This is a genomic window from Pseudonocardia sp., assembly GCF_025965585.1.
Classification (GTDB): Bacteria; Actinomycetota; Actinomycetes; order Mycobacteriales; family Pseudonocardiaceae; genus Pseudonocardia.
Genome location: NZ_JAOPWR010000547.1, coordinates 1 through 40,792, shown reverse-complemented (window position 1 = coordinate 40,792; position 40,792 = coordinate 1). Strand labels below are relative to the sequence as shown.

Sequence of the window (40,792 nt, the reverse complement as noted above, 5' to 3'; positions counted from 1 at the left end):
ACGGCCTGGCCGACATGGACCGGCTGATCGCCGACAACCCCGGTGTCGGCGGGATCTTCCTGAACACGATGCCGGTGAAGTTCATCGAGCCGCGCGACGTCAGCGACGCGGTGCTGTACCTGGCGAGCGACGAGTCGCGCTACGTCACGGGCCTGTCCCTGACGGTGGACGCGGGCAACACCATCCGCTGACGACACGACGGGTGGGCATGATCGGTGGTTCGGGACGCGGAGCCGCACCACGCACCGTCGGCGGTCCCGAACCAGTGATCATGCGCGGGGTCGGGAGGCCGTGATCGTCGAGTGGGGACGTGCGGCCGCGCCACCTGCGGTTGCACGTCCCGAGGTGGTGATCACGGCGGCTCGGGCGATCCCGGCGGTGAGCAGCCTCGCCCGGCGCACCCTGCGCACGCGCTGGGACGGCGGTCAGATGCGGGTCGAGCCAGGCCGGGTGGGCTGGGGTCGGGGGTCCTGCGGTTCGGGTCGCGCCAGGCCCGGGTCGGACCAGGTCGGTGTCGCGCAGGGCCGTGCACCGTTCGTCCGGGGCCCGTGAGGTGATCATCAGGGCTGTCCGATCGTGAACCGGCAGCCCTCAGCGGCATCTCACGGCAGGAGGGACTCGATCTCCTCCCCGCCGTAGCCCAGCGACTCGAGGAGCTCCCGCGTGTGTTGGCCCGCTCGCGGGGGAGGGGCGACGGTGCCGCGCGCGTGGCCGTCCCATCGGATCGGGGCGTCCACCGACTCGACGCCCGCGCCCTCGACACGCAGCCATGCCCCGGTGGCTCGGGCCTGAGGGTCGTCGAGGACCTCGGCGGCGTTCTGGATCGGGGCCCAGAACACGTCGTGCTCGTCGAAGACCTTCGACCAGTGGTCGAGGGGCCGGGCGGCGAACGCCTCGTCCAGGATCGCGACGACCTCGACGCGGTTCTTCGTCAGCGCGCGGGCGCCGGCGAAGCGCTCGTCGTCGCGGAGGTCGTCGCGGCCGATCGCGGCCAGCACCTTGGGCACCTGCCGGCCCGCCTCGACACCGACCAGGAAGAACCAGCGGTCGTCGGCGGTGCGGTATGAGTTGTACATCGGGGTGGGGCACTTCTCGCGCGGGTACGGCGGCCGCGGCCGCCCGCCCATCGCCTGCGTGCCCAGCTCCCCGGCCAGCGCCCACATGCCGGTGCGCTGCAGCGACGCCTCCACCATGCGGCCGAGCCCGGTGGTCGCCCGCTCCACGAGCGCCGCGCTGATGCCGGCGACGGCGGCCATCGCGGTGAACGTGTCGCCGATGCCGGTCCACATCGCGGCGGGCGGGGTGCCCTGGGTGGTGATCGCGTTGGCGACGCCCGCACGGGCGAAGAAGCCGGCGAGGTCGTAGCCGGCGCGCTCCTGGTCGGGGCCGCCCCAGCCGTAGGCGCTGAGCGAGCAGAAGACGAGCCTCGGGTACTGCTCGCGGACCTCGGCGGGGGAGAGGCCCAGCCGTTCCAGGGCGGACGGGCGCAGGTTGGACAGCAGCACGTCGGCGTCGGCGAGCAGCCGGCCGAGCACCTCGCGGCCCGCTTCGCTGCGGACGTCCAGCTCGATCGAGCGCTTGCCCCGGTTCGCCGAGGTGAATGCGCCGTTGGGGGCGTCGGGGTTGGCGCCCGCGGATCCCCAGATGGTGCGCATGGGCTCGCCGCCGGGCGGTTCGATCTTGACGACGTCGGCGCCCCAGTCGGCGAGCACACCGCCCGCGGCGGGGGCGGCCATCCAGTGCCCCAGCTCGACGACCCGGATCCCGGCCAGAGGAGCCGGCGCCGCAGCCCCGGGTGCGCCCGTCGCCGGCCCACCGCCGGAGGCCGTCGTCTTCGGCCCACCGCCGGAGGCCGTTGTCTTCGGAGCGCCCGTCGTCGACGCTCCACCTTCGGCCGCGGTCATCGGGCCACCGTCGGTACCACGACGACGTCCACGCGCTCCGGCCCGCGAGTCTGGCCACCGCTCCACTCGATGTTCTCCGGGTCGGTGAGCCGGAAGTGCGGCATCACCCGCAGCCACTCCTCGATGGCGATGCGCAGCTCGAGGCGCGCGAGGTTGGACCCGAGGCAGCGGTGCGCGCCGGTGCCGAACGTCAGGTGCCGGTTGCGCTTGCGGTCGATCTGCACCTCCTCGGGCGCGTCGAACACCTCCGGGTCCCGGTTCGCCGCCCCGAACGGAAGGATCACCCGCTCCCCGGCGTGCACGCAGCGCCCGTGCAGCTCGACGTCGGACGTGGAGATCCGCCCGACCGTCACCGGTGCGTACGCGCGCAGGAACTCCTCGACGGCCGTGGCCATCAGGGCGGGCTCGGTGAGCAGGCGCCTGCGGTCGTCGTCGTGGGTGGCGAGGTGCCAGATCGACGAGCCGATGGCGCTCCACGTGGTGTCGGCGCCCGCGATGAGCACGAGGAACGCCGAGCCCAGCTTGTGCTTGCGCGAGAGCGGCACACCGTCCATCTCGGCGTCGACGAGGTAGCTGATGAGGTCGTCACCGCGATGCTCGGTGCGCTCGGTGAGGAGCCCGTCGAGGTAGGCGATGATCTCGCGGACGACCTCGGCCCGCACGGCCTGGTCGCGCCCGCCGATGCGGATCATCCGCACCATCCACTCGGAGAACCTCCCGCCCGGCGGCACCCCGAGCAGCTCGGTGAGCACGGCCAGCGTGAGGTGCTCCGCGTAGTCGCCCACCGCGTCCCCGCCGCCGCCCGCGGCGATGTCCTCCGCCAGGGTTCGCGCCTGCGTGCGGATGAACTCCTCGTACGCCGCGGTGCGGGCGGGCAGGAAGTACGGCATGAGGACGTCGCGTTCGCGCTTGTGCTGCGGCGGGTCGGACGTCAGCGGGGGCAGCAGCAGCCCGCCCGCCGACTCCAGCGGCCCCGCCACCTCCACGGCACGGGACGAGAACTGCTCGGCGTTGCGCGCGGCGTCGCGGATGTCCTCGAAGCGCGTGAGCATGAACGAGCCGCCCCACTCCTCGGTGTGGGCCACGGGGCAACCGCTCGCGCGGGCCGCCTCCCACATCGGGGCGGGATCGTTGCGGTACTCGGGGGAGAAGAGGTCGAACCCATCCGTGCCCACCACTGGCGCCTCGGTCATGGCCAATACTCTACGTCAAAGGTGACTGAGTGTCGAGTCATGTACGGTATTGCGCATGACCACGTTCGATGTCGTCGACCCGTCGACCGGCGAGGTATTCGCCCAGGCCTCCGACTGCAGTGCGCAGCGACTGGACGACGTGATGGCCGCCGCGCACGCGGCCCGCGACTGGGGCGAGGACGACGCGGTGCGGGTCGCGGCACTGGTCGCCGCCGCCGACGCGGTGCTGGCCGCGCAGGACGAGCTGGCCCCACTGCTGGCCCGCGAGCAGGGCAAACCGCTGAAGGCGGCCGCGTTCGAGGTGGCCGAGACCGCCCGCTGGCTGGGCGCGAGCGCGGAGCTGGGCCTGCCGCGCGAGGTGGTGCAGGACGACGAGCGCGGGTACGCCGAGGTCGTGCGCCGTCCGCTCGGGGTGGTCGCGGCGATCACGCCGTGGAACTTTCCGTTGCTGCTGGCCGGCTGGAAGCTCGGGCCCGCCCTGCGCGCGGGCAACACCGTGGTGCTCAAGCCCTCGCCGTTCACGCCGCTGTCGACCGTCCGGCTGGGCGAGGTGATCGAGCGCGTGCTGCCGCCCGGCGTCGTCACGGTCGTGAGCGGTGGCGACGAGCTCGGCGCGTGGATGACGGCACACCCGCTCGTCCGGAAGATCAGCTTCACCGGGTCGGTGGCCACCGGCAAGCGCATCGCCGCCGCGGCCGCGCCCGATCTCAAACGCCACACCCTGGAGCTGGGCGGCAACGACGCCGCGATCGTCCTCGACGACGCCGACGTCGGTGCGCTCGCGCGCGACCTGTTCTGGGGCGCGTTCATCAACAACGGCCAGATCTGCGCCGGCATCAAGCGCGTCTACGTGCCCGAGTCCCTCCACGACGAGCTGGTCGACGCCCTGGCCGAGCGTGCGAAGGCTGTCCGCGTCGGGGCCTGGGACGAGCCGAGGGTCCAGCTCGGCCCGATCAACAACCGCCCCCAGTTCGAGCGCGTCCGCGGCCTCGTCGACGACGCCCTGGCCCATGGCGCCACGGCCGTCACCGGCGGCGCCCCGCTCGACCGCCCCGGCTACTTCTTCGCCCCGACGATCCTCACCGGCGTCGCGGAGGGCGTTCGCATCGTCGACGAGGAGCAGTTCGGCCCCGCGCTGCCGGTCATGCCCTACCGGACCGTCGACGAGGTGGTGGATCGCGCCAACGTCACATCGTTCGGGCTCTCGGGATCGGTGTGGGGCACCGACACCGACCGTGCGTCTGACGTAGCGTCCCGGATCGACTCCGGCGTCGTCTTCGTCAACGATCACCTGACGTTGGAGCCGCACCTGCCGTTCGGCGGGGTGAAGTGGAGCGGGGTGGGTGTGGAGAACGGGCACTGGGGTCTCGAGGAGTTCAGCTCCCTGCAGGCGCGCTACCGGGCGCGCCGATGAGCGCCGTCCAGCCGGATGATCCGGCAGGCGACTGGACCGCGCCGGGCACGTACGAGGTCGCGCCGGGCGTCTACCGGATCCCGCTGCCGCTCCCGCAGGACGGGCTGCGCGCGGTGAACGTCTACGCCGTCCGCGACGGTGACGGGCTGGTGCTCGTCGACTCCGGCTGGGCCATCGTCGAGGCCCGCGACCTGCTCGAACGTTCCCTGAAAGCGCTGGACTGCAGCTTCGCCGACGTCCGCCGCTTCCTCGTCACGCACGTGCACCGCGACCACTACACGCTCGCCGTGACGCTGCGGCGCGAGTTCGGCATGCGCGTCAGCCTCGGCCGCGATGAGAGCGCGACGCTCGCCGCCGCCCAGGACCCCGAGTACGAGCCGTGGGGCGGCCTGCTCATTCAGCTGCACCGCGGCGGGGCCGACGCGCTCGGCCGCGAGATGCTGGCCACGGTCCCGTCGCAGCACGACGTGCGGGACTGGGACGGCCCCGACGACTGGCTCGACGCTCCCGGCACCGTGGAGCTGGACGGGGGCACCTGGGAGATGCACCCGACGCCCGGCCACACCCGGGGCCACGTGGTGTTCGTCGACCCGGCCCGTGACGTCATGTTCGCCGGCGACCACGTGCTGCCCCGGATCACGCCGTCCATCGGCTTCGAGCAGGCGCCGGCCGCGCTGCCGCTCGGCGACTACCTGCGGTCGTTGCGGCTGGTCCGGGAGCTGCCCGACCGGCGGCTGCTCGCGGCACACGGCCCGGCTGGCCCCAGCGTGCATGCACGCGTCGACGAGCTGGTGGAGCACCACGACACGCGGTTGTCCCAGGCCCGCGCGGCCATCGAGGCCGGTGCGAGCACCGCGGCCGAGGCCGCCCGGCTGCTGCGCTGGACGCGGCGCGAGCACCGCTTCGACGACCTCGACCTCTTCGGCCGCTGCCTCGCCGTCACCGAGACGATGGCGCACCTCGACGTCCTCGCCGCGGGCGGCACGCTGCGCCGCACGGACGAGGACGGCGTCCACCACTACGTGACGGGCCAATCCTCCCGGACCTGACGGCGCAGGATCTTGCCGCTCGGGTTCGTCGGCAGCGGCCCGGGGTGGAACCACCACCGGGTCGGCAGCTCGTGGTGGCCGAGTGATCCGGCGGCGTGGGCGCGCAGCGCGTCGGCGTCCGCCGGGCCCCGCAGGACGACGGCCGCGGCCACCTCCTCGCCCAGGTCGGCGTGGGGGAGTGCCACCACCGCGACCTCGACGACGTCGGGGTGGGCGAGCAGGGCGCGCTCGACGTTGGCGGCGGCGATGTTCTCCCCGCCGCGGATGATCACGTCCTTGCTGCGGCCGGTGACGTAGAGCCAGCCGTCGTCGTCGATGCGGCCGAGGTCGCCGCTGAAGATCCACCCGTCGGCGTCCGCGATGGGTGTGGCGTCGTTGAGGTACCCGCCGGTCATCGTCGGCGTGCGGGCGCCGATCTCCCCGGTGCCGTCGGCGTCGGGGAGACGGATCGTCAGCTCGACGACAGGCAGCGCCCTCCCGACCGCGCAGGGCCGTGACGTGATGTCGGCGCCGGAGCCCGCGGCCAGCACGCCCCCGGCCTCGGTGAGCCCGTAGAGGCTCCCCACCCGTGCCTTGACACCGGTGAACGACGTGGAGACGCGGGCGCGCAGCTCGGGGGATACGGCCGACCCGCCCATCGGCACCGACGAGACGCTGGACGTGTCGAACGACGCGAAGCCGGGATGGTCGAGCACGCGGGAGACCATGGTCGGGATCGAGCCCCAGACCCGGACGCGCTCCTGCTCGATGAGCCGCAGCACCTCGCCCGCGTCGAACTTCCCCTCCAGGAACACCATCCGCCCGCCCGAGAGCAGCGTGGTGATGCTGGTCTGGATGCCGGCCAGGTGGAACAGCGGCACCGACAGCATGCTGACCGTGCCGGGGTGGCTCACGGGCAGCTCATCGGGGAGGCGGCCGGTGAGCACCAGCAGGTTGTGGATGTTGGCCACGACGGAGCGGTGCGACATCAGCACGCCCTTGGCAGCGCCGGTGGTGCCGGAGCTGAACATGATCAGCGCCAAGTCGTCCTCGGTGACGGGCTGCAGCTCGAGCGGGGCGTCGGGTCCGTCCAGGTCGGTGAGCCGGACGGCGCCGGGAACGGCCCGGTCGGTCAGCACGAGCGACGGCTCCACCTGCTCGACGGCGAGGCCCACCTCCGCGTCGCTCCACCACGCGTTGCCCAGCGCGGCGACGGCGCCGAGGCACTGCAGCGCCCAGAACGCCACCACCCACTCGACGCTGTTGAAGCCCAGCAGCAGCACGCGGTCGCCCGGGCCGACCCCGCGGTCGCGCAGGCCGGCGGCGGCGCGGGCGACGAGGCGTTCCAGCTCGGCACCGGTGATCCGGCGGTCGCCCTGCACGAGCAGCTCGCGGTCGGGCCAGCGGCGGCGCTCCAGCAGCAGCTCGGCCACCGACCGCGGCCGCTGCGTGTAGACGAGGCAGGGGTGGCCGTCGACGGTGGAGCGCTCGACCTCGCGGCCCCAGCGGCCGCTCCGCACGTCAGGCATCGCGGTGGAGGGTCACGGCCTGCTCCGGGCAGTTGTCGACGGCGAGCTGGGCCCGCTCCTCGGACCCGGCGGACACCGTGCCGTCGCCGATCGCCGAGGCGTAGCCCTCGTCATCGATGTCGAACAGCTCGGGGGCCACCGCCGTGCAGCGGTTGTGGCCCTGGCAGAGCGTCGGGTCGACGGAGATCCTCATCGGGTGAACCTCGGTGCTCGCTTCTCCAGGAATGCCGCCACGCCCTCGGCGTAGTCGGGTTCGTTCATGAGCTTGCCGATCAGTGCCTTGCTCTCCTCGATGGCGGCCCGCGGGTCGTCGTGCAGGAGGTCGCCCCAGAGCTGGCGCTTGGCCGTGGTCACCGCGGTCGGGGACATGGCCGCCATCCGGTGGGCGTAGTCGTGGACGTGGGTCTCGAAGTCCCCTGCGGGCAGCACCCTGTTGAAGAAGCCCATGCGTTCGAGCTCCTCGGCCAGGATCACGCGGCCCGACAGCACGATGTCGGCGGCGTGGGTCATGCCGACCAGGCGGGGCAGGATCCAGGACAGCCCGTACTCGGCGGGCAGGCCCAGCTTCGGTGCCGCCGTGGTGACCTTCGCGCCCGCGACGGCGAAGCGGATGTCGCAGAACGCGGCGAGCGCCACGGCGATGCCGGCGCAGGCCCCGTTCACCGCGGCGATCATCGGGACGCGCATGCCCAGCTGCCAGGTCATGTCGGCGTCGAACTCCGGGCGCACGCCGTAGCCGGGGTTCTCGGCCTCCTTCGACAGCGCCGGGTCGTAGTGCTCGGCGGTGACGTAACCGGAGAGGGCCTTGGGATCGGCGCCGATGCAGAACGTGGTGCCCGAGCCCGTCAGCACGATGACGCGCACGGCCGGGTCGTCGTCGAGATGCTTGCAGATCCACCGGTACTCGTCGTGCATCCGCCCGGTCCAGGAGTTGCGACGCTCGGGCCGATGCAGCCACACGGTGGCGACGCCGTCGTCGTCGACGGCGTAGCGCGTCACCTTCAGCTCCATGGCAGAAGTATTACACAGATGGATACTGAGTTCGAGATGTTGTAGATTATTGGCCATGGACGACGACGCGGTGCTTCTCGAGAGAGACGGCGCCGTCGCGCGTCTCGTGCTCAACCGCCCCGCCAAGCACAACGCGCTGCGCTTCGACGATCTCGACCACCTCGTGGAGCTGCTGCACGAGGCCGAGGACGACGACGACATCAGGGTGATCGTGCTCAAGGGTCGCGGCCGATCGTTCTGCGCCGGCCACGACTACGACGACGCCGTGCGTTCCTACGGCCTCGACCCGGGCGCCGGCGGGAAGCCCCCGCGGCGGCCGAGCCAGCGGTCCCGGCTGCGGCGCGACCGTCGCCTCGGCGAGGCCTACATGGCGTTCCACTACGCGGCGAAGCCGGTGATCGCCCAGGTCCAGGGCGTGTGCACGGGCGCGGGGCTCTACCTCGTCGAGCTGGTGGACCTCGCGATCGCCGCCGACACCGCCCGCTTCAGCCACGCCGAGCAGCGCTTCGGGCTGGCCGGCAACACCTGGCACCTCAACACGCAGATCCTCATGTACGGCGCCAAGAAGGCTCGCGAGCTGCTGCTGCTCGGCGAGGAGTTCAACGGGGCGGACGCCGTCGAGATGGGGCTGGCCAACCGCTCGGTGCCCGAGGAGGAGCTGGAGTCCACGGTGGAGGAGTGGGCGCGGCGCATCGCCCAGCATCCGCGTGACGCGCTCGTCACCGGCAGGGCTCTGCACACCATGGCGCTCGACAGCCTCGGCGGCACCCAGCAGTTCCTGCGTGGGGCCGTCGGTCACACGCTCGGCACCAACCTGCGCTTCGAGGACGACGAGTACAACTTCCTGCGCGAGCGCGGGAAGCGGGGCACCCGGGACGCGTTCGCCGATCGCGACCGGCACTACCGAGAAGGACCTCGGGAGACCTGACCCGGGCGTGGCTCGTTGTGGCCGACCCTGTCGTGTCCCACGATGGGGTGATGGACGACGTGCCCGGCCCCGACGCCCGCACGGCGGCGCTGCAGGAGGAGCTCCGGGGCCGCCACGCGTCGCTGGGGCGGCTGGCCGACGGAGACGTGGACCGGCCCGAGGTGGACGCCCTCTTCGATCTGACCGCGCAGCTCCTCGATGCCGAGCAGCATGCCGACGAGCGGCGGGAGGACGTGAACGCGGGGATCACCCATCGGATCGTCGCCGGCACCGTCCTGGCGCTCGTCGTCGCCGCGGCCGCGATGCTGGTCGCCGGCCTCACCGGCGGCTGGCTCCACCTGTGGGGCGCCGTCGGGGTGGCGCTGGTGGTGGTCGTCGCGGTCGTGCTCGCCGCGGCGGACCTGATCGGCCCCCGCCCCGGCAGCCTGACCGGGCGGCTCGACGCGGGGGCGTGCCTCGTCGGCGGTGCTGCGCTGCTCGTCGCCGCGGCCGGGGTGCTGCCCTGGTGGGGAGTCGCGATCGCACTGGTGCTCGCGGCGGTCGCCGTCGCGCACTGCCTCGGCCTGCTGCCGGACCTGACGCGCCGCCCGGCGGGGGAGAGCTGAGTGGCGGACAAGGAGATCACCGCCCTGCAAGGGAAGATCAAGAACTTGGAGCGCAGCCTCGCGGCGTCAAGCGGGGAGGTCGGCAGGCGCAACGCCGGCGCCTCGGCCGACCTGACCCGGGTGTCGGGGGAGCTGGCGAGGGCCCGGTCCACGATCAAGGAGCTGGAGCGCCGGATCGAGGACGCCGAGAGCCGCATCGCGGACGAGGTTCGGGCCCGTCACGAGACCGCGCAGCGCCACGAGCGGCAGATCTCCGAGCTCCGGGCCCGCTACGAGGAGATGGATCGGCGCCTGCGCCTGCAGGCCGGCCACGAGGTCGCCGTGCTGGACGCCCGCGACGACGGCCTGGCCGACCTCGCCGCCGCCGTCCGCCGCGCGGCGGACCTGCGCTCGCACCACCTCCCGGACGCGGAACGGGTCCGTCTCAAGGGTCGTGTGGATGCCTGGCCGGCGCGGGAACGCGCCCGCAGGGACAAGCGGCTGCGCGCGCTGGCCCTGAGCGCGCGGCTGGCGGCCACGCCTGTCGGCGAGGCCGGTCATCGCGCCGCGGCCGAGGGCTTCCTCGCGCTGCGCCACGAGCTCGCCGAGCTGGACGCCGACCGGGACGCGGCGCGCGCGGAAGCGGAGGACGCGGCCGACCGCATCGCGGCCGACGACAGGCTCCGCGGCACCGACGCGCCGGACCTCGAAGCCGGGGTCCGGGCCGAACGAGGGATCCACGACGTGGCGCGGCAGCGAGTGGGCGACGCCGTGGCCCGGGAGGCGCTGTTCCCGCAGTGGTTCGTGTCCGCGCTGGGGGACCCGGCGCGTGGTGCCACCGGGCGCTGGGTCGAGGCCGCCGCGTCGCTGGTGGCCTACCGGATCACCTACGCGATCGACGACGAGGTGGCGGCGCTCGGCCCCGGCCCGGGCCCGCAGTGGCCGGGGCCGCCTGCAGCCCTGGTCCGCGCGGGCCCCCGTGCCGCCGCCGCAGCCCGACTCGCGCACCACGTCGTAGCGACTCGCGTCCCATCGGGTTCGACTCGCGGGGTCAGCCGCGGAGGAACGCTCCCACAAGTGCGTTGAACTCCGCGGCCCGCTCGATCTGGGTCCAGTGCCCACAGCGGGCGAAGACGTGCAGGTCGGCGTTGGGCAGGAGCTGCACCATCGTCCACGCGACCTCGGGGGAGACCACGGAGTCCTCCCGGCCGTGCACCAACAGGCTGGGCGTGGTGATCGCGCGGGCCTGCTCCTCGGTCATGCCGAGCTCGTTGCCGGCATGGCGGGGGTCGAAGAACATGGCCCGGTAGGCGTCGTAGGTCTCCACGCTGGCCTCGTACCGGATGCGCACCAGCTCGTCGGTGATGATCGACTTGTCGATCGCGAAGTGGTCGAGCAGCAGGGTCCGCATGTTCTCCGGGGACGGCTCGTACGCCCGCAGCGCCTTGAGCCCCTCGGTGATCACCATGCCGACGCCGGGCGCGCCCATCAGCACCATGCGGCTGACGCGGTCCGGGTACCGCCCGGCGAGGTCGAGGGAGATGCGCCCGCCCAGCGAGTTGCCGACGAACGCCGCCCGCTCGATGCCCAGGGCGTCCATGAAGCCGACGACGTGGTCGGTCCAGGTCCGCAGCGAGTAGACGACGTCGTCGGGACGGGACGTGGCGCCGTAGCCGACGATGTCGGGCGCCAGCACGCGGAACTCGCCCGACAGCCCGGGGATCGTGTGCTGCCAGTTGGCGTACGCCGAGACACCGGGGCCCGAGCCGTGCAGGAGCAGGACGGGGTCGCCCGCGCCTTCCTCCAGGTAGAAGGTGTCGATGTCCCCCACGGCGACCCTCACTTGTACACCGCGAAGCACTTGTTGGAGTTGAAGACGTCGGTGGTGACGAACGTCGACCAGTCCAGTGGCATGCCCAGCTCCTTCATGGCTCCGACCAGGCAGAACCAGTTCAACATCTCGTGCTGGCCGGCGTCGACGACGTCGGCGCCGGTGACGGCCCGCCAGGTGTCGGTGTCGCCGGCGACCAACGCGTCGTAGAGGCGCTGGTCGGCCGCCGTGTCGGGCCGCAGGTGCCAGTCCTTGTCCACGAGGAACGCGTGCGACCAGCTCGACGACGCCACGAGCGCCACCCGCTTGTCGCCCGCGGCGAGCGTGCGGGCGACGGCGGCGCCGAGGTCCATGCAGCGCGCGGGCGTCGGGCCGATCGGGTCGAGCTGCTCGGCCGAGATGTCGGCGAACCGGGCGAGGCCGCCCTGCCGGGCGATGGCGTGCTGCCCGTAGCAGTTCACGGTGATCGGAATGATCTTGTAGGGGAACTCGGTCCCCGCGTGGTCGTAGTCGAGGAACATCTGGGTGTTGCCGATGGCGTGCGGGAACGGCGCGCCCTCACGCTTGGCGTAGGAGTAGGCGACGTCGAACCCGGCGTTCAGCAGGCCGTCGGCCAGCTCCCGGGAGGCCCGCGCGTCGCCGTGGAGGGTGAACGTGGTGTCGTCGGGCATGCCCCACGCGTTGGGGCTGCCGCGCTCGGTCATCAGCTCGAAGGGGTGCACCTCTGTCCTGCCGTAGGCGAGCACGCAGAACGGCGGCACGACCTCCTCGCGGAAGTTCTCGTACTGGTCGTCGCCCCACACGAGCACGACGTCGGGCCGGAACTCGTCGAGCTCCTTGCGGCACCGCGCCAACCCCTCGACCAGCGCGGCGCGGTGGTGCGCGGCGGCGGCCACCCCGCCGTCGTCACCCCACTCCCGCTGCATCAGCGGTGGCCAGCTGGTCGGGTCCTTGACCGCATCCGGGATGTCCGGATCGGTCAACGTCCAGCGCAGCAACCCGGCCATGTGCTCGTCGGTGCCCGCCAGCAGGGGGTAGTGGGTGATGCCGAGGCCGAGAAACTCCGCCATGACCGCCTCCTCGCGCTCGACGCCGAGCCTAGGCAATCCTGCATACGGGATTCAAGAGGTGGCGCGGACCAGGTCCTCGCGGTGGAGGTCCATGAGCTTGGTGAGCGCCTCCCGGTCGCGCTCGCGGATGGCGGCCACGATCTCGGCGTGCACCTCGATGTTGCGGCCGTACATCTCCTCGTGGCCGGGCAGCAGCTCGGCACGGGTCAGCGTGCCGGTGATGATCGCGGCGATCGCCTCGTACATCCCCGCCAGCACCGGGATCCGTGCCGCGCGCGCGACGGCCCGGTGCAGGCGCAGGTTCGCCTCCAGGTAGGCGCGCGCGTCGGCGGCGCCGCGCATCTCCTCGACCGCCCACTCCATGTCGCGCACGTCCGAGGGGCCGGCGCGGTCCAGTGCGACCGAGGTCAGGACGTCCTCGAGGTGCGTGCGCGCCTCGAACAGATCGACGGGATCGGTGCCCGATCCGGAGAACCACAGGTCCAGCGCGCCGAGCCGGACCTGCGGCGGTCGGCTCGCCACGAACACCCCGCCGCCGGGCCCGGGCCTGACGACGACGAGCCCGCGGTCGCGCAGGATGCGCAGCGTCTCGTTCATGACGGTCGGGCTGACGCCGTGGCGCTCCATGAGGTCGGTGCGCCGCCCCAGCGAGGTGCCCACGGGTGTGCGCGCGGCGAGCAGCTCGTCCTCGATGGCGGTGGCCACCTGCTGGGCACGCGAGGTCATGGCGGACAGCGTAGGGCAATCTCTTGAATTCCTGTATGCAGGATTGTTAGCGTGGCCGCCCGGACGTCGACGTCGGAGGGTGAGCCGTGGTGGTTCCCGAGGGCATCATCGATGTCCACACGCATGCGATGGCCGACCGGCTCCCCGACCTCGCCGCGCATCCCGGCGAGTGGCCGTCGGTCGAGCGGTACTCGGAGACGAACGCGCGCATCATGCGGAACGGCGCCGTGTACCGGGAGATCGACGACCGTTGCTGGTCCGCCGCCCGCCGCCTGCGTGACATGGACGCCGAGGGCGTGGCCGCGCAGGTCGTGTCGCCCATCCCCGTGACGCTGTGCCACGAGCAGCCCGCCGACGGCGCCGCGGTGCTCGCCGCGGCGCAGAACGACTTCCTCGCCGACCTCGTCGCGCAGGCCCCCGGCCGGCTGTTCGCGCTCGGTGCCGTGCCGCTGCAGGACCCGCAGCGGGCCGTCGCGGAGCTCCTGCGCTGCGTCGACGAGCTGGGCTTCCTCGGGGTCGAGATCGGCACGCGCGTGGGGGACGTCGAGCTGAACGACCCGGTGCTCGACCCGTTCTTCGACGCCGCCGCCGACCGCGGCGCGTTCGTGCTGGTGCACCCGGTCGACCTCACGCTCGACCCGCGGCTCGCGAAGCTGGGCATCGGGTTCGGACTCGGCATGCCCGTCGAGACCGCCACCGCGGCTGCCGGGCTGCTCACCGGCCGCCCGCGCCGTCCCGGGATGCGGCTGTGCCTGGCCCACGGCGGGGGAGCGCTGCCACAGATCCTGCCGCGGCTCGACCGCGGCATGGTGCTGGCCGGCCGCGGCGACGAACCCGCTCCCAGCGTCCGTGCGCGGGAGCTGTGGTGCGACTCGCTGACCTACGAGTCGGCCAGCCTCGACCTCTCCGTCACCCGTTTCGGGGCCGGGCACGTGCTGCTGGGCACCGACTACCCGTTCACGGCGCGGGAGTCGCCGCCCGGGGCGGTGCTCGACGGCGTCGACGCGTCCCTGGCCGCCGCGATCCGCCGCGACAACGCGCTGCCCCTCCTCGACCGCATCGGAGCGACCGCATGACCGTCATCGACGACAGGACCATCGACGACAGGACGGCCTGCGCTCTCGTCGAGGAGGACCACGAGCACCACCGCTTCCGGGTCCACCGCTCCACCATGACCTCGCCGGACGTGTTCGCGCTCGAGGTCGAGCGCATCTTCGGCCGCTGCTGGCTCTACGTCGGCCACGAGTCGGAGATCCGCGAGCCCGGCGACTACGTCCGCCGTCCGGTCGGCAGCCGCCAGGTGTTCATGGTGCGGTCCAAGGCCGGCGACGTGAAGGTCTTCCACAACACCTGCCCGCACCGCGGTGCGATGGTGTGCCGCAAGGACACCGGCAACGCCAAGGTCTTCCAGTGCTTCTACCATGCGTGGTCGTTCGACACGGAGGGCAAGCTCGTCGGGGTCCCGGACCGCGAGGCCTACGGCGACGGCCTCGACTTCGGCGCTCTCGGGCTGCGTTCGGTGGCGCGCGTGGAGAGCTACCGCGGGTTCGTCTTCGCGTGCTTCGACCCGGGTGTCGTCGGGCTCGTCGAGTACCTGGCGGGGGCAGCGGAGTACCTCGACCTCATCGTCGACGCCACGGGCGACGCCGAGATCATCACGGGCACCAACGCCTACGCCATCGACGCCAACTGGAAGCTGCTGGCGGAGAACAGCGTCGACGGCTACCACGCCGTGCCTACGCACGACACCTACTTCAAGTACCTCACGGCGCTGGGCACGAGCCTGGCCGGCGGTGTCGCCGGCACCGCCACGGCGCTGGGCAACGGGCACGCGGTGCTCGAGTACAGCGCGCCCTGGGGGCGCCCGGTGGCCAAGTGGGAGCCGCTGTTCGGCGAGGACGCGCGCGAGGAGATCAGCCGCATCCGTGCCGACCTCGTCGACCGCTACGGCGAGGACCGGGCCCGGCGGATGGCCGACACCAACCGCAACCTGCTCATCTACCCGAACCTCGTGGTCAACGACATCATGGCGATCACCGTGCGGACGTTCATGCCGACGTCGGCCGACCGCATGGAGGTCACGGCCTGGGAGCTGGCTCCGCGCGACGAGCTGCCGCAGCTGCGCCAGCGCCGGCTCGACAGCTTCCTCACCTTCCTCGGCCCCGGCGGGTTCGCCACGCCCGACGACATCGAGGCCCTCGAGTCGTGCCAGCAGGGGTTCCGCAGCGGCGGCATCGAGTGGAACGACATCTCGCGCGGCATGGCGCGCGAACCCGTGGCCAACGACGAGGAACAGATGCGAGCGTTCTGGCGCCGATGGAACGACGACATCACCGGGGACCCGCGATGACCGCCGTGCTCGGTGACCTGCACACCGTCACCCGTACCGAGGTGGAGGACTTCCTCTACACCGAGGCCGAGCTCCTCGACGACTGGGACCTCGACCGCTGGCTCGCCCTCTTCACCGACGACTGCCGGTACGTCGTCCCCTGCAACGACGCCCCGGACGGCGACCCGTCGCGCGACCTCGTCCTGGTCGACGACAACATGCTGCGACTGGCGTCGCGGGTGGAACGGCTCAACAGCCGCAAGGCCCACCGCGAGTACCCGCACTCGGCCACGAGCCACCAGGTGACGAACGTCCGGCTGCGTCCCGTCGAGAGGGACGAGCTGCCCGTCGTCGCGGAGTTCGTGGTGTGGCGCTTCCGCGGGGAGCGCTCCACGTCCTACGTCGGGCGCTACACCTACCGCCTGCGGAGGGTGGACGGACAGCTGCGGATCCGGTCCAAGCGCGCGGTGCTCATCATGACCTCGCTGCGCCAGGTCGCCGACGTCGCCATCATCCTGTGAGCGCGCCCCTGGCCGGACGCAGCGCGATCGTCACGGGCGGCGCCACCGGCATCGGGCTCGCGATCACGAAGCGCCTGCTCGCCGACGGCGCCGCCGTGCTCGTCGCGGCCCGGGACGACGCCGAGCTGAAGAACGCCCCGTCCGAGGCGTCAGGGTTCGCCGGCGACCTCGCGGCCCCCGGCACCGCCGACGCCCTGCTGGCCGCGGCGGTGGACGTGCTCGGCGGCGTGGACGTGCTCGTCAACAACGCCGGCGGCGGCGTCATCCGGCCCACGCTGGAGCACACCGAGGAGACGCTGCGGGCCACGATCGACAACAACCTCTGGACCACCCTGCGCTGCTGCCTCGCCGTGCTCCCGCACATGGTCGAGCGCGGCGGCGGGCGGATCGTCAACATCGGGGCCGAGTCCGTGCGCAACGGGCTCACCGACCACGCCGTCTACAACGCGGCCAAGGGCGGTGTGCACGCGCTCGCCACGGGGCTCGCGCGCGAGTTCGCCGGCAGCGGCGTGCTGGTCAACACCGTGGCGCCGTCCTACACGCGCACGCCCGAGCTCGGCGCCGCCCTGGACGCCGGGGCGATCCCGCCGCGGCTGGGCGTCGTGCTCGACGACGCCGTGGGTCTCATCCCGATGGGCCGCGGCGCCGAGCCTGACGAGGTGGCCGCCGTGGTCGCGTTCCTGGCCCGGCCGGACGCGTCGTTCGTGACGGGGCAGACGATCAGCGTCAACGGCGGCAGCAGCATGGGCTGAGCCACATCCGGGCCCTGTCCGGGCATGTTCGGGGGCCCGACCCGGTTGCGACGATCATGACGAGCTTGTTCGACCCCATCACGCTGCGTGGGCTCACGGTCCGCAACCGCATCTGGCTCGCGCCGATGTGCCAGTACGCCGTCGAGGCCCGGGACGGCGTCCCCACCGACTGGCACCTCGTCCACCTCGGCGCCCGGGCCACCGGCGGGTTCGGCCTGGTGATCACCGAGGCCAACGCCGTGTCGTCCGAGGGCCGGATCAGCCCCCAGGACGTCGGCATCTGGAACGACGAGCAGCAGGCCGCGTGGTCGCGCATCGTCGGGTTCCTGCACGCGCAGGGCGCCGCGGCCGGCACGCAGCTCGCGCACGCGGGACGCAAGGCGTCGACGTTCTCCCCGTGGCGGGGCGAGGGGACCGTGCCCGCGGCCGAGGGCGGCTGGGACGCGGTCGGGCCGTCGGCCGCGGCCTTCCAGGGGTACGCGGAGCCGCAAGCCCTGTCGGCCGAGGAGATCCGCGGCGTGGTGGACGACTTCGCCGCCGCCGCGCGCCGGGCCGACGCCGCTGGGTTCGACGTCGTCGAGCTGCACGGGGCGCACGGCTACCTGCTGCACCAGTTCCTCTCGCCGCTGGCCAACCACCGCACCGACACCTACGGCGGGTCCTTCGAGAACCGGACGCGGCTGATCGTGGAGGTCGTCGACGCCGTGCGCAGCGCCTGGCCCGCCGACAAGCCCCTGCTGGTGCGCCTCTCGGCCACCGACTGGGTCGAGGGCGGCTGGACCGTCGAGGAGTCGTGCGAGCTGTCGGCCGTCCTGAAGGAGCACGGCGTGGACCTGGTCGACGTCAGCTCCGGCGGCCTCGACGCGCGCCAGGAGATCACCGTCGGGCCCGGCTACCAGGTGCCCTTCTCCCACGACGTCCGCGCGAAGGCGGGCGTGGCCACCGGCGCCGTCGGCCTCATCACCGACCCGGCGCAGGCCCAGCAGATCCTCGACGACGGCGACGCCGACGTGGTGCTGTTCGCCCGCGCGGCCCTGCGGGAGCCGGCCTGGCCGCTGCGCGCCGCGCACGAGCTGGGCATCCCGGCGACGGACGCGCCCTACCCCGTGAACTACACGCGCGGCGCCTGGCGCTGACACCTGCCGAACGCACCCTCACGGTGGTCGTTGCCTGATCGCACCGCCGTGAGGGCGCACTCGCGCTCCCTCACCCCCGTGAGGGGAGTGCCGCTTCGAGGCGCTGATCCGATGATCGACTGGGCGTTGTCGTCGGTCGAACCGCGGAAACCCTCATCTCGCGCCGATCGAGCTCAGCCGACCGGCGTGAACCGGGCCGGCAGCCGCTTGATGCCGTTGATGAAGTTGCCCGCCAGGTACTCCGGCCGGCCCACCGTCAGGTCGGGCAGGCGGCTCAGCAGCTCGCGGAACAGCGCCGTGAGCTGCATGCGGGCCAGGTGGCTGCCCAGGCAGAAGTGCGGGCCCCCGCCGCCGAACCCGACGTGCGGGTTGGGGGAGCGGGTGATGTCGAAGCGCTCGGGATGGTCGAACGCCGTCTCGTCCTGGTTGCCCGAGCGGTAGAACAGCACCACCTTCTCGCCCGCGGCGATCGGCTGCCCGCCCACCACCGCGTCGACGCGGGCCGTGCGGCGGAACGTCAGCACCGGGCTGGCCCAGCGCACGAACTCCTCGGTGGCCGGGCCGATGCGGCCCTCGAAGTCCGCCAGCAGGAGCGCCTTCTGGTCCGGGTGCTCCTGCAGCGCGAGGATCGTGTGGGTCGCTGTCTGGCGCGTGGTGTCGTTGCCCGCCACGCAGAGCAGCACGAAGAAGGACGCGATCTCCTCCTCGGTGAGCGTCGCCCCGTTGATCTCCGCCCGGACCAGCGCGGTGATGAGGTCGTCGCGGGGCTCCGCCCGCCGGGCCTCCACCAGCTCGAACGCCACGGTGTGCAGCGTCATCAGGGCGTCGAGCAGCACGCCCATCGCGTCGCCGTCGCCGACGAACTCGGGGTCGTTCCAGCCGACCATCGCGTTGGCGGCGGCCGCGACCCGGTCGCGGTCGGCGTCGGCGATGCCGATCATCTCCGAGATCGTCCGGACAGGCAGGCGCGCGGAGACCTGTTCCACGAACTCGATCTCGCCGAGCGGGGCGATCGTGTCGACGATGCCCTTGGCCTGCCGGCGGATCTGGCCCTCGATCTTCGCGACGCGCCGCGGCGTGAACACCGAGCTGATCAGCTTGCGCTGCTCGACGTGCCGCGGCGCGTCCATCGCGAGCACGGAGTGTGCCGCCTCCAGGACGTCCTCGGGCACGTCCTCGAGCATGACGCCGCCGAACTCCTGCCCGGACGCGAACACGTCGGCGTTGCGGCTGACGGCCACGATGTCGGCGTTGCGCGTCAGGGCCCAGAAGCCCGGGTCCTCGTCGTTGGGCAGCAGCTCCGTCTCCGCGGGCCGGTGCCAGGAGATCGGACGCTCGCGGCGCAGCTGCGCGAACACGGCGTCGCGCTCGGCGGGGGTCTTCGCCCAGAACGCGAGCGAGGAGATGTCGAGGGGATCGTGGGGCCGGGTCCCGGGCGTGGTCATGGGAGCGGTCACCCCACCACGAGGTCGTCGCGGCCGTCGGCCCTGAGCCGCTCGACGTAGACGGGGAAGAGCTTCTTCGACAGCGGCGCGAGCTGCAGCAGCTTGGTGACGGTGCCGTCGACCTTCACCTTGCCCTTCGCCATCGCGAACGTCAGGTTGACCTTGCCCTGCCAGTAGGCGTTGGCGGTCTCGGTGCTCATCGTCATGGTCGCCTGCGAATCGGGTGCGGCGCCGTCCGCGACCTTGTGCACCTTGTGGCCGGGCAGGTCGATCACCAGGCCGCTGTCGGGCTCGGTGCACTGCATGCGCAGCACCAGACCGGTGGCCTCCAGTCTGGGCGCGAGGTCGGGATCCTCCAGCGCCGTCTCGAAGATGCCGCCGATGTAGCGGTACAGCTCGTCCTCGGATGTGAAACCTGGCACGCGTTCCTCCCGGCGTCGGGTCTTGAAGGTGGGGCGTAACGTAACCTACGTTACGGAAAACGCGAGCCCTCTCAGGAGACGACGATGACCACCACCGCTCCCGTGCCCGTGGAGACGTCCGGTCCGGACGTGCCGTCCCTCGTGGCGGGCCTGCGCGCCACGTTCGCGACGGGCCGGACCCGTGAGGTCGCCTGGCGCCTGGCCCAGCTCGAGGGCCTGGAGCGGATGGTGGCCGAGCGCGAGGACGACTTCGCCGCCGCGCTCGCCGCCGATCTCGGACGCCCGCGCGTCGACGCCTGGCTCGCCGACCTCGCGCCCAGCACGGCCGAGTCGGCGTTCGCCCGCAAGCACCTCAAGCGCTGGATGCGCAGCAAGCGCGCGGGGCTGCCGCTGTCGGTGCAGCCGGGCTCGGCGCGCTATGTCTACGAGCCGCTGGGCACCGTGCTGGTCATCGGCCCGTGGAACTACCCCGTGTACCTGACGCTCGCGCCGCTGGTGGCCGCGCTCGCCGCGGGCAACTGCGCGGTCGTCAAGCCGTCGGAGCACGCGCCCGCCGTCGCCGCGCTGCTGGCCGAGCTGCTGCCGGCCTACCTCGACCCGGACGCCGTCGCCGTCGTCACCGGCGGCCCCGACGAGACCCAGGAGCTGCTCGCGCAGGGCCTGGACCACGCGTTCTTCACCGGCAGCCCCGAGGTCGGTGCGCTGATCATGGCGGCCGCAGCGCCCACGCTGACGCCCGTCACGCTGGAGCTGGGCGGCAAGAGCCCGGTGATCGTCACGGCCGACGCCGACATCGACGTCGCCGCCAAGCGGATCGCCTGGACCAAGCTGATGAACTCCGGCCAGACCTGCATCGCCCCCGACTACGTGCTCGTCGAGGAGGCCGTGCGCGAGCGGCTGGTCGAGGGCATCGCCGCGGCCACCCGTGAGCTCCGCGGCGGCGCGTCCGACGGGCTGCGCATCGTCAACGCCCGGCAGGCCACGCGCATCGCCGGCCTGCTCGACGACCACGGCGGCCGCGTCACGCACGGCGGGCACGTGGACGTCGACGCGGCCGGTGGCCCGACGGGGGAGCCGACGATCGTCGTCGACCCGCGCCCCGACAGCCGCCTCATGCAGGAGGAGATCTTCGGGCCGATCCTGCCCGTCCTGACCATCGAGGACGTCGACACCGCGATCCGCTTCGTCAACGACCGGCCCAAGCCGCTGGCCGTCTACGTGTTCAGCCGCTCGAAGGCGGTGACGCGGAAGGTGACCGAGCAGGTCAGCTCCGGCGGCACGGTGATCAACCACCTGATGTTCCATGTGCTCGTACCACAGCTGCCGTTCGGAGGCGTGGGCCGCAGCGGCATGGGCGCCTACCATGGCCGCTGGGGGTTCGAGACGTTCAGCCACCGCAAGTCGGTGCTGACCAAGCCGACGCGTCCGGACCTCTCCCTGATCTACCCGCCGTACTCCGTCAAGGCCGAGAAGCTGCTGAGGAGATTCTTCTGATCACCCCGGAGCGGTACTTCGAGGCCGCGATGACGATCCTCGGCGAGCGGGGCCAGGCCGGCCTGAAGATCGCTCCGCTCTGCCGGGAGCTCGGCGTCACGAGCGGGTCCTTCTACCACCACTTCGGGTCGTGGGCGGGCTTCGTCGAGGCCATGCTCGCCCACTGGGAGGCCGAGAAGACCCAGACGCTGCTCGCGCTGACCTGGCAGGCCGAGGACCCGTGGGAACGCGTGACGGTGATGAAGAACCTCGCCGTCACGGTGCCGCACGAGGCCGAGGCGGCCATCCGGGCGTGGGGGAAGCTCGACCCGGCCGTCGGGCACGCACAGCAGCGGGTGGACGCGGCGCGGATCGAGGGCCTCCGCGTGGTGGTCGCCGGGGTCGGCGGCGACGACGCCACCGCGCGGCGGCTGTCGCTGATGGGCATCGCGCTGCTGGCGGGCGTGCAGCAGATCCGGGGTCTCGTCGACCGGGAGGAGCTGCTGGGCGTCCTCAACGACTTCGAGCAGGTCATCGCGGCCAACGTCCCCACCACGGCCGGGGCCGCGCGCCGTTCCTGATCGCCCTCCGGCGCTCCGCGGTCTGATCGCCTCCGGCGCTCCGCAGTCTGATCGCCTCCGGCGAAAATCATTTGCGTAATGAGTGAACACTCATCTAGTTTCCCGGCATGGTCACCAGGGAACGTCGTGCAGCGCGGATGGCGCCCGACGACCGCCGGGCGGCCATCATCGACGCCACCCTGCCACTCGTGCTCGAGCACGGCTCGGGAGTCAGCACGCGGTTGATCGCCGAGGCCGCGGACGTCGCCGAGGGCACCATCTACCGCGTCTTCCCGGACAAGGACGCGCTCATGTGCGCGGTCACGGAGAAGGCCTTCGACCCGGAGCCGACGCTGGCGCAGCTGGCGGCGATCGACCGGCAGCTGCCGCTGCGCGACCGGCTCGTCGCGGCCGCCGTCGTGATGCAGCACCGGCTGGTCGGGGCGTTCGTCCTCATCGACGCCCTGGGTCTGACCGGCCCGCCTCCGGGGCGCCAGGAGGCTCGGAGGGTCATGAACGACGCCTTCCACGCCGCGCTCGTGGACGTCGTGGGCCCCGACGAGCCCGCGCTGACCGTGCCCGCCGGGGAGCTGGTCCACGTCCTGCGCCTGCTGGTCTTCTCCGGCTCCCACCCGCGCATCTCCGACGGGCGCCTGCTCGACGCCGAGCAGATCGTCACGATCCTGCTCGACGGCGTGCTGGCCCGGCCCGGCTGCCGGCACCACCACGCCATGACCGAGGACGCAGCATGCTGATCCGACTCCTGCGCACCCACCTGCGCCCTTACGCCCGGCAGCTGTGGCTCGTCGTCGTCCTCCAGACGGTGGGCACGATGGCGGCGCTCTACCTGCCGAGCCTGAACGCCGACATCATCGACCAGGGAATCGCCAAGGGGGACACGCCCTACATCCTCGGGGCGGGCGGGTGGATGCTGCTCGTGACGCTGGTGCAGATCGTCTGCTCCATCGCCGCGGTCTGGTACGGCGCCCGCACCGCCATGAGCTTCGGCCGTGACGTCCGCGCCGCCGTGTTCCACCGGGTCGGCGGGTTCTCCGCCCGCGAGGTCAACCGCTTCGGCGCGCCGTCGCTGATCACCCGCAACACGAACGACGTCCAGCAGGTCCAGATGCTCGTGCTGATGTCCTGCACGATGCTCGTCTCGGCGCCGATCATGTGTGTCGGTGGCGTGATCATGGCGCTGCGCGAGGACGTCGGCCTGTCCTGGCTGATGGTGGTCAGCGTGCCGGTGCTGATCGTCGCGATCGGCCTCGTGATCATCCGGATGGTGCCCAAGTTCCGCCTCATGCAGGTCCGGATCGACGCGGTCAACCGGGTGCTGCGCGAGCAGATCACCGGCATCCGCGTGGTGCGCGCGTTCGTCCGGGAGCCCGTCGAGACCGCGCGGTTCGGCATGGCCAACAGCGAGGTCACCGACGTCGCCATGCGCGCGGGCCGCCTGCAGGCGCTGATCTTCCCGATCGTCACGCTCGTGCTCAACGTCTCCAGTGTGGCGGTGCTGTGGTTCGGCGCCGCCCGCATCGACGCCGGCGAGATGCAGGTCGGGTCGCTCACCGCGTTCCTGGCCTACCTGCTGCAGATCCTCATGGCGGTCATGATGGCCACGTTCATGGCGATCATGATCCCGCGCGCGGCGGTGTGCGCCGACCGCATCACGGAGGTGCTCGACACCGAGTCCTCGGTCGCGCCCCCGGAGCGCCCGGTCCGGTCGCTGCGCACGGGGGGTGAGCTGGTGTTCGACCGCGCAGGCTTCCGGTACCCGGGTGCGTCCGCGCCGGTGCTGAGCGACGTCACGCTGACGGCACTGCCCGGGCGCACCACCGCGATCGTCGGCAGCACCGGCGCCGGCAAGACCACGCTGGTCTCGATGGTGCCGCGGCTCTTCGACGTCACCGCGGGCTCGGTGTCGGTGGACGGCGTCGATGTCCGGGAGATGGATCCCGAGGACCTGTGGAGCCGCATCGGCCTCGTGCCGCAGCGGCCGTACCTGTTCTCCGGCACGGTCGCCAGCAACCTGCGCTACGGCAACCCCGACGCGACGGACGACGATCTCTGGGAGGCGCTGCGCATCGCCCAGGGCGAGGAGTTCGTCCGCGCGATGGAGGGCGGGCTGGAGGCGCCGATCGCCCAGGGGGGCACCGACGTCTCCGGCGGCCAGCGCCAGCGGCTCGCGATCGCCCGGGCGCTGGTGCGCAGACCCGAGATCTACCTGTTCGACGACTCGTTCTCCGCGCTCGACCTCGCCACCGACGCCCGCCTGCGGGCGGCGCTCAAACCGGTCACGGCGAACGCGACGGTGGTGATCGTTGCGCAGCGCGTGTCGACCATCCAGGACGCCGACCAGATCGTGGTCCTCGAGGACGGCGCGGTGGTCGGCATCGGCCGCCACGACGAGCTGCTCCGAGCGTGCCCGACCTACGTCGAGATAGTCGAGTCCCAGCTCAGCGCGGAGGTCGCGGCATGAGCCCCACCTACGCACTTCTTCCCGCGGAGGCGGCGTGAGTACCGAGACGAGCGCGCCGGCGAGTGCCCCGGCGGACGCCAAGCCGCGTCAGGACGAGGACACCGTCAAGGCCGCCCGCGGTATGGCGGCCCAGCGCCGCGGCGGCGGCCCGCCGTGGGCGGGTGCGGGGGCACCCGCGGAGAAGGCGTCGAACTTCGGGCCGTCGGCGAAGCGGCTGGCCGCGAGGCTCTCCCCGGAGCGGCTCGGTGTGATCGCCGTGCTGGTCCTGGGCGTGATCAGCGTGGCGCTCAACGTGCTAGGCCCGAAGATCCTCGGCGCCGGCACCGACCTGATCTTCGCGGGTGTCATCGGCAAGCAGCTCCCGGCCGGTGTCACGGCGGAGCAGGCGGCGGCGAGCGCGCGGGCCGGGGGCAACGACGCGATCGCCAACATCATCACCGCGCAGCACGTCATCCCCGGTGTGGGCATCGACTTCACCGCGCTGGGGAAGGTGCTGCTCGGCGTCATCGCGATCTACCTCGGGTCGGCCGTGTTCGGCTACCTGCAGGGCTACCTGCTCAACGGCATCGTGCAGCGCACCGTGTTCGAGCTGCGCCGCGAGGTCGAGGACAAGATCAACCGGCTGCCGCTGAACTACTTCGACCGCCAGCAGCGCGGCGAGGTGCTCAGCCGTGTCACGAACGACATCGACAACGTGCAGACGAGCCTGCAGCAGACGATGAGCCAGCTGCTCACCTCGCTGCTGACGATCGTCGGCGTGCTGGTGATGATGCTGATCGTCTCGCCGCTGCTGTCGATCATCGCGCTGCTCACCATCCCCGCGTCGCTGTGGCTGACGAAGGCCATCGCGAAACGCTCGCAGAAGCAGTTCGTGGCGCAGTGGCGCCACACCGGCGAGCTCAACGGCCTGATCGAGGAGGCGTTCACCGGGCACGAGCTGGTGCGGGTGTTCGGCCGGACGAAGGAGGTGGAGCAGGGCTTCGAGAAGCGCAACGGCGATCTGTTCGGCGCGAGCTTCAAGGCCCAGTTCATCTCCGGGATCATCATGCCGTCGATGATGTTCATCGGGAACCTGAACTACGTGCTCGTCGCCGTGATCGGCGGCTTCCGTGTGGCGTCGGGCGCGATGAGCCTCGGCGACGTGCAGGCGTTCATCCAGTACTCGCGCCAGTTCACCCAGCCGCTGACGCAGGCCGCGTCGATGGCCAACCTGCTGCAGTCCGGGGTGGCCTCGGCCGAGCGGGTGTTCGAGCTGCTCGACGCCGAGGAGCAGCGCCCCGACCCGGTCCCACCCCAGGTGCGCACCGAGCGCCGCGGGCGCGTGGCCTTCGAGAACGTCAGCTTCCGGTACCTCCCCGAGACCCCGCTCATCGACGACCTGTCGCTGGTCGCGGAGCCCGGGCAGACCGTCGCGATCGTCGGGCCGACCGGCGCGGGCAAGACCACGCTGGTGAACCTCATCCTGCGGTTCTACGAGCTCGACGGCGGCCGCATCACCCTCGACGGTGTGGACACGGCCGCGATGACCCGGCAGGACCTGCGCTCGGGCATCGGCATGGTCCTGCAGGACACGTGGCTCTTCGGCGGCACCATCCGCGACAACATCGCCTACGGCAACCCGGACGCCACGCCTGCGCAGCTGCTGGACGCGGCGAGGGCCACCTACGTCGACAGGTTCGTGCGCAGCCTCCCCGACGGCTACGACACGGTGATCGACGAGGAGGGCTCCAACGTCTCGGCGGGGGAGAAGCAGCTGATCACGATCGCGCGGGCGTTCCTCGCCGACCCGTCGCTGCTCATCCTCGACGAGGCCACCAGCTCCGTCGACACCCGCACCGAGGTGCTGGTGCAGCGGGCCATGGCGGCGCTGCGCAGCGACCGTACGAGCTTCGTGATCGCCCACCGCCTCTCCACGATCCGCGACGCCGACCTCATCCTCGTGATGGAGTCGGGCAGCATCGTGGAGCAGGGCACCCACGAGCAGCTGCTCGAGGCCCGCGGCGCCTACTACCGGCTCTACAACGCGCAGTTCGCCGGCGCGGTGTCGGGCACGGAGTGAGCCGGGCCCGGCCGGGGATCCGGCCGGGCCGCTCCCTCAGGCCTGCTCCGACGTGGCCATCTCGGGCTTGCGTCCGAGCAGGCGCTGCCACCAGGACGCGGTGGCCGCGGTCTCGTCGGCGGGTGCGGCGGCCGCGGCGCGCTCGGCGTCGACGAAGCCCTCCACCGGGGCCCACGGCTGCCCGTCGCGGGCGCGGGACAGGAACGCCGACGCGGCGGCGAGGCCGGCGCGCACGCCCTCCTCGGAGGGGGTGCACGTCAGCGCGTGGCCGATGCCGAGCTCGGCGGCGGCGGCCGTGTCGGTGCCGAGGCCGACGAACGCGAACTCCCACGCGTAGTCGCGATGCTGGGCGCCGACGAGGTCCGCGATCGCGTCACGGCTCCAGCGGGTGCCCGCGGTGCCGGCACCCACGACGAGGACGAGGACCCGCGAGGGGCGCTCCTCCTCGGGCATCGTCGACAGCGCCGCGCCGAGGTCGGTGATCAGCACGCCGAGGTCGTCGCGCACGGCGGCCGTGCCGCGGGACCGCAGCGCCGGCACGGTGACGTCGGCGACGGGGCGCAGCGCGGGCATGGTCGCGCCCGTGGGCACGACGGTCGCGAGCACGTCGGTGCTCTGCTGGTCGGCGGTGTCCTGCTGGTTGGCGCTGTCCTGCTGGTCGGCCCTGTCCTGCTGGTCGGAGAGCATGCCCGCCAGGCCCGCGCGCAGTGCGGCGCGAACCGGACGGGTGGCTCGGGAACGGTCGGCGAGGATGGCGATGGCGGTACGCCCCGGCTTGGTCACCGCGCCAGGATCCCGTACGCCCCGCGACGCTGATCGGCCACCCCGGGTAACTGCATCGGTCCAGCTCAGGCGCGCTCGCTCACGCGTAGAGGCCCGCGTGCTCGGCGCGGAGCTTGTACTTCAGGACCTTGCCGCCGACCGTCTCCGGCAGTGCGTCCGCCACCACGATGCGCTTGGGCGTCTCGAAGCCGGCCAGTCGCTCGCGGCAGTAGGCCAGTACGTCCGCCTCCACGGGGACGGCGCCCGGCTGCGGCACCACCACCGCCGTGACGGCCTCGCCCCAGCGCTCGTGCGGCAGGCCCACCACAGCGGCGCGCGCCACGTCGGGATGGGTCATGAGCACGGCCTCCACGCGCATGCTGGAGACGTTCTCGCCGCCGGACTTCACGATGTCCTTGTAGCGGTCCACCATGATCCGCAGGCCGTCCTCGTCGACAGCCCCGGGGGGAATCTCGACGCTGTCGCCCGAGTGGAACCAGCCGCCACGGAACGCCTCGGCGGTGGCCTCGGGGTTGCGGTAGTAGCCGGCCGTCATGATCGGGGAGCGGTAGACGGCCTCACCGGGCTCGCCGCGCACGGGCTCGCCGGTCTCGTCCACCACCTCGGAGGAGAGCAGCGGGCTGGGCATGCCGACGTAGTTGACGGCCGGGGCCGTGCGGCGGTGCAGGTCGGGCCACTTCGTGGGCCAGAACCGGTGGCAGGCGATGGCCTCGGTCTGGCCGAAGATCCCGAAGGTGACCAGGTCGCCGCAGTGCTTGACGAGCTCGTCGAGCGTCGCCGGGGCCAGGGCGCCCCAGCCGTAGACCAGCACCTCCAGCGCGGAGACGTCCAGCTCGGGGTGCTCGTCGAGCTCGGCGACGAGACCGGTGACGAACTGCGGGGACCCGGCCCAGACGGCCGTGGCGCGCTCCGCGGCCAGCGCCTGCACGACCGGCCCGGGAGCCGGGCGGCGGCCGACGATCAGCGACCCGCCGGCCAGGAACGCCGAGAACGTGAAGATCTGGTCGGTGACGTGGTAGATCAGGGGGAGGAACACCGCGAGCCGCAGGTCGCACTCGTGGCGCAGCCCGCGCGTCAGGGACAGCGCGAAGTTCAGCGCCGCGAGGTGGGTGGAGGAGTGCGAGACCATCACGCCCTTGGGGAGTGACGTGGTGCCCGAGGTGAACAGCAGCTCCCAGATGTCGTCGCCATGGATCTCGACGTCCGGCTCCGTGGCGGGCTCCTCCGCGATCAGGCCGCCGAACGACGGGCTGCCCGCCACCGGGCCGCCGCCGATCGTGATCGTGGCGCCCACGGCCAGATCGGTGGCGTCGAAGGCGTGCTGGGCGCGCGGCCACAGCTCGGCGTCGACGATCGCGAACCGGGGCTCGGTGAGCTCGATCAGGTGCGTGACGACGTCGGTGGCGAGGTTCGGGTTGAGCGGGACCGCGACCATGCCGGCCTTCGCCACGCCGATCTTGGTGAGGTACGCCTCGACGGAGTTCTCACAGAACAGCAGCACGCGGTCGCCCGGGGCGAGGCCTGCGGCGGCGAGCGCGTGGGCGACGCGGTTGGCCGTCTCGTCGGCCTCCCGGTAGGTGACGCGCGCGAACGCCTCCTCGCCGTACGCGCCCTCCCACCCGGTGATCGCGACCTGGTCGGGGTAGCTCCAGGTCAGCCGCTCGAAGACGTCCCCGACGGACGTGCGCTCGAAGCGGTGCACCGCCCGGCGGCCGCGCAGGGTCGTGACGTCGATGTCGGCCTTCGCAGCAGGGTTCATGAGGTCCAGCATGGCGTGATCGCGGTCACGACTTCAAGGGGTAGTCACCAGCGGTTCACTCGCGGGCGCGACGCCCAGGCACGCGTGCGCCATGTCGTCGAGCAGTTCGGCGAGCCGTTCGGGGGCCAGACCGCTCCGGAAGAACAGCGTGGACTGCACGGCGCCGACGGAGGCGTGGACGGCCAGTCGCAGCTCGCCGTCGGCGAGGTCGCGGCGCAGCGGGCTGAGCACGTGCACCCAGTCCTCGATGTAGTGGCGTTGGCGCCTGCGCAGCCTGCGTCGCTCGTCCTCGGGCAGGTTGTGGATCTCCCGGTGGTAGACGGCGAGGATGCTGCGGTCCTCGATCGCGACCCGGATGTGATCCCGGACCAGCGCGGAGAGCGCCGCGTGCTCGTCGCCTGCGGACGCGAGGATCTCCTCGGCGCCGGCCTGCAGACGGTCCATCACCTGGTCGAGCAGGGCGACGAGGACAGCGTCCTTGCTGTCGAAATGGCGGTAGATGCCCGAGCCCACGATGCCGGCCTCGGCGCCGATGTCGGCCATGCCCACGGTGTGGAACCCGCGGCGCGCGGCGAGCTCGGCCGCGGCGGTGAGGATCCGCTCGCGGCGTTCGGGGTCGCGGCGCCTGCGCGCACCTGCGGTGGCCATCTGGCCATCATGGCAGCGCGGCGCTATGGTCGCCACAAGTGAACCGACAATCACTTGTCTGGAGTCAGGGTGGACTTCCTCGAGAGCGATGAGTACCGCGACCTCCGTTCCGCGGTGGGGGCGATCGCCGCCGGCTTCGGCGGTGGGTACTACGCCGAGCACGCCCGCGCCCGCGAGCCCATGACGGAGCTGTGGACCGCACTCGGCGACGGCGGGTACATCGGCGTCAACATCGGCGAGGAGTACGGCGGTGGTGGCGGCGGGCTCGTCGAGCTGGCCCTCGTGTGCGAGGAGATCGCCGCGCAGGGCACGCCGATCCTGCTGCTGCTGGTCACGGCGGCCATCTCGGCCGAGGTGATCGAGGAGTTCGGCTCCGAGGAGCTGCGCAAGGAGTGGCTGCCGGGGTTGGCGAGCGGCGACAAGAAGGTCGTCTTCGCGATCACCGAGCCGGACGCAGGCTCCAACACCCACCAGATCTCCACCACCGCCACCCGCTCCGGCGAGGAGTGGGTGCTCAACGGCACCAAGTACTACATCTCCGGCGTCGACGAGGCCGACGCGCTGCTCGTCGTCGCCCGCAGCGGCAGAGACGCCTCGGGCAAGGCCCTGATGTCGCTGTTCGTGGTACCCACCGACTCGCCGGGACTGGTCCGCACCCCGTTGCCGGTCGACGTGATGGTGCCGGAGCGGCAGTTCACCCTGCACTTCGACGACCTCCGGCTGCCGGCGTCGGCCCTGGTGGGCGACGAGGGCGCAGGCTTCCGCCAGGTGTTCCACGGCCTCAACCCGGAGCGCATCACCGGTGCCGCGATGTGCGTCGGCATCGCCCGGTACGCGCTGGAGCGCGCCGCCGCGTACGCGACCGACCGGAAGGTCTGGGACACGGCCATCGGCGCGCACCAGGGCGTCTCGCACCCTCTGGCCAAGGCCAAGATCGAGACCGAGCTGGCCGCGCTGATGACCCAGAAGGCGGCCTGGCTGCACGATCAGGGGCTGCCGGCCGGTGAGGCGTCCAACATGGCCAAGTACGCGGCGGCCGAGGCGGCCATCGCCGCGTGCGACGCCGCCATGCAGACCCACGGCGGCAACGGCGTCGCGAGCGAGTACGGCCTCCTGCCGTACTGGGGGCTGGCGCGGCTGCTGCGCATCGCGCCGGTGAACCGCGAGATGATCCTCAACTTCGTGGCCCAGCACACGCTGGGCCTCCCGCGGTCCTACTAGGAGCGGCACTCATGGACCTCGACGAGAACCTCATCCAGCGGATCAACGTCGGCGACATGCTGACGCGCACCGCCGCGCTGCGGCCCACACAGCTCGCGCTGGTGGACCGTGGCGTCGACGGGGAGCGGCGCTGGACCTACGCGGAGCTCAACGCGTGGGTCAACCGGCTGGCCCACGGTCTCGCCGGTCGCGGCTACGCGCGCGGCGCCGCGCTGGGGCTGGCGTCGGCCAACAGCGCGGAGTTCCTGGCCGTCTACTTCGCGTGCGCCAAGCTCGGCGTCGTCTGCGTGCCGATGAACCTGGGGTGGCGGCCCGACGAGGTCGCCTACGTCCTCGGGCACTCGCAGGCGCGCGGCATCGTGGTGGAGTCCCAGCTGGTCGGGGCGATGACCGAGGGCATCACCAAGGTCTCCGACGTCGTCGACGTGGTGGTCGCGCCCGGCACCGGCGCGGAGTACGCCGCGTCCCCGGAGGACCGCCGCTGGTCCACACTGGACGACCTGCTGGCCGAGGACACCTCGGAGCCGGAGGTCGTCGTCGAGGACGCCGACGGGCTGAGCTACCTCTACACGTCGGGCACCACGTCGTTCCCGAAGGGCGTGGTCGGCAGCCACAAGGCGATCTACCTCGGCTCGATGTCCGGCGCGCTGGAGGCGGGCTGGAACGCCGGCGACCGGTTCGTCGCGATGATGCCGATGTTCCACACCGCGCAGCTCAACGCGTTCTGCACGCCCGCGGTGCTGGTGGGCGCCACGATCCACGTGCACCGCGGCTTCGACCCCGCCGCGTTCCTCGACGCGATCGAGCGCGAGCGGATCACGCAGGTGTTCGGCCTGCCGATGATGTTCCGGGCGGCGCTGGAGCACCCCTCGTTCGCGGGGCGGGACCTGTCGTCGCTGAAGCGCGCGGTCTACGCGATGGCCCCGATGCCGGACGCCCTGATCCGTGCCTGCCTCGAGGGCTTCGGCTGCGACTTCGCTCTGCTGTTCGGGCAGACCGAGATGAGCCCGGTGACCACGCTGTTCCGCCCGGAGCACCAGCTCACCCACATCGGCGCGGTCGGCACGCCGATCACCGGCGTCCAGGTCGGGATCATGGGTCCAGAGGGTGAGCTGCTGCCCCAGGGCGAGCAGGGCGAGATCGTCTACCGCGGCCCGTCGACGATGAACGGCTACCTGCGCAACCCCGAGGCCACCGGCGAGGCGTTCGCGCACGGCTGGTTCCACTCGGGCGACGTCGGCCGCTTCGACGCCGACGGCGTGCTGTGGTTCGCCGACCGGTACAAGGACGTGATCAAGACCGGCGGCGAGAACGTCGCGTCCATCGAGGTGGAGAAGGCGGTCTACGCCGCCGACCCCCGCGTGGCCGAGGTCGTGGTGGTCGGGCTGCCGCACGAGCGGTGGAGCGAGGCGATCACCGCGGTGGTGGTCCCGAAACCGGGCGAGACGATCGACGAGGCCGAGCTGCTGGTGGCACTCAAGCAGCGGCTCGACGGCTACAAGGTGCCCAAGTCGGTGATCGTGACGAGCGGGCTCCCGAAGACGTCTACCGGCAAGATCCAGAAGAACGTGGTGCGCGACGCCCACACCTCCCACTACCGGAGCAGCTGAATGCCCGTCCTGAAGTCCCTGCTGGACACCTCGTCGGAGACGTACGCGTCGTACCGGAAGGCCCAGCTCGCGGTGCTCGACCAGATGCAGGAGCAGCTGGACCTGGCCGTCGCGGGCGGTGGTGAGCGGTACATGAAGCGCCACCGTGACCGCGGCAAGCTGCCGGCCCGGGAGCGTCTGGAGCTGCTGCTCGACCCGGACAGCCCGTTCCTCGAGCTCTCCCCGATGGCCGCGTGGGGCACCGAGTTCACGGTGGGGGCCAGCGAGATCACCGGCATCGGGGTGGTGTCCGGCGTCGAGTGCGTGATCATCACCCACGACCCGACCGTGCGCGGTGGGTCGATGAACCCCTACTCGCTGCGCAAGACGCTGCGGGCGCTGGAGATCGCGCGGGTCAACCGGCTGCCGGTGATCAACCTCGTCGAGTCGGGCGGGGCGGACCTGCCCACCCAGGCCGACCTGTTCGTCCCGGCGGGGCGGATCTTCCACGAGCTCACCGAGCTGTCGTCGATGGCCATCCCGACCGTCGCGCTGGTGTTCGGCAACTCCACGGCGGGCGGCGCGTACGTGCCGGGCATGTGCGACTACGCGGTGCTCGTCGACAAGGGCGCCAAGGTGTTCCTCGGCGGCCCGCCGCTGGTCAAGATGGCCACCGGTGAGGACGCCGACGACGAGTCGCTCGGCGGTGCGGAGATGCACAGCCGGGTCTCGGGCCTGTCGGACTACTTCGCCGTCGACGAGCACGACGCCATCCGCATCGGCCGCGAGATCATGACGCGCATCAACTGGCACAAGCTCGGGCCCGCGCCGTCGCGGAACCCCGCCCCGCCGCGCTACGACCCGGACGAGATCCTCGGCATCGTCCCGGCCGACACCAAGGTGCCGTTCGATCCGCGCGAGATCCTCGCCCGCACCGTCGACGGCTCGGACTTCGACGAGTACAAGCCGCTCTACGGCACGTCGCTCGTCACGGGCTGGGCGCGGATCCACGGCTATCCGGTGGGGATCCTCGCCAACCACCGCGGCGTGCTGTTCAGCGAGGAGGCCAAGAAGGCCACCGAGTTCATCCTGCTGGCCAACCAGACCGACACTCCGCTGATCTTCCTGCAGAACACCACCGGCTACATGGTCGGCACGGCCTACGAGCAGGGCGGGATCATCAAGGACGGCGCCAAGATGATCAACGCCGTCACCAACAGCCAGGTGCCGCACCTGACGGTCAACATGGCCAGCTCGTTCGGCGCCGGCAACTACGGCATGTCCGGACGCGCCTACGACCCACGGTTGATGTTCGCCTGGCCGGGGGCCAAGCTCGCGGTCATGGGAGCAGCGCAGCTCGCCGGCGTCATGTCGATCGTGGGGAAGGCCTCGGCCGCCTCGCAGGGCAAGCCGTTCGACGACGCCGCCGATGCGAAGCGGACCGCGGCGATCGAGGCGCAGATCGAGGCCGAGTCGCACTCGTTCTACGTCACCGCCCGGCTCTACGACGACGGGATCATCGATCCCCGTGACACCCGCACCGTGCTGGGGCTCTCGCTCTCGGCCGTCCACTCGAACACCGTCGCCGGCCGTCGTGGCTTCGGCGTCTTCCGGATGTGAGCGGCATGATCCAGAAGCTTCTGATCGCCAACCGCGGCGAGATCGCCGCCCGCGTCATGCGCACCGCCCACGCGCTGGGCATCTCGACGGTCGCCGTGTTCTCCGACCCGGACGCCGACGCCCCGTTCGTCGCGCTCGCGGACGAGGCCGTGCGGCTGCCCGGGTCCGCCCCCGGCGACACCTACCTGCGTGGGGACCTCGTCCTCGCCGCGGCGAAGGCCACCGGGGCCGACGCGATCCACCCCGGCTACGGCTTCCTCTCGGAGAACGCCGGCTTCGCGCGCGAGTGCGCCACCGCCGGTGTCACGTTCGTCGGGCCGCCGCCGGAGGCCATCGCGTCGATGGGCTCCAAAGTGGAGGCCAAGGCGCTGATGGAGGCGGCCGGGGTGCCCGTGCTGCCGGGCGCCACGATCACCGACAGCACGGACCTCGCCGCGGTCGCCGCCGCGATCGGCTTCCCGGTGCTGGTCAAGGCCGCGTTCGGCGGCGGCGGGCGCGGCATGCGTGTCGTCCACACGCCCGACGAGCTCACCGACGCCGTCGACGGGGCGCGGCGCGAGGCCGCGTCCGCGTTCGGCGACGGCACGGTGTTCCTGGAGCGGTTCGTCGTCGACCCGCGTCACGTCGAGGTGCAGATCGTCGGCGACACCCACGGCACCGTCGTGCACCTGTTCGAGCGCGAGTGCTCCATCCAGCGTCGCTACCAGAAGATCGTCGAGGAGGCGCCGTCCCCGGCCGTCGACGACGCACTGCGCGCGGAGCTGGGCGCGGCGGCCGTCGCGGCGGGCAAGGCGCTGGGCTACACGGGCGTCGGCACCGTCGAGTTCGTGCTGGACGCGAAGGGCGCGTTCCACTTCCTCGAGGTCAACACCCGGCTGCAGGTCGAGCACCCGGTCACCGAGCTGGTCACCGGGCTCGATCTCGTGGAGGTGCAGCTGCGGGTGGCCGAGGGCGATCCGCTGCCCGAATCCGTCACCGGCGCCCGCATCGACGGGCACGCCATCGAGGTCCGGCTCTACGCCGAGGACGTCCCCGCGGGGTTCCTGCCCGCCACCGGCACGCTGCACCGCTGCCGCATCGCGCCCTCGTCGGGCATCCGCGTCGACACCGGCGTCGTCGACGGGTCGGTGGTCGGCACGGCCTACGACCCGATGCTGGCCAAGGTCATCGCCCACGGCCCCACCCGCGCCGACGCCGCCCGCAGGCTCGCCCGCGCGTTGCAGGACGCGCAGCTGCACGGCGTCACGACGAACCGGGACCTGCTGGTCGGGATTCTCCGCGAGGAGGAGTTCCTCGCGGGCGGCACCGACACCGGGTACCTGACCAGGCACGATCCGGCCACGCTGGCGGCGACGCCGTCCGTGGCGACGCACGCGGCGGCCGCCGCGCTCGCCACGCAGGCCGGCAACCGCGACGGGGCGCGCGTGCTGGGCACGCTGCCCTCGGGCTGGCGCAACGTGGCCTCCGCCCTGCAGCGCGTGAGCTACACGGTGGGGGAGGAGACCCTCGAGGTCGGCTACCGGCTCTCGCGGGACGGCCTGCGCGTCACGGTCGACGGTGAACCGCTCGACGCGCGGCTGCTGTCGGCGGCTCCGGACGCCGTCGCGCTGGAGGTCGGCGGGGTCCGCCGCGCCTACGCCGTGCACCGGGTCGGCGGCGTCGCGTACGTCGACGGGCCCGACGGCTCCTCGGCGCTGGCGGAGGTGCCCCGGTTCGCCGACCCCAACGCCGTCGCGCACGCGGGGTCGCTGCTCGCCCCGATGCCCGGTGGGGTGGTGCGGGTGCTCGCCGAGCCCGGCGCCGCCGTCACCGCGGGACAGCCGCTCGTCGTCCTGGAGGCGATGAAGATGGAGCACACCGTGGTGGCTCCCGTGGACGGCACGGTCACGGAGCTGCACGTGGCTCCGGGCGATCAGGTGGACACCGGCCAGGTGCTCGCGGTCGTCGACGACGGGAGCGGCTCATGAACATCGCGAACCTGCTGCGCCGCGCGGCAGCCGACCATGCCGGGCAGGTCGCCCTGCGCCTGGACGACGAGGAGATCGGCTACGGCCACTTCACGGAGATCGGCGGCCGGTTCGCCGCGTACCTGCACGCCGAGGGCATGGCGCCGGGTGACCGGGTCGGGTTCTTCCTGCCCAACACCCTCGAGTACCTCACGGGTCTGCTCGGCGTCTGGCAGGCGGGCGGGGTGGGGGTGCCGCTGAACTACATGTTTCCCGAGGCCGCCCTGCGCTTCGCGATCACCGACTCGGGGGTCACCCACCTCGTGGTGCTGCCCGGGGACGTCGCCCGGCTGGAGTCGCTGCTCGCCGGGGCGCCCGTCCGGCTGCTCACCACCGGCGCGGGCGGCGGGTTCGCCGAGGCCGTGGCCGCACACGAGCCCGTGCACACCGTCGTGCCGCGGCTCGACCGCGACGACGCACTGATCATGTACACGTCCGGCTCCACCGGTGTGCCCAAGGGCGTGCGGCAGACCCACCGCAACATCACCGCCCAGGTCGACGGGGTGGTCGACCTCTACGAGATCACCTCCGCCGACCACGTGCTCAACTGCATGCCGCTGTTCCACGTCGGCGGGCTGCAGCTCGCGAGCCTGCCGGTACTGCTGCGCGGCGGGCAGATCACGTTCATGGCGAGGTGGGACCCGCTGGTCTGGATCGACCTGGCCCGGCGGCTGCGCCCCACCTACGGTGGGCTCATCGCCACGATGATGATCGACGTCGGCAACCGCACGGTCGGCGCGCCCGTCGTGCTCGACTCGTTCCGCATCTGCATGTTCGGCGGCTCGCGCACCCCGACCGCGTCGATCGACCGGCTGGCCGCGGGCACGGGTATCGAGGGCGTCGAGATCTACGGGCAGACCGAGCAGAGCGGGCTCGTCGTCTCCTACGCGGCCGGCGACACGCGACGGCCCGACTCGATGGGCCGTCCACTGGAGCAGGTGGTGCGCACCAGGCTGGTCTCGCCGACGACCGCCACCGACGTCAAGGAGGACGGTGAGGTGGGCGAGCTGTGGGTGCAGGGCGATGCCGTCACCCCCGGCTACTGGAACCTGCCGGAGCTGATCGAGGAGAAGTGGTCCGACGGCTGGTTCCGCACCGGCGACCTCATGTCCCGCGATGCGGACGGATACCTCTACTACGTCGACCGCATCGACGACATGATCATCTCGGGTGGGGAGAACATCTTCCCGCAGATGGTCGAGGAGCACCTGGCCGACTGCCCGGACCTGGCCGAGGTCGCGGTGATCGGCACGCCGCACGAGCGGTGGGTGGAGCAGGTCACGGCGGTGGTCGTGCCCAGCCGCGAGGGCGTCACGGTCGAGGAGATCGCCGCGTACTGCGCCACCGACCCGAACCTGCGGGGTATGCACCGGCCCCGCCGCATCGAGATCGTCGACGCGCTGCCGCGCACCGGCAGCGGCAAGCTCAACCGGCCCGAGCTGCGGAGGATGTTCCCGTGACGGACGTCGTCCGATACGAGGTCGAGAACGGCGTGGCCTGGCTGACGATCGACCGTCCCGAGGCCCGCAACGCGCTGAACCGGGCCGTGCGGGAGGGCCTGCTCGCCGGGATGCAGCGGTTCGGCGCCGACGACGACGCGCGCGTGCTGGTGCTGACCGGCGCGGGCGAGAAGGCGTTCTGCGCGGGCGGAGACCTCAAGGAGATGGCCGCGGACGCCCTGACGGTGCCGCCGCCGGACTTCGTGCCGCAGCCGGGCCGCACCGTCGACGTCTCGAAGCCCACGATCGCCGCGGTGAACGGCGCCGCGCTGGCCGGCGGGTTCCTGCTCACGCAGCAGTGCGACCTCGTGGTGGCCGCCGAGCACGCGGCGTTCGGCGTGAGCGAGGTCAAGGTCGGCCGCGGCGCCCCGTGGGCTGCCCCGCTGTCGTGGCTGGTGCCGCCGCGGGTCGCGCTGCAGATGCTGCTCACCGGTGACCCGCTGACGGCCCGCCGCGCGCACGAGGTGGGGCTCGTCAACGACGTCGTGCCCACGTGCGAGCTGCGCGACCACGTCCAGAGCCTGGCCGAGCGGATCGCGGCCAACGCACCGCTGTCGGTGCGGGCGGCCAAGGCCACGGCGTACCTCTCGGCGGAGCACCCGCTGAGCGAGGCCTACCGCTTGGCCGAGGAGATCTGGGAACCGGTGTACCTCTCCGAGGACGCCCAGGAGGGGCCGCGTGCCTTCCGCGAGAAGCGCGCACCCGTGTGGAAGGGACGATAGCGATGCCGGTGTCCATGGACGCGCTGGCCGACGACCTGGCCGCGGAGTCGGCGGTCCTGCGGGGCCTGCTCGCCCCGCTGTCGGAGGACGACTGGCGCCGCGCCACGCCGGCGGCCGGCTGGGCGATCGGCGACCAGGTGTCGCACCTCGCGGCGTTCGACGACGTGGCCGTGCAGTCGGCCACCGATCCCGACGCCTTCCGTGCCGAGCTGGAGAAGATCGTCGCCGCCGGCGGGGTGAGCCCGGACGCGATCGCCGAGCAGCACCGCGGCAAGTCCGGCGCGGAGCTGCTCGCCTGGTTCGACGACGCCCGGGCCCGGCTGATCGCGTCGTTCCGGCCGCTGGACCCGTCGCTGCGCGTGCCGTGGTTCGGCCCGGCCATGAGCGCGGCGTCGTCGCTGACCGCCCGGATCATGGAGACGTGGGCGCACGGGCAGGACGTGGCCGACACCGTCGGCGTTCAGCGCGAGCCCACCGACCGGCTGCGCCACGTGGCCCACATCGGCATCGGCGCGCGGGCCTACAGCTACCTGGTGAACGGCCGTGAGGTGAGCACGTCGCCCGTCCGCGTCGAGCTCGACGCCCCCAGCGGCGCCCGCTGGACGTGGGGGCCGGAGGGGGCCGAGGACCAGATCAGCGGGCCGGCCCTGGACTTCTGCCTGGCGGTCACCCAGCGCCGGCACCGCGAGGACACCGCGCTGGTGATCACCGGCCCGGTCGCGACGGAGTGGATGACGTTCGCGCAGGCGTTCGCGGGGGACGCCGGCACCGGACGCAAGGCGGGGGAGTTCGCATGACGAGACCGGTGATCATCGGCAACTGCTCGGGTTTCTACGGCGACCGCATCAAGGCCGCGCGCGAGATGGTGGACGGCGGGCCGATCGACGTCCTGTGCGGCGACTACCTCGCCGAGCTCACGATGCTCATCCTCGCGAAGGCGCAGGCCAAGGACCCGGCCACCGGATATGCGAAGACGTTCCTCACGCAGGTCGAGGACGTGCTCGGCACCTGCCTGGAGCGCGGGATCAAGATCGTGTCCAACGCGGGCGGGCTGAACGCCGCCGGGCTGGCAGCGGCGATCCGCGAGGTCGCCGCGACGCTGGGGCTCGACGCGAAGGTCGCCCACGTCGAGGGCGACGACCTGCGCGGCTCCCTCGACGCGATCACCCCCGCCGTGAGCGGGAAGCCCGTGTCGGCCAACGCCTACCTCGGCGGCTGGGGCATCGCGGAGGCGCTCGGCGCGGGCGCGGACGTGGTCGTCACCGGCCGGGTCACCGACGCCTCGCTCGTCGTCGGGCCCGCGGCGTGGTGGCACGGCTGGGCGACCGACGACTGGAACGCGCTGGCCGGCGCCGTCGCGGCCGGGCACGTCATCGAGTGCGGCCCCCAGGCCACGGGCGGCAACTACGCGTTCCTCGACGAGATCACCAACCGCCGCTACCCGGGCTTCCCGATCGCGGAGGTCGCGGCCGACGGCTCGTCGGTCATCACGAAGCACCCCGGAACGGGCGGGCTCGTCTCCGTCGGCACGGTCACCGCGCAGCTGCTCTACGAGATCGCCGAGCCCGCCTACCTGGGCCCGGACGTCACCACGCACTTCGACACGCTCGCTGTGACCCAGGAGGCCCAGCACCGCGTCGCGATCACCGGGACCCACGGCAGTCCGCCGCCGGAGACGCTCAAGGTGGCGCTCAACGACGTCGGCGGCTTCCGCAACACCATGACGCTCGTGCTCACCGGCCTCGACATCGAGGCCAAGGCCGCCCACGCCGAGTCGCTGCTGTTCGAGGTGCTCGGTGGCCGTGACCGGTTCGCCGAGGTCGACACCCGGCTGCTGCGCTTCGACCGTCCCGACGCCGCGTCCAACGCCGAGGCCACCGCGCACCTGCGCGTCACGGTCAAGGACCCGGACCCGCGCAAGGTCGGCCGCGCCTTCTCCAACGCCACGATGGAGCTGGCGCTGGGCGGCTACGCGGGCTTCCACACCACCACCCCGCCCTCGGCCGAGTCGGCGTTCGGCGTCTACCGGCCCGCGGCGGTGCCGCGCACGGCGGTGACGCAGACGGTGGTCCTGCCCGACGGGGAGCGCCGCGCCATCGCTGACCCGCCCCTGTGCTCTGCCCACCCGGACGCATCACCGCCCACCACCGCTGGCTCTTCCCACCCGGGCGCACAAGTGCGTCTCGGGGTGCCGAGCGAAGGGCCGACGCAGCGGGTGCCGCTGGGGCGGCTGTGCGGCGCGCGGTCGGGCGACAAGGGCGGCAACGCCAACGTCGGCCTCTGGACGCGCGACGACGACTCCTACGCCTGGCTGCAGGAGCACCTCACCGTCGACCGGCTCCGGGAGCTGCTCGGGCCGGAGGCCGCCGTCCTGCGGATCGAGCGGTTCGCGCTGCCCAACCTGCGCGCGCTGAACGTCGTGGTGCACGGGCTGCTCGGCGACGGCGTCGCGTCGTCGACCCGGCCCGACCCGCAGGCCAAGGGGCTGGGGGAGTACCTGCGCAGCCGGCTGGTCGACGTGCCGGCCGCGCTGGTCGGCCCTTGACGC

General features: G+C 72.3%; 37 protein-coding genes. 24 read left to right on the top strand and 13 right to left on the bottom strand.

Features of this window, described 5'->3' with window-relative positions; all coding sequences use genetic code 11:
- The coding region (locus JWR81_RS33900) for an SDR family oxidoreductase (protein ID WP_297662130.1) at window positions 1-191 on the top strand (191 nt) is incomplete at its 5' end.
- A 411-nt stretch (window positions 192-602) separates the two neighbouring features.
- On the opposite strand, the gene JWR81_RS33895 is transcribed toward JWR81_RS33900, so the two are convergent.
- Together JWR81_RS33895 and JWR81_RS33890 are read right to left on the bottom strand one after the other, a co-directional pair.
- Complete coding sequence (locus JWR81_RS33895) at window positions 603-1,904, bottom strand: CaiB/BaiF CoA-transferase family protein (RefSeq protein WP_297662127.1); 1,302 nt, start codon at window positions 1,902-1,904, stop codon at window positions 603-605.
- Window positions 1,901-3,097: a cytochrome P450 gene (locus JWR81_RS33890; RefSeq protein ID WP_297662124.1), complete on the bottom strand. Its 1,197-nt coding sequence runs from the start codon at window positions 3,095-3,097 to the stop codon at window positions 1,901-1,903. Before JWR81_RS33890 ends, JWR81_RS33895 begins: the two co-directional genes overlap by 4 nt.
- Window positions 3,098-3,152: 55 nt before the next feature.
- Between JWR81_RS33890 and JWR81_RS33885 the strand changes: the two genes are divergently transcribed.
- Both JWR81_RS33885 and JWR81_RS33880 read left to right on the top strand, forming a co-directional pair.
- Window positions 3,153-4,511, top strand: coding sequence for an aldehyde dehydrogenase family protein (locus JWR81_RS33885; protein WP_297662123.1), 1,359 nt, complete (start codon window positions 3,153-3,155; stop codon window positions 4,509-4,511).
- A complete protein-coding gene (locus JWR81_RS33880) occupies window positions 4,508-5,560 on the top strand; it encodes an MBL fold metallo-hydrolase (protein WP_297662121.1) in 1,053 nt (350 codons plus the stop codon). Before JWR81_RS33885 ends, JWR81_RS33880 begins: the two co-directional genes overlap by 4 nt.
- Here the strand turns inward: JWR81_RS33880 and JWR81_RS33875 are convergent.
- The 3 genes from JWR81_RS33875 to JWR81_RS33865 are packed head-to-tail and all read right to left on the bottom strand — an operon-like array spanning window position 5,530 to window position 8,079.
- Window positions 5,530-7,068: a class I adenylate-forming enzyme family protein gene (locus JWR81_RS33875; RefSeq protein ID WP_297662119.1), complete on the bottom strand. Its 1,539-nt coding sequence runs from the start codon at window positions 7,066-7,068 to the stop codon at window positions 5,530-5,532. The genes JWR81_RS33880 and JWR81_RS33875 overlap by 31 nt on opposite strands.
- Complete coding sequence (locus JWR81_RS33870; RefSeq protein WP_297662117.1) at window positions 7,061-7,261, bottom strand: ferredoxin; 201 nt, start codon at window positions 7,259-7,261, stop codon at window positions 7,061-7,063. Before JWR81_RS33870 ends, JWR81_RS33875 begins: the two co-directional genes overlap by 8 nt.
- Entirely contained in the window at window positions 7,258-8,079 is an 822-nt protein-coding gene (locus tag JWR81_RS33865) for an enoyl-CoA hydratase-related protein (RefSeq protein ID WP_297662116.1), read from the bottom strand. Before JWR81_RS33865 ends, JWR81_RS33870 begins: the two co-directional genes overlap by 4 nt.
- Before the next feature lie 55 nt (window positions 8,080-8,134).
- Here JWR81_RS33865 and JWR81_RS33860 point away from each other — a divergent pair, with 55 nt between their 5' ends.
- Genes JWR81_RS33860 through JWR81_RS33850 form a run of 3 tightly spaced genes read left to right on the top strand, consistent with a single transcriptional unit; the run spans window position 8,135 to window position 10,677 of the window.
- The gene (locus JWR81_RS33860; protein WP_297662115.1) at window positions 8,135-9,007 is read left to right on the top strand and encodes an enoyl-CoA hydratase/isomerase family protein; all 873 of its coding nucleotides are present in this window, start codon (window positions 8,135-8,137) and stop codon (window positions 9,005-9,007) included.
- Window positions 9,008-9,057: 50 nt separating this feature from the next.
- Entirely contained in the window at window positions 9,058-9,612 is a 555-nt protein-coding gene (locus tag JWR81_RS33855; protein ID WP_297662113.1) for a hypothetical protein, read from the top strand.
- A complete protein-coding gene (locus JWR81_RS33850) occupies window positions 9,613-10,677 on the top strand; it encodes a hypothetical protein (protein ID WP_297662111.1) in 1,065 nt (354 codons plus the stop codon).
- Here the strand turns inward: JWR81_RS33850 and JWR81_RS33845 are convergent.
- The 3 genes from JWR81_RS33845 to JWR81_RS33835 are packed head-to-tail and all read right to left on the bottom strand — an operon-like array spanning window position 10,643 to window position 13,218.
- Window positions 10,643-11,434 (bottom strand): alpha/beta hydrolase, encoded by a 792-nt coding sequence (locus tag JWR81_RS33845; RefSeq protein WP_297662108.1) that lies wholly within the window; start codon window positions 11,432-11,434, stop codon window positions 10,643-10,645. The two genes, JWR81_RS33850 and JWR81_RS33845, sit on opposite strands and share 35 nt — an antisense overlap.
- Entirely contained in the window at window positions 11,431-12,492 is a 1,062-nt protein-coding gene (locus JWR81_RS33840) for an extradiol ring-cleavage dioxygenase (protein WP_297662106.1), read from the bottom strand. Before JWR81_RS33840 ends, JWR81_RS33845 begins: the two co-directional genes overlap by 4 nt.
- A 51-nt stretch (window positions 12,493-12,543) precedes the next feature.
- Window positions 12,544-13,218, bottom strand: a complete 675-nt coding sequence (locus tag JWR81_RS33835) for a FadR/GntR family transcriptional regulator (RefSeq protein WP_297662104.1) — start codon at window positions 13,216-13,218, stop codon at window positions 12,544-12,546.
- Between the two features lie 86 nt (window positions 13,219-13,304).
- On the opposite strand from JWR81_RS33835, the gene JWR81_RS33830 reads away from it, so the two are divergent.
- From JWR81_RS33830 to JWR81_RS33810, 5 genes are read left to right on the top strand one after another with little or no spacing between them, the layout of a single operon-like run.
- Window positions 13,305-14,294 carry an amidohydrolase family protein gene (locus JWR81_RS33830; protein ID WP_297662097.1) on the top strand — a complete coding sequence of 330 codons (990 nt, stop codon included), beginning with the start codon at window positions 13,305-13,307 and terminating at the stop codon, window positions 14,292-14,294.
- On the top strand, window positions 14,291-15,568 hold the full coding sequence (locus JWR81_RS33825) for an aromatic ring-hydroxylating dioxygenase subunit alpha (RefSeq protein WP_297662095.1): 1,278 nt from the start codon (window positions 14,291-14,293) through the stop codon (window positions 15,566-15,568). The genes JWR81_RS33830 and JWR81_RS33825 overlap by 4 nt, the downstream gene beginning before the upstream one ends.
- Window positions 15,565-16,068 (top strand): aromatic-ring-hydroxylating dioxygenase subunit beta, encoded by a 504-nt coding sequence (locus JWR81_RS33820; protein WP_297662093.1) that lies wholly within the window; start codon window positions 15,565-15,567, stop codon window positions 16,066-16,068. The genes JWR81_RS33825 and JWR81_RS33820 overlap by 4 nt, the downstream gene beginning before the upstream one ends.
- Window positions 16,065-16,820: an SDR family oxidoreductase gene (locus tag JWR81_RS33815; protein WP_297662091.1), complete on the top strand. Its 756-nt coding sequence runs from the start codon at window positions 16,065-16,067 to the stop codon at window positions 16,818-16,820. The genes JWR81_RS33820 and JWR81_RS33815 overlap by 4 nt, the downstream gene beginning before the upstream one ends.
- A gap of 56 nt (window positions 16,821-16,876) precedes the next feature.
- Entirely contained in the window at window positions 16,877-17,956 is a 1,080-nt protein-coding gene (locus JWR81_RS33810) for an NADH:flavin oxidoreductase/NADH oxidase (RefSeq protein WP_297662089.1), read from the top strand.
- A 173-nt stretch (window positions 17,957-18,129) separates the two neighbouring features.
- Here the strand turns inward: JWR81_RS33810 and JWR81_RS33805 are convergent, their stop codons facing one another.
- Window positions 18,130-19,401, bottom strand: a complete 1,272-nt coding sequence (locus tag JWR81_RS33805) for a cytochrome P450 (RefSeq protein WP_297662087.1) — start codon at window positions 19,399-19,401, stop codon at window positions 18,130-18,132.
- An 8-nt stretch (window positions 19,402-19,409) separates the two neighbouring features.
- Window positions 19,410-19,823 (bottom strand): SCP2 sterol-binding domain-containing protein, encoded by a 414-nt coding sequence (locus JWR81_RS33800; RefSeq protein ID WP_297662085.1) that lies wholly within the window; start codon window positions 19,821-19,823, stop codon window positions 19,410-19,412.
- 84 nt (window positions 19,824-19,907) lie between these two features.
- Between JWR81_RS33800 and JWR81_RS33795 the strand changes: the two genes are divergently transcribed.
- The 5 genes from JWR81_RS33795 (at window position 19,908) to JWR81_RS33775 (ending at window position 26,397) form a co-directional block, all read left to right on the top strand.
- Window positions 19,908-21,317 carry an aldehyde dehydrogenase family protein gene (locus JWR81_RS33795; RefSeq protein ID WP_297662083.1) on the top strand — a complete coding sequence of 470 codons (1,410 nt, stop codon included), beginning with the start codon at window positions 19,908-19,910 and terminating at the stop codon, window positions 21,315-21,317.
- A 29-nt stretch (window positions 21,318-21,346) separates the two neighbouring features.
- Window positions 21,347-21,877, top strand: coding sequence for a TetR/AcrR family transcriptional regulator (locus JWR81_RS33790; protein ID WP_297662081.1), 531 nt, complete (start codon window positions 21,347-21,349; stop codon window positions 21,875-21,877).
- Between the two features lie 107 nt (window positions 21,878-21,984).
- Window positions 21,985-22,611 carry a TetR/AcrR family transcriptional regulator gene (locus JWR81_RS33785; RefSeq protein WP_297662079.1) on the top strand — a complete coding sequence of 209 codons (627 nt, stop codon included), beginning with the start codon at window positions 21,985-21,987 and terminating at the stop codon, window positions 22,609-22,611.
- Window positions 22,605-24,338 carry an ABC transporter ATP-binding protein gene (locus JWR81_RS33780; protein WP_297662077.1) on the top strand — a complete coding sequence of 578 codons (1,734 nt, stop codon included), beginning with the start codon at window positions 22,605-22,607 and terminating at the stop codon, window positions 24,336-24,338. The genes JWR81_RS33785 and JWR81_RS33780 overlap by 7 nt, the downstream gene beginning before the upstream one ends.
- 121 nt (window positions 24,339-24,459) lie before the next feature.
- Complete coding sequence (locus tag JWR81_RS33775) at window positions 24,460-26,397, top strand: ABC transporter ATP-binding protein (protein WP_297662132.1); 1,938 nt, start codon at window positions 24,460-24,462, stop codon at window positions 26,395-26,397.
- Window positions 26,398-26,433: 36 nt separating this feature from the next.
- On the opposite strand, the gene JWR81_RS33770 is transcribed toward JWR81_RS33775, so the two are convergent.
- The 3 genes from JWR81_RS33770 to JWR81_RS33760 all read right to left on the bottom strand — a co-directional run bounded on the left by JWR81_RS33770 (window position 26,434) and on the right by JWR81_RS33760 (window position 29,587).
- Window positions 26,434-27,180 carry a hypothetical protein gene (locus JWR81_RS33770; RefSeq protein ID WP_297662075.1) on the bottom strand — a complete coding sequence of 249 codons (747 nt, stop codon included), beginning with the start codon at window positions 27,178-27,180 and terminating at the stop codon, window positions 26,434-26,436.
- Between the two features lie 79 nt (window positions 27,181-27,259).
- Window positions 27,260-28,939 carry an AMP-binding protein gene (locus JWR81_RS33765; protein WP_297662073.1) on the bottom strand — a complete coding sequence of 560 codons (1,680 nt, stop codon included), beginning with the start codon at window positions 28,937-28,939 and terminating at the stop codon, window positions 27,260-27,262.
- Between the two features lie 33 nt (window positions 28,940-28,972).
- The gene (locus JWR81_RS33760) at window positions 28,973-29,587 is read right to left on the bottom strand and encodes a TetR/AcrR family transcriptional regulator (RefSeq protein WP_297662066.1); all 615 of its coding nucleotides are present in this window, start codon (window positions 29,585-29,587) and stop codon (window positions 28,973-28,975) included.
- A gap of 69 nt (window positions 29,588-29,656) precedes the next feature.
- On the opposite strand from JWR81_RS33760, the gene JWR81_RS33755 reads away from it, so the two are divergent.
- Genes JWR81_RS33755 through JWR81_RS33720 form a run of 8 tightly spaced genes read left to right on the top strand, consistent with a single transcriptional unit; the run spans window position 29,657 to window position 40,789 of the window.
- Window positions 29,657-30,808, top strand: coding sequence for an acyl-CoA dehydrogenase family protein (locus tag JWR81_RS33755; RefSeq protein ID WP_297662064.1), 1,152 nt, complete (start codon window positions 29,657-29,659; stop codon window positions 30,806-30,808).
- 11 nt (window positions 30,809-30,819) lie between these two features.
- The gene (locus JWR81_RS33750; RefSeq protein WP_297662062.1) at window positions 30,820-32,418 is read left to right on the top strand and encodes an AMP-binding protein; all 1,599 of its coding nucleotides are present in this window, start codon (window positions 30,820-30,822) and stop codon (window positions 32,416-32,418) included.
- A complete protein-coding gene (locus tag JWR81_RS33745) occupies window positions 32,419-34,017 on the top strand; it encodes an acyl-CoA carboxylase subunit beta (RefSeq protein WP_297662060.1) in 1,599 nt (532 codons plus the stop codon).
- Window positions 34,018-34,022: 5 nt separating this feature from the next.
- On the top strand, window positions 34,023-35,984 hold the full coding sequence (locus JWR81_RS33740; protein WP_297662058.1) for a biotin carboxylase N-terminal domain-containing protein: 1,962 nt from the start codon (window positions 34,023-34,025) through the stop codon (window positions 35,982-35,984).
- Complete coding sequence (locus JWR81_RS33735) at window positions 35,981-37,483, top strand: class I adenylate-forming enzyme family protein (protein ID WP_297662056.1); 1,503 nt, start codon at window positions 35,981-35,983, stop codon at window positions 37,481-37,483. The genes JWR81_RS33740 and JWR81_RS33735 overlap by 4 nt, the downstream gene beginning before the upstream one ends.
- On the top strand, window positions 37,480-38,244 hold the full coding sequence (locus tag JWR81_RS33730; RefSeq protein WP_297662054.1) for an enoyl-CoA hydratase-related protein: 765 nt from the start codon (window positions 37,480-37,482) through the stop codon (window positions 38,242-38,244). Before JWR81_RS33735 ends, JWR81_RS33730 begins: the two co-directional genes overlap by 4 nt.
- A gap of 2 nt (window positions 38,245-38,246) precedes the next feature.
- Window positions 38,247-39,041: a TIGR03084 family metal-binding protein gene (locus JWR81_RS33725; RefSeq protein ID WP_297662052.1), complete on the top strand. Its 795-nt coding sequence runs from the start codon at window positions 38,247-38,249 to the stop codon at window positions 39,039-39,041.
- Entirely contained in the window at window positions 39,038-40,789 is a 1,752-nt protein-coding gene (locus tag JWR81_RS33720; RefSeq protein WP_297662050.1) for an acyclic terpene utilization AtuA family protein, read from the top strand. Before JWR81_RS33725 ends, JWR81_RS33720 begins: the two co-directional genes overlap by 4 nt.
- Window positions 40,790-40,792: the final 3 nt, after the last annotated feature.

Excerpts from the sequence above, each read along its gene's own strand:
- JWR81_RS33895 (WP_297662127.1), bottom strand. The coding sequence starts at position 1,904 with ATGACCGCGGCCGAAGGTGGAGCGTCGACGACGGGCGCTCCGAAGACA.
- JWR81_RS33890 (WP_297662124.1), bottom strand. The coding sequence starts at position 3,097 with ATGACCGAGGCGCCAGTGGTGGGCACGGATGGGTTCGACCTCTTCTCC.
- JWR81_RS33885 (WP_297662123.1), top strand. The coding sequence starts at position 3,153 with ATGACCACGTTCGATGTCGTCGACCCGTCGACCGGCGAGGTATTCGCC.
- JWR81_RS33880 (WP_297662121.1), top strand. The coding sequence starts at position 4,508 with ATGAGCGCCGTCCAGCCGGATGATCCGGCAGGCGACTGGACCGCGCCG.
- JWR81_RS33875 (WP_297662119.1), bottom strand. The coding sequence starts at position 7,068 with ATGCCTGACGTGCGGAGCGGCCGCTGGGGCCGCGAGGTCGAGCGCTCC.
- JWR81_RS33870 (WP_297662117.1), bottom strand. The coding sequence starts at position 7,261 with ATGAGGATCTCCGTCGACCCGACGCTCTGCCAGGGCCACAACCGCTGC.
- JWR81_RS33865 (WP_297662116.1), bottom strand. The coding sequence starts at position 8,079 with ATGGAGCTGAAGGTGACGCGCTACGCCGTCGACGACGACGGCGTCGCC.
- JWR81_RS33860 (WP_297662115.1), top strand. The coding sequence starts at position 8,135 with ATGGACGACGACGCGGTGCTTCTCGAGAGAGACGGCGCCGTCGCGCGT.
- JWR81_RS33855 (WP_297662113.1), top strand. The coding sequence starts at position 9,058 with ATGGACGACGTGCCCGGCCCCGACGCCCGCACGGCGGCGCTGCAGGAG.
- JWR81_RS33840 (WP_297662106.1), bottom strand. The coding sequence starts at position 12,492 with ATGGCGGAGTTTCTCGGCCTCGGCATCACCCACTACCCCCTGCTGGCG.
- JWR81_RS33835 (WP_297662104.1), bottom strand. The coding sequence starts at position 13,218 with ATGACCTCGCGTGCCCAGCAGGTGGCCACCGCCATCGAGGACGAGCTG.
- JWR81_RS33825 (WP_297662095.1), top strand. The coding sequence starts at position 14,291 with ATGACCGTCATCGACGACAGGACCATCGACGACAGGACGGCCTGCGCT.
- JWR81_RS33820 (WP_297662093.1), top strand. The coding sequence starts at position 15,565 with ATGACCGCCGTGCTCGGTGACCTGCACACCGTCACCCGTACCGAGGTG.
- JWR81_RS33810 (WP_297662089.1), top strand. The coding sequence starts at position 16,877 with ATGACGAGCTTGTTCGACCCCATCACGCTGCGTGGGCTCACGGTCCGC.
- JWR81_RS33805 (WP_297662087.1), bottom strand. The coding sequence starts at position 19,401 with ATGACCACGCCCGGGACCCGGCCCCACGATCCCCTCGACATCTCCTCG.
- JWR81_RS33795 (WP_297662083.1), top strand. The coding sequence starts at position 19,908 with ATGACCACCACCGCTCCCGTGCCCGTGGAGACGTCCGGTCCGGACGTG.
- JWR81_RS33790 (WP_297662081.1), top strand. The coding sequence starts at position 21,347 with ATGACGATCCTCGGCGAGCGGGGCCAGGCCGGCCTGAAGATCGCTCCG.
- JWR81_RS33785 (WP_297662079.1), top strand. The coding sequence starts at position 21,985 with ATGGTCACCAGGGAACGTCGTGCAGCGCGGATGGCGCCCGACGACCGC.
- JWR81_RS33780 (WP_297662077.1), top strand. The coding sequence starts at position 22,605 with ATGCTGATCCGACTCCTGCGCACCCACCTGCGCCCTTACGCCCGGCAG.
- JWR81_RS33775 (WP_297662132.1), top strand. The coding sequence starts at position 24,460 with ATGGCGGCCCAGCGCCGCGGCGGCGGCCCGCCGTGGGCGGGTGCGGGG.
- JWR81_RS33765 (WP_297662073.1), bottom strand. The coding sequence starts at position 28,939 with ATGAACCCTGCTGCGAAGGCCGACATCGACGTCACGACCCTGCGCGGC.
- JWR81_RS33760 (WP_297662066.1), bottom strand. The coding sequence starts at position 29,587 with ATGGCCACCGCAGGTGCGCGCAGGCGCCGCGACCCCGAACGCCGCGAG.
- JWR81_RS33750 (WP_297662062.1), top strand. The coding sequence starts at position 30,820 with ATGGACCTCGACGAGAACCTCATCCAGCGGATCAACGTCGGCGACATG.
- JWR81_RS33745 (WP_297662060.1), top strand. The coding sequence starts at position 32,419 with ATGCCCGTCCTGAAGTCCCTGCTGGACACCTCGTCGGAGACGTACGCG.
- JWR81_RS33740 (WP_297662058.1), top strand. The coding sequence starts at position 34,023 with ATGATCCAGAAGCTTCTGATCGCCAACCGCGGCGAGATCGCCGCCCGC.
- JWR81_RS33735 (WP_297662056.1), top strand. The coding sequence starts at position 35,981 with ATGAACATCGCGAACCTGCTGCGCCGCGCGGCAGCCGACCATGCCGGG.
- JWR81_RS33725 (WP_297662052.1), top strand. The coding sequence starts at position 38,247 with ATGCCGGTGTCCATGGACGCGCTGGCCGACGACCTGGCCGCGGAGTCG.
- JWR81_RS33720 (WP_297662050.1), top strand. The coding sequence starts at position 39,038 with ATGACGAGACCGGTGATCATCGGCAACTGCTCGGGTTTCTACGGCGAC.